Source organism: Streptomyces sp. CAU 1734 (genome assembly GCF_039888735.1).
In the GTDB taxonomy this organism is placed as follows: Bacteria; Actinomycetota; Actinomycetes; order Streptomycetales; family Streptomycetaceae; genus Streptomyces.
The window spans coordinates 80,128-135,656 of record NZ_JBDQQP010000016.1 but is presented as its reverse complement, the minus strand read 5'-3'; the positions used below and the strand labels follow the sequence as shown (position 1 = coordinate 135,656).

Here is a 55,529-nt window from a genome sequence, read left to right as displayed (position 1 = left end):
ATGTGGCGCTGCTGTCCGAGGTGAGCAACCCGGTCGCCTGCAAGGTCGGACCGGGGATGGAGCCGGAGGAACTGCTGGGCCTGTGCGAGCGGCTCGATCCGGGCCGGGAGCCCGGCCGGCTGACCCTCATCACCCGGATGGGCGCGGAGCTCATCTCCGGGCGGCTGCCCCGGCTGGTCGCGGCCGTCCGCGCGGCCGGGCACCCGGTGATCTGGCTGACCGATCCGATGCACGGCAACACCGTCACCGCCCCGGACGGCAACAAGACCCGGCTGGTGGAGACCGTCACCCGCGAGGTGCTGCGGTTCCAGGAGGCCGTCACCGCCGCGGGCGGGGTCTGCGGCGGCCTGCATCTGGAGACCACCCCCAGCGATGTCACCGAGTGTGTCTCGCAGGGCGAGGATCCGGGGCGGGTCGGCGACAAATACATCACCTTCTGCGATCCGCGGCTCAATCCGCAGCAGGCCGTCTCCGTGGTCTCCGCCTGGAGCGGCTGAGCCCGGGATCCTTTCCCGACACCGAGAAAGAACCTGGAGGACCAGGCCATGTCCGGTATCCCTCCCATCGAGCCCTATCCGCTGCCGTCCGCCGGTGATCTGCCGGCCAACACCGCGCAGTGGGAACCCGACCCGGACCGCGCGGTGCTGCTCGTCCACGACATGCAGCGGTACTTCCTGGCCCCCTTCCCGCAGGGCCTCCGGGACGAGCTGGTGAGCAATGCCTCGGCCCTGCGCGACCGCTGCGCCGCCCTCGGTGTGCCGGTGGCGTACACCGCGCAGCCCGGCGGGATGACGCCGCGGCAGCGCGGGCTGCTGAAGGACTTCTGGGGTCCGGGGATGCGCCCGGACCCGGCCGACCGCGAGGTGGCCGGCCCGCTCGCGCCGGCGGCGGGCGACTGGATGCTGACCAAGTGGCGCTACAGCGCCTTCTTCAACACCCCGCTGCTGGAACGCATGCGGGAGACCGGCCGCGACCAGCTGATCATCTGCGGTGTCTACGCCCATGTCGGTGTGCTGATGTCGGCCGTGGACGCCTTCACCCATGACATCCAGCCGTTCCTCGTCGCCGACGCGGTGGCCGACTTCTCCGAGCAGTATCACCGCCTGGCCGTCGACTACGCCGCCGAGCGCTGCGCGATGGCCGTCACCGCCAAGGAGGTCTTCGCGTGAGCGGGAACATCACCGGCCGGGCCCGGGGCGGCGATCCGCTCACCCGGATCCTGGCCGGCCGGGCCGGGGCGTACGCACTGCTGCACCGCCCGGAGTCGGCGGCCGGCGCCGACACCCTGGAGGTGCTGACCGGTGAGATCAGCGAACCGGCGACCCTGGACGCGCTGCCGCTCCCCGCCGGGCCGTCCCGGCCCGGCGCGCACCACGAGGTGCTGGCGATCGTCCCCTACCGGCAGCTGGCCGAGCGCGGTTTCGCCGTCCCCGACGACGGGGCGCCGCTGATCGCGCTGACCGTGACCGGCCAGCGGCGCGTCCCTCTCGCCGAGGCGCTGCCCCGGATCCCCAGGGTGGCGACCGCGCTGCGCGGCGGGCACTTCGACATCGACGACGAGGCGTACGAGGAGATCGTCCGCACCGTCGTCGAGCGGGAGATCGGCACCGGGAAGGGCGCGAACTTCGTCATCAAGCGGTCCTTCGTCGCCGAGATCACCGACTACGGGCCGCACAGCGCGCTCTCGGTCTTCTCCCGGCTGCTGGCCCGGGAGGCGGGCGCCTACTGGACCTTCCTGATCCACACCGGGGAGCGGACCTTCGTGGGCGCCTCGCCGGAGCGGCACATCAGTGTCGACCGCGGGACGGCCGTGATGAACCCGATCAGCGGCACCTACCGCTATCCGCCGGCCGGGCCCACGCTGAGCGGGGTGATGGACTTCCTCACCGACCGCAAGGAGGTCGACGAGCTGTACATGGTCGTCGACGAGGAACTGAAGATGATGGCCCGGATCTGTGACGGCGGCGGCCGGATGACCGGCCCGTATCTGAAGGAGATGGCCAGCCTCGCGCACACCGGGTATCTGATCGAGGGGCGCACCGGCTGCGAGGTCGGCGAGATCCTGCGGGAGACGATGTTCGCGCCCACGGTGACCGGGTCGCCGCTGGAGAGCGCCTGCCGGGTGATCGAGCGGTACGAGCCGGGGGGCCGCGGCTACTACAGCGGTATGGCCGCCCTGATCGGCCGGGACGAGGCCGGGGGCCGGGCGCTGGACTCCGCCATCCTGATCCGCACCGCGGCCATCGACGCCGCCGGCCGGGTGGAGGTCGGGGTCGGCGCGACCCTGGTGCGCCACTCGGACCCGGCCTCCGAGGCGGCCGAGACCCGGGCCAAGGCGTCCACTCTGCTGGCCGCGCTGGAGCCCGTCGGCCCGGTGCGCTTCGACGACCATCCCGAGGTCCGGGCGGTGCTGGAGCGGCGCAACCGCACCATCGCCGATTTCTGGCTGCGCGACGGCGCCGGCCGGACCGCCGAGCAGCCCCGGCTCGCCGGGCGGCGCGCGCTGGTGGTCGACGCCGAGGACACCTTCACCTACATGATCTGCCATCAGCTGCGGGCGGCGGGGATCGGGGTGACGGTCAGGCGGTTCGACGAGGAGTACTCCCTCGACGGCTGGGACCTGGTGGTGATGGGCCCGGGTCCCGGTGATCCGGGCGAGGCCGGCCATCCGAAGATCGCCCATCTGCGGGCGGCGGTGGAGGAACTGCTGGAGCGCGGCGGGCCGTTCGTGGCGGTGTGCCTGAGCCATCAGGTGCTCAGCCTGGCGCTGGGCTTCGGCGTCGCCCGGCTCCCGGCCCCCAATCAGGGGCTCCAGAAGCCGGTGGATCTGTTCGGCGCGCGCGAACGGGTCGGCTTCTACAACACGTTCGCCGCGTGGAGCGACGAGGACAAGCGCGAGGTGGAGGGCGTCGGTGTGGTGGAGGTGAGCCGGGACGCGGAGAGCGGGGAGGTGTACGCGCTGCGCGGCCCGCACTTCGCGTCCATGCAGTTCCATCCGGAGTCGGTGCTCACCCGGGACGGGCCGCGGATCCTCGCCGGTGCGGTGCTGGACGCGCTCGGGCTGTGACCGGCCGGGGCGCCGGGGCGGTGCGCGGGCGGGGCACCCCGGCGGGGTGCCCCGGGCGCGGTCAGTCGTGCGGCGGGGCGCCCGCCTCGCGGCCCAGCCAGGCGGCGAGGCGGGTGTAGGGGCCGGCTCCCCCGGGCGCGGGGCGCACCTCGCCGAAGGGGACGGGGCCGCCGCGCGGGGACGCGGGGAGTTCGTCGCGGGCCACCGGCCAGATGGCCTCCGCCAGTGCCGCGTCCAGGGTGAGCGGCCGGCCCAGCGCCCGGTGGAGGTCCCAGCCGTGGACCACGGTCTCCAGCACGCAGAAGGAGAACAGGGCGGCGCCGGGCATGGTCGCCCCCCAGGGGGCCGAGACCGTCCGGCCGAGCAGTTCGTCCGCCGACCACGCCTTGGTGAAGCGCTGGTGGGCGTCCTCGTACGCCGTGTTCCAGGCGTTGTCCGCGGTGGCGGCGGAGTGCCGGGGAGGCGCGGTCCGCCAGTCGCCGCCCTCGCCGATGTGGGCCATCAGGTGGAGCCCGTCCACACTGTGGGTGAGCAGTGCCCGTATGTCGAACTCGGCGCAGGGGGTGGGATCCCCGAGGCGGTCGGGGGTCACGGACTCCAGCAGGGCGGTGAACTGGGCGGCGGCCCGCTCGTACAGCGGACGTGGGTCGTTCATGTCGCGGTTTCTCCCGGTGGGTGTGTCTCGGTCTGCTCGGACGTCGGCACTCTGGCGGGATAACCTGACAGCCGACGTCATGTTTTCCGGAGACTGTGTGCCCGTGAAGTCCGACCGGCTCGTCTCGATCATCCTGCTGCTCCAGACCCGCGGCCTGGTGCGGGCGGCGGAGCTCGCCGCGCGGCTGGAGGTGTCCGTGCGCACCATTCACCGCGACATCGAGGCGCTCTCCGCCTGCGGGGTGCCCGTCTACACCGAGCGGGGGCGTCATGGCGGGGTCGCGCTGCTGCCGGGGTTCCGCACGGATGTCACCGGTCTGACCGAGGACGAGTCGCGGGCGCTGTTCGTGCTCGCGGCCCGGGGCGCGCACACCGCGCTGGGGCTGGACGAGGCGCTCGGCTCGGCGCTGCGCAAGGTCATGGCCGCGCTCCCGGAGCCGCACCGGCCGGCCGCGGAGCTGACGAGCCGTCGCATTCTGGTCGATCCGGAGCGCTGGGCGCGCTTCGCGGTGCCCGCCGTCGATCTCGATGTGCTGAGCTCGGCCGTCTTCACCGACCGGCGGCTGGCGCTGAGTTACCGGCGGGGCGGGGACACCGAGCCGGGGTCCTATCTGGTCGACCCGTACGGGCTCGTGGTGAAGGCGGGTGTCTGGTATCTGGTGGCGGACAAGGCCGGTTCCCCCCGGCTGTTCCGCGCGGACCGGGTGGTCACGGCGGTGGTCGTGGACGAGCCGGTGCGGCGGCGGCCGGGGCTCGAACTGGCCGATGTCTGGGGGGACATGCGCCGCGCGGCCCGGGAGCGGGTCCTTCCGGTGCGGGTGAGCGTCCGGGTGCGGAGGGAGTGCCTGGAGCTGTTCCTCTGTCTGTACGCGGGCCGGCTCAGGGGGGAGGCGGTGCCGGACGGGGAGGGGCGGATGCGGGTGGAGGCGGGCTTCGAGTCCCTGGCGGACACCTGGGGGCTGCTGGCGTTCGGCACCGGCCTGGAGGTGCTGTCGCCGCCGGAGGTGCGCGGGGAACTGGCCCGTGCGGCGGGTGCGGTGGCGGCGCTGTACGCGGACGGGGCGGGCTGACCCCGGGGGGTGCGCGGCGCCGGGGCCGTCCGGACCGGTGGTGCGGGGTGGTCCGGACGGCCGGGGTGCGGCGGGGTCAGCCGCCGGCCGCGGCGGCCACCACGATGGAGGCCACCGCCGGGGTGGGGACCACCTCTTCGAGCCGCAGTCCCGCCTCGGCGAAGAGGCGCGCGAAGTCGGCCTCGGTGCGTTCCCGGCCGGTCAGTGACGTCATCATCATCAGATCGAGCACCTTGGCCTGGTGCGGTTCGTTGCCGGGCGGGACCACCGCGTCGATCACCAGCACCCGGCCGCCGGGGGCCAGGGCCTCGCGGCAGTTGCGCAGCACGGTCACGCACTGGTCGTCGTCCCAGTCGTGGAGGATCCGCTTGAGCATCAGGATGTCCCCGGCGGGTACCGAGTCGAAGAAGTCGCCCTCGGCCGTCTCCCAGCGGCCCCGGTGATCGGCGCCGCCGGGTACCGGGGCGTCGAGGCCGTGGCCCGCCAGCACATGGCCCCGGTCGTACAGGATGCCGTGCAGGGTGGGCCCGGCGGCCAGTACCTCGCGCAGCAGGCCGCCGTAGCCGCCGCCCACGTCGACCACCGTGGCGCCCTCGGGGAAGTCCCAGCTCCGGACGATGGGGGCGTGCTCGGCGTCCGACACGGAGGCCATGCCCGCGTGGAAGACGGCGGCGATCTCGGGGCCCTGGGAGAAGTGCTCGAAGAACCGGGTGCCGAAGATGGCGTCGAAGGCCGAGCCGCCGTCGGTGAGACATCTCGTCATCTCGCCGGCCGGGCGCCACATCGTGGGGTCCGTCAGCATGAGCACCGCGGCGCGGGCCGACAGCGGTGCGCCGGTGCGCAGGGTGTCGCCGTCGGCGGTGAGGCCGAAGCGTCCGTCGCCGTCCTCCTCGAACAGGCCGCGGGTGGCGAGCAGTCGCAGGACCCGGTGGAGATTGCCCGGGTCGCACCCGATGGCCGCCGCCAGTTCGCGCGGGGTGCGCGGGCCGTCCGCGAGGTGGTCCGCGACGCCGGTCTCGGCGGCGGCGCGCAGTGCGGCGGGATAGAGGAATTGAAGGGCTTCCGCCACGATCAGTGCGTTGCTCCGCCGCTGCTCCGCCAGTTCGTCCGCCGGGTGCGTGGTGTCGCTCATCGGGCCGCCTCCAAGGAGTGTGCAAGAAGGTTCGGTGGATCGCGCCGGGCCAGCATGGCAGCCCGGCGGCCCGTGAGGGATCCGTTCCCGCCACCCGCGGCGGCGCGTGCCCGGACGGCGCCGGAGCCACGGGCCGGGGGCGGTCTCAGGCCGGGGGGAAGTCGGTGGTGCCGGTCCACCAGGTGCCGGGGGCGGCCGGGTCGCGGCTGGTCCAGAAATCGATGACGCCGCCGGTGAACTCCTCCCGGGAGAGGGCGCCGTCCCCGTCCCGGTCCAGACGCCGGAACGCCTCGGCGGCGTCCTGCCGGGTCAGGCCGGGGAAGTGCCCGTACTGGAAGGCGAAGAACTCCTCCGCGTCCACGCGTCCGTCGCCGTCGGTGTCGGCCACCGCGAGAAAGGCCTCCGCGAGGGCGCCGAGACTGGCGCGGGCCGCCGCCGGGTCGTCGGCGAGCGTCCGGGTGGAGGCGATGAACTGCGCGCGGCTCACCGCGTCGGCGCCCGGCGGCAGATGGGGCAGGTGGAGCTCGCGCCAGATCGCGAGGTAGGCCGCGACCACCCGCTGTTCGGCCGGCGACCCTCCGGTGTGTCCGAGGGAGGCGGCGACGGACTGTCCCATCAGGACATGGTCGTGTTCCGTCAGCAGGCCGTCGCCGTCGCGGTCGAGGTGGTCGAAGCCGTGGCCGATCTTCCGGATGAGCAACTCGTCCGACATGCGCTGCCTTTCGGTCGGGGTGTTCCCTCGCCTCTTCCTATCAGGCGGGTACGGCGGCCGTCCGGGCCATCCGGAAAGCGGGGACGCCGGGGCCGGGAGGCCGGACCGGCCCGCCGCGGATCGCGGCGGGCCGGAGGCGGTGCGGGGCCGGGTGCCGGGCCGTCACCCCGTACAGGAGCACGGGGAGGAGGCGGTGACGCGGACGTCGTCGACGACGGGTCCGTAGGCGCCGGGCACGGTGCTGGCGAAACCGAGGGTCGTCGTCGGGGCGTTGGCCACGAAGGTCACCTGCCGCTGCACATAGCCCATGGCGGCGAAGGTCTTCCCGGTGGAGTCGAAGGAGAAGTCCTGGAAGTTCTGCCCGTCGACCAGGACCCTGCCGGTCTTCACCGCGGGGCCGCCCGCGGGGTTCGCGGCCAGTGCGTAGGTGACGGTGTAGGTGCGTCCCGCGATCGTGGAGAAGGTCTGCGCCACCGCGCCCGTCTGGCCGGCGTTGAGATCGACGGACTGGTCGCCCTCGGCCGCCTGCCAGAATCCGGCACCGATCAGGTCCACGGCTCCGGAGGTGACTTTCCACGGTCCGATCGACTGCCCGGCGGTGAGGGTGGAGAACGAGTTCGCCGGTGCGGTGGGGTACTCGAAACTGCCGTCGTCGAACCGGCTCACGGCCGCCGCGGACGGGGCCGCGAGCGCCGCGCCGGTGCCGGCGGCGAGGAGACCGGTGACGACCGCGGCGACGGCCAGGGAACGCGTGAGTGCCATGAGTGCCTCCTGAGGAATGGGGTTCCGCGTATAACAGGATCAGCATTCAGGCAGGCCGGAAGGGGTGAGAAGGCTTGCACCCGGGCGTGCGGGGGTGCTTGAGGGGGCGCGTGATCCACAGGTGCGCTTCCGTGCTCCAACGAGCCGGTTGAGCCGGGGGATGCCGGTCCCGGCGGCGGACGTGACCGGGTGCGGGGCAACGCCGCGGGGGACGGCGGCGTCCCGTCGGGTGGGTGCGGACGGCCGTGCGCGCGGGCGGGAGAGAGGCGACTCGTTGATCAGGAAGACTCTTCGGAGGAAGCTGTCCGTTCCGGCGGTCGCCGCGGGGGTGCTGGTGGCGCTCACCGGGCCGGCCGGTGCCGCGGGCGGCGGGGAGGGGGCCCGGGGGCCGGCGCGGATTCAGGCGCTGATGCGGGCCGATCTGGAGAAGGCCGCGGACCGGCTGGGAGGGCTGGCGCGGATTCAGGAGGGGCGGCGGAGCTGGTCGGCCGCGGTCGGGGTGGCGGATCCCGCGAGCGGGCGGCCCCGGCGGGCGGACGAGCGGTTCCGGATCGGCAGCGTCACCAAGACCTTCGTGGCGACCGTGCTGCTCCAGCTCCAGGGCGAGGGACGGATCGATCTGGACGACACCGTCGAGCGGTGGCTGCCCGGGCTGGTGCGGGGCAACGGCAACGACGGCTCCGCCATCACCGTACGGCAGCTGCTCAACCACACCAGCGGCCTGTTCCGGTACGACCGCGACCCCGGTATCGCGGCCCGCCTCTTCACCAGCGCGTTCCTGACACACCGTTATGACACCCACCGGCCCGGGGAGCTGGTGCGGGCGGCCCTCGCGCATCCTCCCGCCTTCGCCCCGGGCACCGGCCGGCAGTACTCCAACACCAACTACATCCTGGCCGGGATGATCATCGAGGAGGTGACCGGACGGTCCTACGGCGCCGAGATCGAGCGCCGTCTGATCCGGCCCCTGAAGCTCACCTCCACCTTCCTGCCGGGTACGCGGACGGGAATCCCCGGGCCGCATGCCCGTGCCCATTCGCGTTTCTTCGCGGCGGACCCGGGCGTCCCGCTCCACGATGTGACCGAGCTCAACCCGTCCTCGGGCGGTGCGGCCGGCGAGATGATCTCCTCGCTCCGCGATCTCACCCGGTTCCACACCGCCCTGATGCGCGGGCGGCTCCTCCCCCGGGCCGAGCTGGACGAAATGCTCACCCGTACACCCGAGGAGCTGGGGCCGGCGGGCGGGCTGGGGCTCTCGCCCTCGGTGCTGCCCTGCGAGGTGACGGTCTGGGGTCATGACGGCGGCATCCACGGCTGGTCGTCCCTGATCCTGGCGACCGAGGACGGCGGCCGGGCCGCGGCGTTCAACTACAACGCGGACTCGACCGGGAGCTTCGGGCGGCTGGCCGCGGCCGCGTTCTGCGACTGAGGCGGCGCGGCGGGCGGCCCGGTTCGTACCATGGTCCCCATGACGAGGGAACACTTCCCACGCCGGCCCCAGGGCGGGGCGCGTGGGAAAGGAAGAGATGGCTCACTCACCCCACCGCCGCCGGCGGGGATGCTGCGGCTGGTGCCGGCCGCACAAGCAGCGGGGAAGCGGACGCGCGGTTCGTGAACCGTGGCCCGTGCTGAGGAAGCTCGGGAGGAAGCGCCGGATCGGCCGGGGGGATCTCGGGGATCAGGCGTGAGACGAGCGCGGCGCTCCCGGGTCTCCCGGGGGCGCCGCGGTTCTTCCGCCGCTGTGATCAGAGGAGTTCCGCGGCCTCCCGCGCGGTGGGGACGGATCCGATGGTGCCTTCGTGGAGGTCTCCGAAGACCTCGATCCGCCGTGAGCTGCCGATGCCGCCGACGCGTACCGGGTCGAAGCCGGCGTCGCTGATGAGGGCGGCCACCACCTCGCCGGCGGCGGTGTCGTCGGCGGCGTAGAAGCCGGCTCCCCGGTGCGGGGTGCGGTTGGCGGCGGTGCGCAGGGAGTCGGCCATCAGGGTGCCGAACGCCTTGACGGGCCGGGCGCCGGGCGGCAGCAGGCCGGCGATGATCTCGCCGGCCGACTGGTCCTCGGGGATGGTCTTGGTGAATCCTCCGGCGCCGTCGGGGGCGATCGGGTTGGAGGGGTCGACGACGATCGTGCCGTCGAGGCGGTCCCCGTACTCCGCGATGAGCTCCTTGATGGTGTCGAACCAGACGGCGAGTACGAGGACGTCGGCGCGGTCCACCGCTTCGGCGGTGGTCACGGCGGTGGCCCGGTCGCCGAGGCGGCCGGCGAGTTCCCGCGCCGCGGCGAGGTCACGGCCGGCGAGCAGGACGGGCCGGCCTCCGTCGACCAGATCCGCGGCCAGCCGGGATCCGATGTTGCCCAGGCCCACGATCGCTGTCGTCGTCACGGTTTCTCTCTCCTGACCGGGGGGTGACTGCGGTTCGTCGGCCAGTAGACCGGTGCCGGGGGCACCGGGCACCCGGACGGCGGCTGTCCGGGTGAGGCGGCGGGGCCGCGGGGGTGCGTTCGTGCCGGTGTGCGGCCGGCCGGGACGGCGGCTGCGGTCAGGGGCCGAGCAGGGCGGCGATCCCGCTGTAGCCGTGCCGGTGCAGCCGGTTCGCGGAGGCGGTCACGGAGCTCTGGTCCGCGCGGACGCCGAGGCCGTGGACCATGCGGTTCATGAAGTTGAAGAGGGCGCAGACCATGACGGCGTCGTGCAGGGCTCGTTCGTCCCAGCCGGCGGCGAGGACGGCTTCGGTGTCCTCGCCGGTCACCCGGGCCGGGGTGAGGGTGAGGACGCGGAGGTAGCGCAGTACGGGTCTGAGCCGGTCGCCGACGGGGGCGGTGGCGAGGTCGGTGAGTGCGGCGGTCACCGCGCCGGCGGGAACTGAGAGGGCTTCCGCGGTCGCGGTGTGGACGCGGTGGCAGTAGGCGCAGTCGTTGAGGCCGGAGACGTAGGCCGCCATGAGTTCGCGTTCGGCGGCGGTGAACGGGGATGGTCCGCGCATGATCCGCTGGTGGAGGCCGAGCAGTGGCCGGGCGGTGTCGGGGTGGGCGCGGAAGACCTTCAGGAGTCCCGCGTCGTCGGGCGGTGCTGCCGGCTGGGACATCGCGGTGTCACCTCCCCGGGAATGCGGGTACCGGTGCCGGCCGGGCGGCGCGGCTGTCGATCTCCTCGCGGCGGAGCCAGCAGGCGGCCAGGTGGGCGGTGGTCGCGGGGCCCGGTCCGCCGAGGTCGCAGTGGGCGATCAGGCGCAGGGTCCGGTCCCAGGAGCGGCGCAGTGAGGCGGGCGCGGGCGGTGTCCGGTCCACCTCGGCCAGGGCGGTGCGGGCGCTGTGCCAGCGGTGGGCGCCGGCGGCGACGAGGGCGTCGAAGGTGACGGGTGCGGTGACGCCGTGGCGGACGCGGTCGACGGCGAGGGCGACCTGCGCCGGGTCGTCGGCGAGGGTGGCCATGCCGAGCCCGGCCAGGAGGCGTTCGGCGTCCAGTCCCATGAGGATGACGCCGGTCTCGGCCAGGGCGGAGCCGTCGGAGGGGATCAGGGCGAACCGGGGGTCGTCGTCACCGTCGTTGTCGGTGACGCTGTTGTTGTCGTGGTCAGACATGGGCGATCACTCTGCCGTCGGTGACGCGCGGGCGGTCCTTGGCGCCGAGTCCGGCGGCGATGGTGGCGGCGACGCGGGCGGTGGCGACGCGGTGGCCGTCGATGTTGCGGGCGGCGGGACCCAGGACCATGCCGGCCGCCGCGCCGACGGCGAGGACGCGGGGGGCGTTGCGGTGGGCCAGGGTCTGTTCGTCGAGGTCGGGCCAGCCGTCGCGGGTGGCGGGCACGTCCGGGGGCAGCAGGCGCTCGCCGCCCGAGACGGTGGTGCCGAGGGCGAGGACGATGTGGTCGCCGGTGATGTGGCCGCCGTCCGCGAGCCGGACGGCGGCGAGTCCGGCCCGCCGTTGCGGCAGGGCGGTGACGGCCCGGCCGCGGTGGACGGTGAGCCGGCCGTCGGCCTCGGCGCGCTGGAAGAGGGGGCGGAACTCGAACATCACGGAGGCCCTGCGGTGTCCGCGCATCAGGGTGAGGCGGTCTTCCCAGCTGGTGCCGTCGAAGCGGGCCCGGCCCTCGGCCCGGAAGAACGAGGCGTTGACATCGGCGCACTGGTAGCGCTCGGCGGAGGCGCGCAGGATCCAGTCGACGCGTTTGCCCTCGCCGAGGGCGTTGGCGATGAGGTGGGCGGCGCTGAGGCCGGCGCCGATGACGACGAGACGCTCGGCGCCGGGGGGCACGGGTTCGTCCCAGTGGCTGACGCCGGGGGGTGTGGCCGGGCCGTCCCACCACTGCGCGGGTGCCGCCCGGCGTTCCTCGCCGAGGCACAGGACGGTGTACGGGGCGGTCGTGGCGAAGCCGTCGCCGCGCACGGTCACCGTGTCGGTGCCCGGCAGGACTTCGCGGACCTCGGCCCGCCAGGTCTGTTCGTCCACGTGGTGCAGGCCGGCGATGTGCCGGCAGTACGCCTGGAAGACGTCGACCGGGACGACCGAGCGGTGTCCGGACTGTGCCATGCGGACCTCGCGGCGCTCCACGGGGGTGAGCAGGCCCCAGTGGAGCCGGGCGAAGTCGAGGAGTTCGCAGTCGCGGTAGCCCTCGACGCCGGGGTGGTGTTCGTAGGGCGAGCGGAGCACGCGCTGCCGGAGTGTGTCGATCCGGTCGAAGAACCGGCCGCACGGCCTGCCGTCGCGGTCCAGGAGGACGACATCGCGGACGCCGAGGTGCCAGAGGGCCGAGGCGACCGCGAGCCCGGCGGGGCCGGCGCCGACGATGACGACGTCGGCGGCGGCCGGGGGCCGGGCGGTGCGGATGTCACGGGGCGCGGTGCCGGGGGCGGCCGGCCAGTACCGGCCCCGGGGTGAGTCGAGCAGATGGGGCTCGGGGACGAAGGTGATCACCCGATGACCGTCACGGGGACGATGACCTCGATGACCTGGCGCTGCGGCATCCCCTCGGCGATCAGCCGCTCCAGGGTCGCGGCGGTCTTCTCCGGGCTGTCGGTGGCGACCGGGCTGAACCGGGAGTAGGAGTAGACGGGCCTGCGGCCGGTGGTCTCCAGGGAGTACATCTTCACCACGGCTTCACCGGGGCGCACTTCACCGCCGTGGAAGGTGAGACGGCGCTGGTCGGGTGTGATGAACGATTTGGCGAACTGGCGCGACATCACCAGGGTGTCGGCGTCGTTGACGAAGACGGAGTCCTCGTCCGTGGCCGCCTGCATGGCGATCCAGGTCTGGTCCGTCAGATTCGTCTCGGATTTGATGACCTGCCAGAGACCGGGCTCGGGGAGATTGACGCACACCGATACATCGTGGTCGACGGTGTCGATCGCACCGGAAATCATCAGGACCCGGCGGCGGAGGTCCGCCACCCCGGCCATTTGAATATCGCGGGCCCGGACCCGCGAGGAAACATCTATTCCGGATAATTCCATCGGCGGCATCGCGTCTCCCCGAATTTCTTGACAGAGGAAGCCCAGGTGTCACAAGTGGCATCGACATTTCCACAGGCTCCGCACCCTGTCAAGCAGTCCTGCGCGGGTAATGCGGCACCCGCCGGCCGGGGGAAACTTCCTTATGCCGCCCGGCCGGTGCCGAGGTCGATTCCCGGCGCCCCGTCGATTGGCCCGACGTAGGCGATCGCGAATGCGTGGAAGTCACGCACGCAGATCTTGAGGACCAAATTATCCTTCACCAGGACAAAGAAGTCACGCGGCTGGGTGGCGTCGTCGAAGGTTTCGTACGTCCTGAACGCCGTTCTGTCAGCAATGGCGAAGAGTGCCTTGTGCACCGCGTTTTTGTTGATTTGCCCGGCCGTGTCGGACCATTTCTCCAGCAGGTCCCAGCCCGATTCGAGCCGCAGCGGCGGCGGGGGGCCGCCGAGGGCGGCGGCGGTCCCGAGACCGGTGTCCGCGCCGGTCTCACGCTCCGTGCCCTTGCTCCTGCCGGTGCCGGTGCCCTTGCCCGTGGTCCTGCCGGCGGCGGTGTCGCGCTCCCTGCCGTTGCCGCTGCCGCCGCTGTCACTGTCGGACGGGCCGGGGTGCGCGGGGCGGGGGCCGGTCTCCGCGGGCCGTCCGAGCATGGCGCGGGCGAGCCGGAGCCTGCCCCAGACCTCGGGGTCCGGGCGCCGGCGCAGGATGGCGCGGAGGATGCGCTCCGCGGTCCAGCCGTCGCCGGTGCGGAGATAGCCGACGGCCTGCTCGTACAGGAAGTCCGCCTCCTCTCCGGAGAGTTCGGCGTCCGGGCCCGCGAGGTTCTCGATGCGCCCCACGCGTTCGCTGCGGGCGGCGGTGGAGATGTCCGCCGCCCCGGCGGGGGCTTCGGGGTAGCCGACCGCGACCGGGCCGCCGGCCGGTCCGGTGAGGGTGGCGAGGGTCTCGAAGAACAGCCGGCTGCCGTCGTCGAGCAGATGGGCGTCGAGCACATCGACACGGCACGGACCCACCTGGTCCAGCCAGGCCCGTCCGACGTCGCGGAAGGCGCGGACCACCCGCTCCCGGTGGAGCGGCGGGGTCCGGTCGCCGGCCCGCGGCTCATCGGCGCGCGCCGGACCGTCCCCGTCCGCGGCGCAGGCCGGGTCGTCCGGATCGATGAGCCGCAGGCCGGTGCGGGCCCGCCGGGGCCACTCGGCCGTGACGCCCGTATTGATCAGGGCCCGCACCGGTGAGAAACCCACCACTCGGCGCTCGGCCCGCACAGTTAATTGACGCATCCCTACCCCAGAATCCATGCCCGGGACACAGCCGGGTGCGGGGCGGGAATTCCTCCCCCGCGCCGGAGTGGCCTTGCGAGCGGTCGGATCAGGCGGCGTTGCACATGACCGGGAACGCGGCCGCTGGCACGGCCGGCGCAGCCTTGACGGGCTTCATGTGGACCTCCTGAGAAAGCAGTTACGACGACTTCCGGTACTTAGGAAAGTAGCTGTGTCCCGGGGGTGCCACATCTTCCAAATTGCTCTTGCCGCTGGGGTTTTCCGCAATTCGGCCCACCTGGGCAAGTCCGCGTTGCCCTCGGGCCCGGTGAGGGTGTGGGGCGGGCCGTGTGTCACCCGGGTGTTCACGTACGTGTTCAAGTACGTGTTCACGTACGCGCCCGGGCGGGGGGAGTCCGCGGCGGCGGGGCGCGCGGGGCGGGGTGCAACCGCCGGGGCCGGAGGGTCGTCCGTATGACCGGACGGAACGTGCCGGGGGGTAGAGATGACGATCGGGTTCCACGGGCGGACCGCGGCGGCCGCGGGCGCGCTGGCGGCGGCGCTGGTGCTGGCGGGCTGTGCCGGGGACGAGGGCGGGCCGGGCCGGGGGGACAGGGGGCCCGGCGCCCGGGAGGCGCCGGCCCCGCTCACCCCCGCCGAGGTGAAGGCGGTGCTGCCGCAGGCGTTCACGGTGCCGGGGTGGAAGGTCACCGACTCGATGGTGCTGGACATGAGCGGGAAATCGGCCGGCCGGGCCTGCGCGGGCGGGAAGCCGGGCGAGTGCGCCCCGGCGCGGGGGGTCGGAACGGTCGTTCTGGCCAAGGAGGGAGAGGGGCGGATGACCTTCAGTGTCTTCGCCCACCACAGTGCCGGCGCCGCGTCGGACGCGTACCCCTTTCTGTGGAAGGAGGCGTCCGGGGCCTGGTTCGGACAGCCCGAGCGGGCCTCGGTCGGGGCGGCGGGCGACCGGCGCGACGCGCTGCGCGGCGAGTACGAGACCGGCTACGGCTCCACCATCCAGATCCGGGTCGGTCCCACGCTGCTCTCGGTCAAGGCGGAGACCCCGGGCACCCGGCCGCGCCGTACCGACGCGGAGCTGACGGCGCTGGCCGCGATGTTCGCCGGGCGGGCCCGGCAGGCGCACTCCGGCGAGCTGCCCTCGGCCGTGGTGCGGGGGGATGTTCTGAAGTGAGCGGGCGGCCGTCCGCCCGGTGCCGGGGGGGCGGGGCCGATCGGGTGGCGCCGTGCGGCGCCGGGGTAGGAGCGGCGGGTGAGGGGTTACGGGTGGCTGTATGCCCCTTCTGCGCAGTGGAATTCCGTCCGGACCGGGCGCCGGGCGCCCCGGTGTCCCGCCGTGCCCGCCCGGTCCGCCGGGGTCCGCCGTGCGCGCCCGGGCCGGCGGGGCGCGCTCGCTGCGGGTGCGGGCCGCAGCGGTGGTCTGTGCCGTCGCCGCCGCGGTGCCGGCGGTGGCCGGCTGCGGGGCGGAGAAGGGGGGTTCGGTGGTCTCCGCGGCCGACGCCGGCCGGGAGGCGGGCGCCCGGGCCGTCTCGGCGACCCCGTCCGCCGGGGCCTCCCTCTCCCGGGAGCGGGCTCGGCGCGAGGCGCTGGTCCGGTCGGCGGAGGTCGGCTGGGAGAAGGCGGCGGGAACGGCCACCGGGGAGGTGGCGGGGAGCGAGCTCGTGGAGCTGGATCTGGGGCGCGCCGACCGTGACACCGGTCCCTCGCCCAGCCCTTCGCCGACCCCGGGTGCTCCGCTGTGGACGGCGACGGTGGCGCTGAAGGACGGCACCGCCCATCTCGTGACCATCGACGCCGTCACGGGGAAGGTCCTGGCGTCCCGTCCCGAACCGGACCAGGACACGGGTGACAGGCGGGAGCTCGCGGGGCTGCTCGACCGGGCGGCCCGCACCCCGCGGCAGGCCGCCGACGCGGCCACGGAGAAGTTCCCCGGCACCGTCACCGGGCTCCAGCTGGACGAGAACGACGCCGGCAACACCTCCACCGTGGTCTGGGAGACCGAGGTGGCGGACACCGGCGACTGGACCGAGGCCGACATCACGGTCGACGCGGTCAGCGGGAAGGTGCTGCGGGAGCGGGTCGACCGGGGCTGACACCGCCGCGCGTCCCGGGACTCACACGCGCGACGGCCCCCCGTCCGCGCGGCGGCCGGGGGCGGTGAGGTGCGGGGCCGCGTCGGCGATGCGGGCGCGCATGGGGCGGCGTTCCAGCGCGGCGAGGGCCTCGCCGATCAGAGAGCCGAGGGGGAAGGAGAGTTCGGCCTCCAGTGCGGTGGCGGCGGCCGCGGTGGCGGCCGTCTCCGCGGCCAGGAGCGGGAGGAGCGCCTCGGCCCGCGCGGTGGGGTGGACGATGCGGGCGCGGGCGTCCGCGCCGGGGCGCAGGACGACCAGACCGTCCCGTTCCATCCCGGCCACGGTCTGGCTCGCGGCGGAGTGGGTGACTCCGGCGGCGCGGGCGATGTCCCGGATGGCGGCGGGGCCCGACTCGGCCAGGGCGCGCAGGACGGGGGCGTGGCGCGGGCGGAATCCCGGCAGGCCGAGGTCTTCGTAAATCGCCGCGACATCGCCGTCGAGGAGTTCCAGGAGCAGCCGCAGCCGGGTGCCGAGGAGCTCGGGTCCCGGGGCGGCGGGCCCGGAGCGGGGAGGAGGGGACGTGGACACCCCCGTAATGTAACAGCGCTGTCATATTCTGGGCATCGGAATCGGAATCGGAATCGGAATCGGGATCGGGATCGGGATCGGGGAGGTCCGGGCATGCGTGAGCTATATCCGCCGGTGGAGCCGTACGAGACGGGGATGCTCGATGTGGGCGGGGGCCACCTCGTGTACTGGGAGGTCTGCGGCAATCCCCGGGGCAGGCCCGCGCTCGTCGTGCACGGGGGTCCGGGCTCGGGCGCCGGGCCCGGATGGCGGCGGTACTTCGATCCCGCGCGGTACCGGACCGTCCTGTTCGACCAGCGCGGCTGCGGGCGCAGCACCCCGCATGCGAGCGATCCGGCAACCTCGATGGAGTCCAACACCACCCACCATCTGATCGCCGACATGGAGCTGCTGAGGGAGCGGCTGGAGATCCCCCGCTGGCTGCTGTTCGGCGGATCGTGGGGTTCCACGCTGATCCTGGCGTACGCCGAGCGGTATCCGGAGCGGGTCTCCGAGGCGGTGATCTCCGGTGTCACCACCACCCGGCGCTCGGAGACCGACTGGCTCTACCGGGGTCTGGGGCGGCTCTTCCCCGAGGAGTGGGAGCGTTTCCTCGCCGGCGCGCCCGGGACCGGCCGGGACGGCGATGTCGTCGCGGCCTACGCCCGGCTGACCGGGCATCCGGACCCGGCGGTGCGGGAGCGGGCGACGGCCGACTGGTGCGCCTGGGAGGACGCCGCGGTCTCCGCCGAACCGGGCGGCGGCGCCAAGCCGTACAGCAGCCGCCCGCCGGCGGCCCGGCTGGCGCTGGCGCGGATCTGTTCCCACTACTTCTCGCACGGCGCGTGGCTGGAGGAGGGCGAGCTGATCCGCGACGCCGGGCGGCTGGCCGGGATTCCCGGTGTGCTGATCCACGGACGTCTCGATCTGAGCGCCCCGCTCGGCACGGCCTGGGAGCTCGGCCGGGCCTGGCCGGGCGCGGAGCTCCGGATCGTCGAGAACGCCGGCCACACCGGCGGCCCCGCCACCCGCGCGCTCGAACTCGGGGCCCTGGAGCGCTTCAAGGACCGCTGAGTCCGGCGGGGGCGGCACCGCACCTGGCGGGGGCCCGGCAGGTGCGGTGCCCGGGGTGGCAGGCCACCCGGGTGCGGGGCGGCCGGTCCTCGGGGCCGGGGCGGGTGCCCGCCGTGTCGTGGTGGCCGTCCGTCCTCGGCCACGGAGCCGTCCGGCCCCCGGAGGCGGGGACGCTCGCGCCGTCACCGGCGGCCCGGGTGTCCACCGCCGGTGAGGCGGCCGGGGTCCGGCTGCGGCGCGCGCCGTCACCGGCGCAGCAGCACCCACCGCGCAACCCCGGTGCCTGCCCTGCCCGCCGCAGAACCGGGGGCGGGAGGGGCCGGAGCGGCTTCGCGGTGGCCGGCGCCGGTCCGCGCCACGACGGGCCACGGGAGGGGGCCTGTCCGGTGCGGAACCCGGACACCCGCGGCCCGGCGGTGACTTCACGACGCCCCGAGGCCGGGCGCGACACCCCGGTGCATCCCACCCCGCGCGGAACCCGGACACCCGCGGCCCCTCGGTGACTTCACGGCGCCCGGCGGCCGGGCGCGGGGCGGGGCCGGGGGTCAGCCGCAGCCGCAGCCCCCGCAGCCGCCGCAGCTCGCGCCGTCGCCGTCGCCTCCGTCGCCGCCCGTGGTGTCCGCCGTACTCGCCGAATCCGGCGGGTCCGCGGTGGCCGAGGTGTCCGCCGGGTTCGCGGTGTTCGCGGCGCCGCAGCCCGAGCCGCCCCCGCCGCCGCACCACACGGGGGCGGCGACGGCGGCGGTGGCCGCCGCGGGCGCCGCCGCGAGGGCGAGGGGTATCGCGGCGGCGGCGATCAGCAGGGCCCCGGCCGCCGGGTCCGGGACCGCGCGCGGGCCCTTCAGCGCGACCGTGCGCGCCGGGTCGTACGACGCCCGGTGCCGCTTGCGCCCGTCGGCGAGCATCTCCTCCCCCTCCGCGGTGAGTCTGCTCCCGGCCCGGCGCGCGACGAAGGATCCCGCCACGAGGCCGGCGATGAGCACGGGCAGGACCAGGACGGCGAACGGTGTTCCGGGGCGCGGCCAGTCGCCGGCCCGGGCCGCGGCGGTCACCGCGACCGCGACGGGAATGGCCGTCGCGCAGAGCCGGCGCTGGGCGACGGCCGCCGCGCGCGCCCGTGCCCGGCCCCGGCCGGCCGGCGCCATCAGTCCGCGCGCGGCGAGCGAGTCGCCGATCCCCTGCACGGTGCCGGTGGCCGCCACCGCCCGGCGCAGCGTGGCGAGCGAGCCGTCCGGCGCGGCGGCCCGGCACTCGATCACCTCCCGCTCGACCGGGTCGCCGGCCACCTCGCGGGCCACCGAGACGATCCCCGGCCCGCCGATCACCAGCCGCCCGTCCGTGTGCATCACGGCGAGCGCGGTGTCCGCGACCCGGCCGGGCCCGCCGGCGAGGAAGGCGGCCTCGTACACCTCGGGCATCCGGGGCCCCGGCCCGGCCGGGGCGGGGCGCGCGGTGCGGCGGGAGAGCCGTTCCGCGCCGATCAGCGTGAGGGAGGTGGCGACGAGGACGAGATGGACGAGGACGGCGGTCGTGAGCAGCATGCGGTTGCCTCCGTACGGGAGCGGTCCGGGGCGGGCGGACGGGGAGCGGGGGGATCCGGCGGGCGGCGGGTGCGCGGTGCGGCGGGCGGGTCCCGCCGTCCGGGCGCGGCACGGGCGGCGGGAGAGGCGGTGGGAGGGGCGGTGGCCCGGGTGCCGGGATCGGGGCGGCGGACCCGGCGGTGTGCCGGGGGCACTCGGGCGGTACGGTCCCGGCGGTGGCGGGTGGCATGTCGTGCCCCTTCCTGCGCCGGGCCGGGCGGGGTCCGGCGGAACCGGGTGTCCGGAGGCGGGGACGCCGCCGCGGTGACCCGGGGTTCCCGCCCCCGCCGCGACGGGCCGCGGGGGCCGGGTCGCGGTGCGGACAGGAGCGTACGGCCGCGGCGGCGGGCGGGAAAGACGGATCGCCCTCTCCCCCGCGGCGTTCAAGCCGGGCACACTCGCCCCATGGTCATATCGACGCGACGCTGGACCCCCACGCACGGCGACCCCTACCGTCCCGTTCCCTACCGTCCGGACCGGATCTCCCCCACGCAGTCACTGTCCCGCGCGGCGGAGCTGCGCGCCAGGATGGACGAGCGGCGCACGGTGCGGCAGTTCGCCCCCGACCCGGTGCCGCTCCAGGCGGTCCGGGACGCCATCGCCTGCGCGGCCACCGCGCCGTCCGGCGCCCATCAGCAGCCCTGGACCTTCGTCCTGGTCCGGGACGCCGCGGTGCGGCGGCGAATCCGGGAGGCGGCCGAGGACGAGGAGCGCGTCTCCTACGACGGCCGGCTCGGGGACGAGTGGCTGGCCGCCCTGCGGCCGCTGGGCACCGACGAGGTCAAGCCCCATCTGACGGACGCGCCCGCGCTGATCGTGGTCTTCCAGCAGCGCTACTGGCTCGGCGAGGACGGCACCAAGCGCAAGCACTACTACGTCGACGAGTCCGTGGGGATCGCGGTCGGGATGCTGCTCAGCGCCCTGCATCTGTCGGGGCTGGCCGCGCTGGTGCACACCCCGAGTCCGATGCGTTTCCTCTCCGAGGTGCTCGGACGCCCGGCGAACGAGAAGGCGTTCGCCGTCATCCCGGTCGGTTATCCGGCGCCCGACTGCGAGGTGCCGGATCTGGTGCGCAAGTCGCTGGACCAGGTGATGACCGAGGTCTGACGGACGGCACCGGCGGGGCGGGCGACTCGCCCCGCCGGTGCCCCGGCTCAGCCGAGCGGGAGGGCCTCGGCCAGCTCGCGCCAGGCCGCCCTGGACGGCACGACGCCGTCCCCGCCGGCGGAGAGGACCTGCACACAGACATGGTCCGCGCCCGCGGCCAGGAACTCCCCGACGCGGGCGGCGGCGTGTTCGGTGTCGCCGAGGGCGAAGAGGGCGTCCAGCAGCCGGTCGCTGCCGCCGCCGTCGAAGTCGCTCTCCGCGAAGCCCAGCCGGAGCAGATTCCCGCTGTAGTTGGGCAGGGTGAGATAGAAGGCGAGCGCGTCGCGGGCGGTGGCGCGGGCCCGGTCGGGGTCGGTGTCGAGGATCACCATCAGCTCCGGCGCGAGGAGCGCTCCGGGGCCGAGCAGGGAGCGGGCCTCGGCGATGTATCCGGAGGTGACCAGATACGGGTGGGCGCCCAGTGCGCGCTCGGCGGCCAGCCGGAGCATCCGGGGGCCGAGGGCGGCCAGGATCCGGTTCTGTGCCGGTACGGGCTCGGGCGCGTCGTCGAGTTCGCCGAGGTAGGCGGTCATCCTGGTGTAGGGCTTGGCGTACCGGGGGGCGAGCGGGCCGTGGCTGACCCCGAGGCCCAGGACGAAGCGGCCGGGGGTCCTCCGCTCGGTCTCCGCGGTGAAGGCCGCCAGGTCCTTGGCCTCGTGGGACCAGATGCTGAGGATTCCGGTGGCGGCCGTGATCCGCTCGGTGGCGCCGAGGACCGCGGTGACGGCGGCGAGCGGGGGGCCGCTGCCGAGCCAGACGGTGCCGTATCCGAGTTCCTCCAGTTCGGCGGCGGCCTCGGTGATCTGTGCCCGGTGGGCGGGCTCCGTCGAGTTGAGCTCGGCGGTCCAGATGCCGATACGGCCCAGTCGGTTGGCTGCGGGTGAAGTCATGCCCGCTCAACCACCTCCGGGGCGGTGCTCATTCCCCCGGCGTTCTCCCATTTCCCGCCGGTGCGCGGTGAGTTCGGCCGCCGGGCGGCGGGGCGTGCTCCCGTGCCGGGCCGGGGCGCGGCGGGCGCGGGCCGGATGGGTAGCGTGGGCCGGGCGTCCGTCCGGCCGGCCCGGGTGGTCGCGGGGGCCGTGTTCCGCCGGAGCGGCCCGTTCTCCCGGGAAGAGGTATCCGTATGACACCAGCCGAACTCCTTCAGGCATTCGGCCGCACCCGTGCCGCGCTCGACGGCAGCGAGGTGACCTTTCACTGGACGGGGGACGTCCACTCCTGGGGGCCGGGCGAGCCGTACCGGCGTCTGTTCGGGTTCGAGGGGGTCAATGTGGCCCGCCTGGTGCCGGACGGCGACGGGTACCGGCTGCTGTCGCGGGAGGCCGCTTTCCTGCTGGATCCGGTGAGCCGGGAGATTCTCGGGACCTGGGAGGGGAAGCCGGTGATCCATGTCTGGAACGATCCGGCGAACCAGCGGCTGCGGCCCTTCCCGATTCCCTGTGCGGAGCTGGGGGACCAGGTCTGTTTCAGTCTGGAGATACCGCTGGAGTACCCCTCGCCGCTGCCGGTGGCGGAGTTCCCCGCGCATTCGGCGGACGACACCTACCGGGCGCTGGAGCTCTTCCAGTTCTTCGCCCCCGCCGGGGTGCTGGGCACCTCGGCGCCGCGGGTGGAGAGCACGATGTCGTGGACGCGGATGTCGCCCTGGCTGCCCTGGATGGAGCAGGGCCGGCGGCCGGGCGGGCTGGTCTACCACTGCCGGGGCCGGAAGCTGGGGTCCTGGTCCGAGGTGCCCGGGCGGATCCGGTCCCACATCGCCGCGCACCGGCCGGAGTTCGCGCATGCGCCCGAGTCGTGGAGCGAGCCGAACGAGACCAGCTGGACCCTGTTCCGCAGACTCGCGGAACAGGACGAGGAGCGGGACGGGCGGCGGGGCGGGGACGCGCGGGGGTGACGGCCGCGGGTGCGGGCGGTCTGGTGCCGGCGGGAGAGGTGGACTTTCATGGGTGCGCGGGGCACCCGCGCCCCGCCCGGCACATCCGCAGAACTCGTCCCTGTCACGGGAGGTACTTCATGACCAGCCCGCACTGTCCCGGCACCGGCTCCGTCGCGACCCTGGAGAGCGCCGGCGGCGCCCGGATGTACGAGCAGGTGGACCGGCTGAGGAAGGCCGGTCCGGCCGTGCGTGTCCGGCTCCCCGAGGACGTGGTGGCGTGGTCGGTGACCCGCGGCGATGTCGTCAAGCGGTTACTGACGCATCCGGGAGTCTCCCGGGATCCGCGCAAGTCGGTGCCGGGGTACCGGCCGGGCGCGGTCAACTGGCTCTTCCCCTGGGTGGACGTGGAGTCGATGTTCACCTCCGAGGGGCAGGACCACACCCGGCTGCGGAAGCTGATCGCCCCGGCGTTCGCCCCCCGCCGGATCGAGGCCATGCGTCCGCTGGTCGAGGCGATCGTCGGGGGTCTGCTGGACGCGCTGGAGAAGCGGCCGGCCGATGAGCCGGTGGATCTGCGGGCGGAGTTCGTGTATCCGGTGCCGACCCGGGTGATCTGCGATCTCTTCGGGGTCCCGGACGGGCAGCGGCCCGAGATGCTCCGGGTGGCGCAGGCCGTGGCGGACACCGGCGCCTCGGTGGAGGAGGCGGCGGTGATGACCCGCGATCTGATCGCCGGGGCGCGCCGGCTCATCGGTTTCAAGCGCCGCAATCCCGGCGACGACATGACGAGTCTGCTGCTCACCACCCGGGCGGAGGACGCGGACCGGCTCAGCGAGGAGGAGCTGCTCTCCACTCTGCTGCTGATGATCGGGGCGGGCAGCCAGACCGCGATCGCCCTCATCGGCAACGCGGTGCGCGAACTGCTGCTCCACCGCGACCGGCTGGACGCGGCGCTGGCCGGGGCGGAGCCGTGGTCCGGCGCGGTCGAGGAGACGCTGCGGCTGCATCCCCCGGTGATGCACATGCCGCTGCGGTGGGCGACGCAGGACATCGATCTCGGGGAGGGGGTCGTGATCCGGGCGGGCGAGACGATGATCATCGCCTTCGGGGCGCACGGCCGGGATCCCGGTGTGCACGGCGATCCGGAGGTCTTCGACCCGCGCCGCGCGGACAAGGAGCATCTGGCCTTCGGGCACGGGGTCCACTACTGCCTCGGGGCGGCGCTGGGGCGGCTGGAGGCCGAGGTGGCGCTGCCCGCGCTGTTCGGCCGCTTCCCCCGGCTCGCGCTCGCGGGCGGGGCGGACGGGATCGAGCCGCAGCGCTCGTTCATCGGCAATGACGTCACCGCGCTGCCCGTGGTGCTGGGGGAGGCGGCCCGTACCGCCGGCTGACCGGTCCCGGCTCCCCCTCCCTCCGCGGCCGTCACCGGCCGCCGCGAACCGCGCATGTCAGGAGAAGCGCGCGGTGCGGGGCGGTCCGAGAATGGCGGTGCCGGGGTACGGCGGTGGCTGCGGAGGGAGTTGACGGCGATCGTGGCTGTGGAGCAGGTGGCGCCGCTCGCCCCGGATGTGGTGCTGGTGTTTCTGGTGCAGGTCGGTGTGCTGCTGGCACTGGCCGTGGCGCTGGGGTCGCTGGCGGTCCGGTGGCGGATGCCGGCGCTGGTCGGGGAGCTGACCGCGGGGCTGCTGCTGGGTCCCTCCGTGCTGGGCCATGCCGCGCCGGCGCTCTCCGGGTGGCTCTTCCCGCGCGAGGGCGGCCAGATGCATCTGCTGGAATCCGTGGGGCTGCTGGGAGTGCTGTTCCTGGTGGCGCTGGCGGGTGCGCAGATCGATCCCGGGCTGGTCAGACGGCAGCGCGGTACCGCGCTGAAGGTGAGTCTGGGCGGTCTGCTGGTGCCGCTGGCCGGCGGGGTGGCGTGCGGGCTGCTGCTGCCGCGGGCGCTGGCCGGGCCGAACGGGAGTCCGTGGGTCTTCGCCCTCTTCATGGGTGTGGCGATGTGTGTCAGCGCGATTCCGGTGATCGCCCGGACCCTGACGGATCTGAACATGCTGCACCGCCGGGTGGGCCAGCTGACGCTGACGGCCGCGGTCTTCGACGATGTGTGCGGCTGGCTGATGCTGTCGCTGCTGTCGGCGATGGCGGCCTCCGGGCTGCACACGGGCGATGTGGTGCGGTCGGTGGTGATGCTGGCGGTGGCGGTGGCCGGTGCGGTGTGGGTGGTGCGGCCGCTGGCGCGGCTGGTGCTGGGGCGGGCCCGGGGTGCCGGGACGGTGCTGACCTCGGTGGTGGTGCTGATCCTGCTGTCGGCCGCGGGGAGTGCGGCGCTGGGGCTGGAGGCGATCGTGGGCGCGTTCGCCTGCGGGGTGGCGATCGGTTCGGTGCGCACCGGCGGCCGGGACGGGACACGGGACACGGGGGGCGGGGCGGGCGGCCGGGCCGATCTGACGCCGCTGGCGCCGCTGGACCGGGTGCTGACCTGTGTGCTGGCGCCGCTGTTCTTCGCGACCGCGGGGCTGCGGATCGATCTGACCGCGCTGGCGGACACCCGGTTCGCGGTGCCCGCGGTGGTGGTGCTGGTGATCGCGGTGGCGGGCAAGTTCGCGGGGGCGTTCCTGGGGGCGATGGCCGGGCGGCTGAGCCGCTGGGAGGGGCTGGCGCTGGGGGCGGCGCTCAATGCGCGGGGGGTGATCGAGGTGGTGATCGCCACCGCCGGGCTGCGGATGGGGGTGCTGAATCCGGCCTCGTACACGATCGTGATCCTGGTGGCGATCGCCACCTCGCTGATGGCGCCGCCGCTGCTGCGGTGGACGATGGCGCGGGTGGAGACGACGCCGGAGGAGGAGCACCGGCTGGCCGTGCACCGCAGGGTCTGGGGGCCGGCCGCACAGCCGGCCCCGGCCCCGGAACCGCAGCCGGGGCCACAGCCGGAGGCGGCCGTGCGGAAGTGAGGGCGGCGCGCGCGGGAGAGCGGGGGCGGTGATCCGCCCCCCGCTCGCGCGCCGCCGGCCGGCGGGCCGGTTCAGCGCAGGAAGCCGCGGTCCGGGCCCCAGCCGGCGGCGAGGTCGGCCTCGGTCTGGTTGAGGCGGGCGGTGACCACCTGGTCGAATCCGTCCAGGAAGAAGTGGTCGCCGTCGGCGGGGGTGATGCGGGTGCCGCCGGTCACGAAGCGGTCGACGACCCGGGAGAGCGGATTGCCGGGACCGACCCGGCCCAGGATGTAGCGCGGGGCGCCGGCCAGGCCCGGGAAGCCCGCCTCCCGGTAGGCGTACACATCGCCGAGCAGGTCGATCTGGACCGATGCCTGCGGGTGGGCGGTGGGGCGCATGTCGGCGGGCAGGATGCGGATGAGTTCGGCGTCCGTTCCGGTGCGCAGGCTCTGGAGCGCGTATCCGTAGTCGATCGCGAGGGCGGGGGTGCGGGCGGCGGCCCGTTCCTCGAAGGCGGCCAGCGCGTCGCGGAGTTCGGCGCGTTCGGCGGGGCTGATCCTGCCGTCGGGGCGGCCGCTGTAGTCCTCGCGCAGATTGAGGAAGTCGATCGGGCGGCCGGGGGCGGCGGCGTCGAGTTCGGCGATGAAGTCGATGAGTTCGGGCAGCCGGGCGGCGCGGCCGGGCAGGACGATGTGGCTGAGGCCCAGGCGCAGGGGGTTGTCCTGGGCGGCGCGCAGTTCCTGGAGGCGCAGGAGGTTGGCGCGGACGCGGGTGAAGCCGCCGGCCTTGCCGGTGGTGGCCTGGTAGTCCCGGTCGCTGAGGCCGTAGAGGGAGGTGCGGATGGCGTGCAGGTCCCACAGGCCCGGCTGGCGGGTCAGGGTCCGCTCGGTGAGGGCGAAGGAGTTGGTGTAGAGGGTGAGGCGGAAGCCGCGGGCGGCGGCGCGGTGGACGAGGGCGCCGAGGCCGGGATTGGTGAGGGGTTCCAGGCCGCCGGAGATGTACATCCGGTGGGGGTTGTCCGCGGGCAGTTCGTCGATGACGGCGGCGAGCCGTGCGTTGCCGTCGGCGAGGATCGAGCCGTCGTAGCGGGCGCCGGTGACGCGTACGCAGAAGTGGCAGCGGAACATGCAGGTGGGGCCGGGGTAGAGGGCGACGATGTCGGGGACCGCGGGGATGTTGCGGAGGATGGCGTCGATGACGCCTCTGGACTCCAGCGGCAGGACGGTGTTGGCCCAGTACTTTCCGGCGGGTCCGCCGAGGACGGCGGTGCGCAGTTCGGGGATGCGGTGGAAGTGGCCCAGGAGGGAGCGGAAGGTGTCGCGGCCGGTGCCCAGTTCCCGGCGTACGGTCTCCAGCGGGGTGAAGGGGCGGCTGCCGAAGGAGTGGGCGAGGGCGACGAGATGGCGGGCGTACGGGGCGGTCACGCCGTAGGGGGCCCGGCCGGCGGGGGCCGGGTCGCCGGGGGCGGGCGGGCGGGGTGCGGCGGACAGGTGCCGGAGCGCTTCGGCGGCGTCGCGGAGGTCGGCGCCGGGGGCCGCGCAGTTCTCGACGGTCCGGGCGGCCGCGGCCGGGGGCGCGGCGGTGGTGGTGTTCATCGGGACTCCGTCCTCGGGGTGCGGCACCGCCGGGTCAGTTCGGCGCCGTGGGCCACGGCGAACCGCACGATCTCGCAGAGCCGGCGGATGCCCTCGGGTGCGGCGGTGGGTCCGGTGGGGAGCGAGAGCACCCGGGCGGTGAGGGCCTCGGTGTGCGGGAGGGAGACCGGGCGGGTGGAGCGGTAGGGCTCCAGGAGGTGGCAGGGGGGTGCGCCGATCGGGGGCAGGACCAGGGCGTTCTCGGCGCGCAGGAGGTCCAGGAGCAGATCGCGGCCGATGCCGGTGCGCTCGGGGTCGATGTCGATGACGACGTACTGGTGGTTGTGGCGCTCGGCGGGGTCGAAGGGGAGCAGGGTGATGCCGGGGACGCCGTCGAGTTCCTCGCGGTAGACGCGGTGGCGGTCGTGGTTGTCGGCGATGTGGCGGGGCAGGGCGTCGAGGGAGGTGAGGCCCATGGCGGCGGCGGCCTCGCTCATCTTGGCGTTGGTGCCGCCGGCCGCGGAGACGTGCTCCAGGCCCTTGCCGAAGTTGGCCAGGGCGCGTACGCGGCGGGCGAGGTCTTCGTCGTCGGTGACGACGGCGCCGCCCTCGAAGGCGCCGACGATCTTGGTGGCGTGGAAGCTGAAGACCTCGGCGGCGCCGAAGCCGCCGACGGGGGTGCCGTCCAGGGTGCAGCCGAGGGCGTGGGCGGCGTCGAGGAGGAGGGGCAGGCCGTGGTCGGCGGCGGTCTTCTCCAGGGCGCGGGCGTCGCAGGGCCGGCCCCAGAGGTGGACGCCGACGACGGCGGCGGTGTCGGGGGTGATGGCGGCGCGGGCGAGGCGGGGGTCGATGAGTCCGGTGCGGGGGTCGGTGTCGACGAAGACCGGGGTGAGGCCGAGCCATTGGGCGGCGTGCGCGGTGGCGGCGAAGGTCAGCGAGGGCATGATGATCTCGCCGGAGAGGTCCAGGGCGCGGAACAGGAGCTGGAGGGCGCTGGTGGCGTTGCAGGTGGCCACGGCGTGGCGGGTGCCGGCGAGGTCGGCGACCCGGGCCTCGAACTCGAGGGAGAGCGGGCCTCCGTTGGAGTGCCACTGGTTGTCCAGGGCCCAGGTGAGGCGCTGGAAGAGGCGGGTGCGGTCGACGGGGTTGGGACGGCCGACGGTGAGGGGGTGCGGGAAGGCGGGCGGGCCGCCGAGGAGGGCGAGGTCGCCCGGGGTGCGTTTGACCCCGCCGCGGGGCGGGGTGAATCCGCCCGGCGGCGGGAGGTGCCGGCCAGCGGGCGGGGCGGGCCGGCCGGCGGATTGGCCGGGCAATTGGCCGGGTGATTGGCCGGCGGGCGGGGTGCCCCGGCCCGGGGCGTCGCCCCGGGGCGGTGCGGTGCCGGGGGGCGGTGCGGTGCCGGGGGGCGTCGCGGTGCGGGCCGGGGTGCTCATGTGCGGGTGCCGACGAAGAGTCCGCGGCCGAGGGCTCCGCTGCCGGGAAGGTATTCGACGGTGCAGCCGGCGCCGCGGAATGCCGCTTCGTATTCGGAGCGCTCGAAGAGGTGGAGCGGGTAGTCGTCGGTGAAGTGGTGAATTCCGGTTTCCGGGTCGGTGACGGCGATGTGGACGGTGACCCGGGTTTCGCGGCCTTTTCGGGTGGTGTGCGAGAGGCGGGCGATGACGCGCGGCCCGTCGGTGGCGGTGCCGCCGCCGGCGTACCCCTCGAGGAAGGTGTCGGGGAACCACCAGGGCTCGATCACGATCACTCCGCCGGGTTCCAGATGGGCGGCGAAGCGCTGGAGCGTGGCGTCCAGTTCCGCGGTGGAGCCGACATGGCCGATCGAGCTGAACATGCAGGTCACGGCGGAGAAGGTGCGGTTCAGCTCGAAGTCGCGGATGTCTCCCTGGTGGACGGGGACGGTGGGGAGGTGTTCGCGGGCGCCCGCGACCATCGCGGCGGACAGCTCGACGCCCTCGACATGGCCGAAGAGGTCGCGGAAGGCGCGCAGATGGGGTCCGGTGCCGCAGGCGGTGTCGAGAAGTGAGCCGGCGCCGGGGTGGCGTTCGGTGATGAGCTGGTGGACTTCTTTCGCCTCGGCCGTGTAGTCCTTTCCGGTGCCTTCGTAGAACGCGACGTAGATGTCAGCGAATTCTTTGCCGTACATGTATTCCCCATTGGCGTCGTTGTCCGTTTACTCTCGGGCCCCGGGGAAAAGCGGCGGCTTTCCGCTCCGCCCCCGTCCTTCCCGCATCTGACCGTCGCATCCGGTATGGCGCCGGGCATCTTCTGGATTGCCGAGTCGCGGCGCCGGCGCGGCGGGCCGCGGGACATCGATCACCAACCGAGGGGAACACCATGGCGAGGCGTGTGCAGGCACGGAGAATCGGTTCGGCGGTGCTGGTCACGGCGTTGCTCTGGGGGACGGCGGGGCAGGCGCGGGCGGGTTCGGGGGACGGCGGGGAGAGGGGGCGGGCCGCCGGGTGCCGGGCGGAGCTGGCGGGCATGTGGGAGCGGTACAACCGGGCCTTCGACGCGCGGGATGTGGGCCGGCTGATGGCGCACTACCGGAGCGACGCGGTCAAGGTCGATCCGGACGGTTCGTACCATCAGGGCGCGGCGTCGGTCGGGGAGCTGTTCGCGGGGCTGTTCACGCTCGATTTCACCAGCGAGTTCCGTGAGGTGCGGCGGACGGTGGCGGGGTGCGACACGGCGGTGCTGGTGCTGAACTCGACGCTGTCCGTGCCGGAGTGGGGGCACACCGAGCGGTTCATGTCGGTGCTGTCGTTCACGCACGAGCGGGGGCGCTGGCGGGTGGTGGCCAACGTCAGTACGCCGCTGGCGGGGTGAGGGCGGCGGGAGCGGGGACGGGCGCCCGCGCGGCGGGCGGGCCCCCGCGCGGGCGCCGGTGTGCGATGGCGGCGTCCGCGCGGTTTCGCGGGGGTTCGCGCGGGTGGCGCAATCCTGAAGATGCCGGGCGGGTCCCGGGGATGGCAGCGTCTGGCGGGAGGGGGACGGACCAGACCCCGTGACGCGGTCGTCTCTTCCCTTTTTCCGCAAGATTCGCCCTGCGAGAAAGGCCGGAACCGATGACGACCGTTGTGGCAGAGCCGTGGGAGATCAATGTCACCAGGCACGAGGACAAGCGGCTCGCGGGGCCGCGCGGCTCGTGGTGGTTCACCGGCGCCCTGCCGGTGGCGGGGCAGTGTCCGGGCGCGGGGACGGACGGGTGTCTGACCTCGCTGGCGCTGCCGGATCTGTCGGTGTGCACCCGTGAGGGGGCGCTGGAGTACTTCGACAACTCGTGGGCGCTGACGGAGTCGCTGTTCGCGGGGTTGCAGACGGCGGAGGCGTTCTACCGGCCGCCGGCGCACAACCTGCGGCACCCGATGATCTTCTACTACGGACACCCGGCGACGCTGTACGTCAACAAGCTGCGGGTGAGCGGGCTGCTGGCCGATCCGGTCGACGCGTATCTCGAGGATGTCCTGGAGACCGGTGTCGACGAGATGTCGTGGGACGACCTGTCGAAGAACGAGATGGTGTGGCCCTCGGTGTCCGAGGTGCACGCGTACCGGGCGACGGTGTACCGGCTGGTGCGCGGGGTGATCGAGACGATGCGGTTCGCTCCCGAGCTGGGCCGTCCGGTGACGATGGACGATCCGGCGTGGGCGCTGTTCCTCGCCTTCGAGCACGACCGCATCCATCTGGAGACCAGTTCGGTGCTGATCCGCGAGCTGCCGGTGCGGCTGGTGTCGGCGCATCCCTCGTGGCCGGCGCCGGCGCCGATGCGGCGGACCGGCAGCGGCGGCAAGCCGGCCGAGGGGTCCGTTCCCCGGAACGCGATGGTGCCGATCGCGGGCGGTGCGGTGCGGCTGGGCAAGCCGGCCGACTTCCCCTCCTTCGGCTGGGACAACGAGTACGGCAGCCGGGAGGTGGAGGTCGCCGGCTTCGAGACCTCCCGGTACATGGTGAGCAATGGCGAGTATCACGAGTTCGTCGCCGACGGCGGTTACCGGCGGCCGGAGCTGTGGTCGCCGGAGGGCTGGAACTGGCGGGCCTTCCGCAATGCCAAGTGGCCGCAGTTCTGGGTGCCGGAGGGGCCCAGCGGTCTGCACTCGTACCGGCTGCGGACCACCTTCGAGGAGATCGACATGCCGTGGGACTGGCCGGCGTGTGTCAACTACCACGAGGCCAAGGCGTACTGCGCCTGGCGCGGGGCGCGGGACGGCCGGGCCTACCGGCTGCCGACCGAGGCCGAGCACCGGCTGACGCGGGAGCTGCCCGCGGAGCCGGGGCCGGCGGACGACCCGGTGATGCGCGGCGACGGTGCCGCCTTCCGCCGCGAGGGGGTCAATCTCAACCTCGCCTGGGGGTCGGAGTCGCCGGTGGACCACGCGCCGCCGACGGGTCAGGGGGTGCACGACGCGGCGGGCAATCTGTGGACGCTGTGCGAGGACACCTTCAATCCGCTGGAGTCCTTCGCCGTCCACCCCTACTACGAGGATTTCAGCACCCCCTGCTTCGACGGCAGGCATCACATGATCCTGGGCGGCGCGTTCGTCAGCACGGGTGACGAGGCGAGCATCTGGTCGCGGTTCCACTTCCGTCCGCACTTCCTCCAGCAGTCGGGGATCCGGCTGATCGCCCCCGCGGAGGTGACCGCCCCGGCGGTGACCGGGGCGGTGCGGTCGGCCGCGCCGGCGGACGCGCGCGCGGCGCGGGAGCGGCTGGAGCGGGCGCTGCTGATGCACTGCGGCAGTGCCGGGGAGACCTTCGGCCGGGAGGACCATCCGCTGATGGCGGCGCACGCGTTCCCGCAGCGGATGGCGGCGGCGCTGCTGAGGGAGGCGGAGCGGGCCGGTGCGCGGCCGGGGCGGATCCTGGACGTGGGCTGTGCCGTGGGCGGCGGGACCTTCACGCTCGCCCGGTCCGGGGTGCCGGAGACGGTGGGCGTGGACCCGAGTCCGGAGTGTGTGGAGGCGGCCGGGCGGCTGGCGCTCGGTGAGACGGTGACCTACGGGCGCGGCGGTTCGGGCGAGGGCGACGGGGACGGGGCGGTGCTGGAGGCACGGGCGCCCCGGGCGGCCGAGGGCTGCCGGGTCTCCTTCGCGGTCGCCGAGAGCCATGCGCTCCCGGCGGAGCTGGGCCGCTTCGACGCGGTGCTGCTGGCCGATCCGCTGGGGCTGCCCGGTGATCCGGCGGCGCTGCTGGGTCAGTTCACCGGCTCGGACGCGTTCCTGGGCTCGGGCGGGCTGCTGCTGATAGCCGGGCCGGGCGGTGAGGACGGCTTCCGGCCGCTGCTCGACGGTGTGTTCGACCTGGTGACGGAGTCGGACGAGCTCGCGGTGGTGGGCGGGCGGGGCCGCCGGTTCGAAGTCCTGGACACCGATGTGTCCGTGTGGCGAAAGCGCTGACGGGCGCCGCCGGACCCGGTGCACCACCACTCCCCCGGCGGGATTGACCCGCCGGGGGTCGCACGTTTCCTTCCCACATCCTGGAGTACCGCATGTACGAGCAGAAAGTCGCAGCCGTCTACGACGAGGTCTATCTGGGGCGCGGCCGGGACTGCGCGGGTGATGCGAAGGAGGTGCGCGAGCTGGTCGTGGACCGTTTCCCGGAGGCCGTGTCGCTGCTGGACGTGGCCTGTGGCACGGGGGCGCATCTGGAGGCGTTCCGGGTGCTGTTCGGGGAGGTGCAGGGGCTGGAGCTGTCGGCGGGGATGCTGGACGTGGCCCGGGGCCGGCTGCCGGGTGTGCCGCTGCACCAGGGGGATATGCGGGAGTTCGCGCTGGGCCGCACCTTCGATGTGGTGACGTGCATGTTCAGTTCCATCGGGCATGCGGGGTCGGTCGGGGGGCTGGAGGCGGCGCTGCGGAGCTTCGCCGCCCATGTGGAGGTCGGCGGGGTGATCGTGATCGAGCCCTGGTGGTTCCCCGAGACGTTCATCGACGGGTATGTGAAGGCCGATGTGGTCGGCGGGGCGGGGCGGACCGTGGCGCGGCTGTCGCACTCGGCGCGGGTGGGCGACCGGTCCCGGGTGACGGTCCATTACGCCGTCTCCGATCCGGGGGCGGGGCTGAGCCATGCCACGGACGAGTACATGGTGTCGCTGTTCGGGCAGGACCAGTACGAGGCGGCGTTCTGCCGGGCGGGGTGCTCGGTGGAGTACGTCGCGGGCGGGCCGAACGGGCGGGGCTGGTTCGTGGGGATGCGCGAGTTCTGAACACCCGCGCGGCGGGACCCGGTTCCGGGGCCCGGTACCGCCCGCCGCGGCGGCCGGGACCCGGGTGTCCGGGTCCCGGCGCGGTCAGGGGCGCGGCGCGGGGGTCAGCCGGCTGCCGATGTGCAGGGCGGTGGTCAGCGCCGCCCAGGAGGTGAGCTCGATCAGCTCCCGGTCGGTGGGGTGGTCCCGGCGGAAGGCGGCGATGTCGTCCTCGGTGACCTGGTAGGGGGCGAGGGCCGTCAGCAGGGCGAGGCGGGCCGCGGGCAGGTCCCCGGCGGCGGGGCCGAGCCAGGCGCGGCTGACCCCGGGCGGTGTCCCGTCCCACTCGGCGAGCCGGGTGCGCAGCCGCTCCTTGGCGTCCTCGGGCACGGAGCGGGCGCCGCGTTCGACGGCGGCGGCGGCGCGGGCGAGGGCCTGGGCGACATGGGGGGCGGGCAGGGCCCAGGAGAGCCCGGGCGGCAGCGGTGCGGCGGGCAGCAGGTCCAGGGAGAGTCCCGGTGCCAGGCGGCGGGGCGAGTCGGCCCGCATGCCCCGGACGACGGTGCGCATCAGGGGTCCGCGCAGGAAGTCCGGGGCGAAGGCGGGCACCGGTGAGTCGTCGAGGAAGACGGCGGCCATGCGGTTGAGGTAGTGGAAGGTGACGGCCACTCCGCAGATCTCGGGGGCGAGGTCCGGGGTGAAGGGCGGTTCGGCGGGCTCCCCCCGGCCGGCGGCGGACGCCCAGGCGGTGAGCCGGGGGTCGGCGGCGCCGGGGTCGGCGGGCAGGGTGTCGAGTTTGGCCCGGTGGACCTCGACGCAGTACGGGCAGGTGTTGGCCCGGGACACGGCGGTGGCGACCGCCTCCTTGGCCGCGCGGCTGACCGCTCCCTCGGCCAGCAGCGTCTCGCGCAGCAGCAGCCAGCTCGCGGCGAGCGAGCGCGGCGCCGGCGAGTGCAGGGCGGTGGGCGGGGCGACGACTCCGAAGTCGCTCCGCGCCTGGGCGTAGACACGGGCGACCGCGGGCTCTGCCGAGCCGGGCGGAACGGCCCGGATGTAGCGGATCCGCCGGAGCGAGCCGCGCAGCACCATCCGCACGAGCGACCTCATCGCCACCTCCTGGAGTGCGACGGCGGCGGTCTGCGCGGCGCGTCGCGGATCACCGGCCGCGGGAGTGGCGGCCGGCCGCGCGGCGGCGGCCGGTCACGGGTCCCGCGGAGGACGGATACGAGCCTGCCCGGCGGCGGCGGGCGGGCGCATCCTCCCGGCTGCTCTGCTCACCGGGACGCGGCGGCGGCGCGGCGGCCGGTCCCTTCGGCGGGCGGCGGGGGGATCGCGGCGGGCGGGACGCCGCAGGTGCAGGCGGGGCGCGGCGGCGGGGTGCGTTCCGGCGGCGTGCCGGTGAAGTGCTGCACGAAGAGCTGGACGAGGGCGGTGGCCGCGGTCTGCGCGGCGGCGGCGCTGTAGGCGGGGGCGCCGTGGGCGGGGGGCGGGGCGGGATCGTCCCGCCCGCCGGCCGGGCCGCGGGCGCTCTCGGCGATGTCCGGGGGCTGCTGATGCGTGGTGCGCATTCTCTTCCCTCCCGTGTGCCGGGCGGTGGCTGTCCTTCCATGCTTGGGGCGGGGCGGGGTGCCGGGCGTCTCTCTGCGTGCGGAGCCGGGCGGTCGCTTGTACGCGGCCGGGGCGGGGCGACCGCGCTTCCGCCGACGGGACGGCGGCGCTTCCGGGGGCGGGGCGGCGGGCTCCCGGGGGCGGGGCAGCGGGCTTCCGGGGGCGGGCTTCCGGGGTTCGCGGGTGGCGGGACGCGGCCGGCCGGGGTCCGGGGCCGGGTCCGAACCGCTGCCCCGGCGGGGCCTGTTGGTGTCGTCCCCCGCCCGACTGGATACCCCCCATGGGTATTTGACGGGATGCCGGACGGCGGGCTAGCCTCCCTTCAGGCGAATACCCCATCGGGGTATCGAGAAAGGGGAACCGTGATGAGCGGTACGGACTGGCACCTCAAGGGCGAGTGGTTCGACGTGTGCAGCTGCTCGATGCCCTGCCCCTGCACCTTCGCGCAGGCTCCGACGGACGGCGCCTGTCTGTTCACGCTCGTGTGGCAGATCCACGAGGGGCATTTCGGCGATGTGCGCCTGGACGGCCTGGGTGTCGTGGCGCTCGGCGAGTTCGCCGGGAACATGTGGGTGAACGACCCGGACGCCACGATGGCGGCGATGTTCTACATCGACGAGAAGGGGACGGCGGCACAGCGGGACGCCCTGGAGGAGATCTTCCGCGGCCGTGCCGGGGGGTGGCCGGGCACCTTCGGCTCACTGATCAGCGAGGTGCGCGGCGTGCGGTACGCCCCGATCCGCTTCGAGGCCGCGCCGGATCTGGCGTACTGGCGGGCGACCGTCTCCGACCGGGTGAGTGTGGGCGCCACCGCGCTGACGGGCCCCACCTCCGACCCCGCGCGCCGGGTGCAGCTGGTCAACGCCCCCGGGGCGGAGGTGGGTCCGGGCCAGGTCGCGACCTGGGGCGTGGTGAGCGAGGACCGCGCCGAGGGCTTCGACTTCTCCCGCGAGTACCGCGGCGGGTCCAGCAAGCACTTCCCCTTCGACTGGCGGCCGGGAGCGTAGCCCGCCGGTCCCGGGGTCAGGCGGCGCCGGGGTCGCGGGACTTGCCGCGGGCCTGGACCAGGGACTCGGCGGTGAGCCGCCAGATGTCGGCGGCCAGGTCGATGCTGCCGGTCTCCTGGGCCTCGACGGCCAGCTTCTGCAGACCGCTCAGGCCCTCCTCCTCGTCGCCCTCCACGATGTGCAGGCGGCAGTCGAGGATGTCCAGGCGGACCCGGTCCCGGTAGGTCATGCGCAGATCGGAGCAGGCCAGGCGGTCGAGCAGGGCGCGGGAGTCGCCGACGCGGCCCTCCAGGAAGGCGAGTTCGGCGCCCAGCGCGGTGAGCTCCTGGCCGAGGGCGGGCGTGCCGGCGAAGGGGAAGCCGGCCTCGGCGGCGTCGACATAGCGCTGGGCGATGCCGGGCTCCGGCGGGAACTTCTGGAGGTGCAGCCGGGCGGCGGCCACCCGCAGCCGGAGCCAGAGGGTGAGATTCTCCCGGCTGTCGAAGCGGTCCAGGGCCTGTTCCAGGAGGCCCTGCGCGGGGGCGAACTCGCCCTGGCGGACCCGGACCGCGGCGGCGGTCCACATGGCCTCGGCCCACAGGGCGTCGGACCGGCCGGCGACGAGCCCGGTCAGCTCGTCGGCATGCCGGCGCGCCTCGGGCAGCCGGCCGGCCTCGGCCTCCACGGAGACCAGCACCAGCAGCGCGGTGGCGGTGTCCTGGCGGGAGAGCCGGCTGTCGCGGGCCAGCCGGTGGGCCGTGCCGGCGGCCTCGATCGCGGAGGTTATCTCGCCGGAGGCGCGCATGGACCGGGCGAGCTGGGTTAGCCCCCGGGCGCGCAGTTCGGGCAGGCCGATCTCGTCGCCGAGGGCGACGAGCTCATCGAGGTGGGCACGCTCCTCGGCGTGTTCGCTGCGGCGGCGCTTCCACTGGGCCAGCAGCCACAGGCTCTGCCAGCGCAGCAGGGGGTCCTGCTCCTGGGCCGACTTCAGCGCCTCGGCCAGCAGTTCACCGGTGTCGTCGGAGTCCAGCGACGCGGCGATGGTCAGGCTCTGGGCCAGCGAGGCGGCCCCGGACTCCTCGAAGTCGGCCGGATTGATCCCGAGCCGGGCGGCCAGATAGGTCACGGCACGCTCCGTCGGCTGCCGGGCCCCCGACTCCAGGCGCGACAGATAGCCGGTCGACATGCCGTCGCCGGCGAGGGCGGCCTGCGCGAGACCTCGTTCGGTCCTCAGTTTCCTGAGCCGGCGCCCGAAGGATGGCTGCTCCAACACGTGTTTGCCCTCAGCAGTAGGGACGGACGGCGGGATCGGCGTACCGGGATGCTCGGAGTCTCACCATCTTGCCGCTTCGGTGTCACAGGTTTCAACCCGCATGTGCCAAAGGTTAGCCAACCAGCTCTGGTTCTGGCAAACATTTTCACCCGCCGGAACCCTTCCGAGCAGCGATGTTCACAGTAAAGGCGTTCATCACGTGCGGTCCTGACGGACTGTCTTTTTGGCAAGTCGTTGCCTAGAGGTCTGCCAATGGCCTATTTTTGGTTGGCAATCAGTGTCCGCGACGCGGGATCGCCGTCGCCGATGCCAACCAGGAGGCGGCGTAGATGACCCGCGACTATTCCCCTGACATCGCCGTCACCGGCATGTCCGCCCGGTGGCGGGCGGCCAGCCCGGCCGGCGAACGCCCGCACCGGCTCATGCTGGAGGCCGTCTGGAGGGCACTGGAGGACTCCGGGTCGGCGCCGTACCGCGAGGCCCGGACGACCGGGGTGTACGCGGCACCGGCCGCGGGCGGCGGCGCGCCGGGCCGGGCCGCCCGGCGCATCGCGTACGAACTCGGCCTCACCGGACCCGCGCAGGACTTCCCGGCCGCCGGTTCCTCGGCGCTGGTCGCCGTGCAGGCGGCCGTCCAGGCGCTGCTGACCGGCGAGTGCGACCAGTCCGTGGTGGTCGCCGGCGGCACCGGCGGCGCGCCGGACGACGACGGGCACACCGCGGGCGCGGCCTGTGTGGTGCTGCGGCGGCTGAGCGAGCTGCGGGCCGAGGGCCCGCAGCCGCACGGAGTGATCCGCGGCGCGGGCGGCGGCCGGACCGGCGTGATACCGGGCGGCCCGGCCCGCGGCGGAGAGGTGAGCGGGAGCGGCCCGGACGACACCGCCGGGCTGGCCGCGCTGGTGGAGGCGCTGCTGGTGGTGCGCGAGGGCATGACGGCCGAGGCCGGCGACGCCCTCCCCTCCCCCGGATCGCCCGAGCCCCCCGGGGCCGGCGCGCCGCCGCGGCGCGCCCGGGTGGGCGACGCCCGCGCCCATGTCCTGGTCGAGCAGGCGCCCCCGCTGTCCGGGGCGCGGCCGGCCGGCGCCGGGCGCGAGCATCTGATCGTGCTCTCCGCCGCGGACCCGGAGGCGCTGTCCCGCTCGGCGGCGCGGCTCGCCGCGCATCTGACCGCGCATGCCCCGCTCGCCGCCGATGTGGCCCGCACCCTGGCCACCGGCCGCGCCAGGCTCACCGAACGGCTGGCGGTGACCGGCCGTTCGAGCGAGGAGATCGCCCGGCGGCTGACCGACGGCACCGGGGTGCGGCGGGGCCGCTCCCGGCGGGGGCGGCCCGCGCCCGTGGTCTTCCTGCTGCCGGACGGCGACACCCCGCCGCCCGGCGCGGCCGGGCGGTACGCCGCCGTGCTGCCCGGATTCGCCGACGCGCTGGACGCCTGCCGCGCGGCCTTCGGCCGGGACCCGGGGGCCTTCGCGCTCCAGTACGCGGCGGCCACCGCGCTCACCGGGCTCGGCGTGCGCCCGGCGGCGCTGGTCGGGCGCGGCCTGGGCGGCATCGTGGCCGCCGTGCTGGCCGGGGAGATCGGCCTGGAGGAGGCGGCCCGGCTGGTGACGGCCCGCGGCCCGGCCGGGGCGGACACCGCCGCGACACCGGCCGCCGTGGCGCGGCGCCATCCCGACGCCGTGGCGCTCGAATTCGGGCCCGCGGGGACGCTGTCCGCCATGGCCTCGGCGGCCGGGCTGACCGCCGTCGCGCTCTCCCCCGGCGGCCCGCACGGCCCCGCGGGGGCGGATGAGGGGCTGCTGTCCGCGCTCGGCGCACTGTGGACCCTGGGACAGCCTCTCGACCTGGCGCGGCTGTGCGCCGGCGGAGGGCTGGTGCACCTGCCCGGCTATCCCTTCGCCGGACCGGCCCTGGGCACCCCCCGGGAAGGCGGCCCGGTGCCCGCGGCCGGCACGGAGGAGTGTGCGGTGCGCGAGTTCATGGTCGCCACCTGGTGCGAGCTGCTGCGCCGTTCGGGCGGCCTCACCGGCCACTCCGACTTCTTCGCCCGCGGCGGGGACTCCCTCCTGGTCACCCGGCTGGCCCGGCGGATCTGCCAGGAGTTCGGGGTGAAGGTGACGGCACACGAGCTGTCCCGCCGGAATCTGGGCGACCAGGTCGCGCTGGTCCGGCAGCTGTGCGCCCGCCGTCGCGTCCGCCCCCTGGACGGGAGCGCCGCCTGAGACCACCCCCGCCACCGCGCCGCCGGCCGGCCGCGGCCCTGTCCGCGCGCACCCGCACCCGTACGGCACCGTGCCGTACGGGTGCGCGCGTGTGCCCGGACGGCGTCCGCCGCTCCCCCTCGGGCCCCGGACCCGCCGTAACGGGCCCCGCCATCGAGTTGCCAAAGTCTGGCAATTCATTGCCACTCCAGTGCGGCTCCATTAGGTTCCAGGCGTCGCGAACTCGCCGTCTCGGCCGAGTTCGACCACTCGTTCCCGAGGAGACGCCATGCGTACTTTCCTTCGCGTTGTCCGCCTCTCCGCCATGCCCGCGGTGCACACGTCCCGCGCCTCCGGCGGCCCCGGCTCCGGCCCCGAGGACATCGGCTGGCCGCGCCGCTGACCGGGCGGAACACTCCGCACGGCGCTCCCCGCGCACCCCTGCCGCGGCCCGGTCACCCCGGGCACGCGCCGGGCTCCGCCAGGGAGTTGCGGCCCCGGCGCGCGGCCCGCGCGGCGGGCCCGCCGCCCGGCCGCCGGCGGCCCCCGGGCGCCCCGGGAACTGGCCGGTACAGAGCCTTTGCCAGCCCCGCCGGCCCGCACCCGGCAGAGCCCCGGACCGACCCGCCCCGGGAGCGGCGGCTCCCCGCACGGACTCCTCCCCCGGAAGCACCACCGGCGGCCCCCGCACCCCGGCCGGTCGGCGCGGCGGCCGTACGGGCGGGCGCACCGGCCCCACGGGACACCGGCCGCGCCAGGCCCGGGAGTTCGCACAGCGGCGGGCACGGGCCCGCCCGGAAAGCCTTCCGCGCGACCCGGACGGACCCGTACCCGGACCCGTGCGGGGAGCTCCGTACCGGCGGCCGGTACGACGGCCACCGGTCCGAGAGGGGCGGCTCCGCCCGGCAGGGGCGCGGTGGTCACCTCGGGCCGGGGCGGTGGCTCCGCCCGGCAGGGGCGCCGCGGACCGCCGCCGGTCCGGGAGGTTCCGCACCGGCGGCGGTCGCGCCCCCGCGGGAACGGCACGGGCCACCGGCCCCGGTGCCGGTACGGTCGGCACCCGGGCACTCCGGACACGGACCCGGTCCGGCCCGGGAGTCCGTACGGCGGATTCACCGGCCCGGCACGGACGCCCCCGAACCGGCGGTGCCGCGGCCACGCGGGAACCGGACCGCGCCGGGAGACCCGGGACCAGCCGGATACGGGGAAGGGCACGGCGGGTGGCGGGGCCGGCGGGCTGTCGCGGGTCTCCGCACCGGCCGGGTGCGGCGGGCGCTTCCCCGGCGCGACACGGAGAAGTACGCATACGCGCGGGGGGTTTCGGACTCGGACGGATCCCGTGCGGCACGGTGCCGGCACCCCGGGGCCCGGACCGGGCACCTGCCCGTGTCCGGCAGAGGGCACCCCCGGCCCCGCGCGGAACACGGACACGACCGCCCCCGGGCACGCCGGGGAGCCCCGGGTACGGACCGAGTCCGTACGACGCGGTACCGGTCTCCCGGGTCCGGCGGGCCGTCGCGGGCACTCGCTCCCCGCACGGCCCGTGTCCGGCAGGGGGCACCCCCGGCGCCGGGAGGTACACGCACTCGCCGGTACGGAGGCGCGGCGGGACCGTACGTCCGTACCGCACGGCGGGCACGACACGACGGTGACGATGACGACGACACAGCAAGGGAAGCCACGGTATGGACATCACGGTCCCCTTCCTCGATCTTCGCGCTCCCTACGCGGAGCTGAAGCCCGGTATCGACGCGGCCTGGGAGCGGGTGACGCGTTCGGGGTGGTACGTGCTGGGGCCCGAGGTGGAGGCGTTCGAGGAGGAGTTCGCGGCGTACTGCGGCGGGGCGCACTGTGTGTCGGTGAGCAGTGGGGCGGCGGCGCTGGAGCTGATTCTGCGGGGGCTGGGGATCGGCCCGGGCGATGAGGTGATCGTGCCGGGGCACACCTTCGCGGCGACCTGGTTCGCGGTGTCGGCCGCCGGGGCGCGGCCGGTGGCGGCCGAGCCGGATCCGGTGACCGGCACGCTCGATCCGGCGCGGGTGGCGGCGGCGGTCACCGCGCGGACCCGGGCGGTGCTGCCGGTGCATCTGTACGGGTATCCGGCGGATCTGCGGGCGATCAAGGAGGTCGCGGCCCGGCACGGGCTGGCCGTGGTGGAGGACGCGGCGCAGGCGCCGGGCGCGGTGCTGGACGGGCGCCGGGTGGGGGCGGGCGATTCCACGGTCGCGTTCAGTTTCTACCCGGGCAAGAATCTGGGGGCGATGGGTGACGGCGGTGCGGTGGTCACCTCGGACGCCGCGCTCGCGCACCGGATCCGGCTGCTGCGCAACCACGGTTCGCTGGTGAAGTACCGGCACGAGGTGGTGGGGGCCAACGCGCGGCTGGACGAATTGCAGGCGGCGATCCTGCGGGTGAAGCTGCCGGTGCTGGACGAGTGGAACGCGCGGCGGTCGGCGGTCGCGGAGCGGTATCTGCGCGAGCTCGGCGGCGGCCGGTTCCCGGACTTGGGGCTGCCGCCCGCGGCCTGTTCCCGGGCGCGGCCGGTGTGGCATCTGTTCGTGGTGCGCTCGGCGCGGCGGGAGGAGCTGCGGCTGCATCTGGCCGGCCGCGGGGTCGAGGCGCTGATCCACTATCCGGTGGCGGTGCACCGCTCCCCCGCCTACGCGGGCGGGCCGGCGGCGGCGCGGGCGCTGCCGGTCTCGGAGCGGCTCGCCGACGAGGTGCTGAGTCTGCCGATCGGTCCGCACATGCCGGACGGGGCGGTTGGCACGGTCATTGCCGCGGTTGAGGAATTCTTTACCCGCCCGCGCTGAACGGCGGGCTGTTGCGCATCCTCGGAGATGTTCCGCTCGCCGCGCCGCGGCCACCCTGGGGGAATCGCACTTCCGCCGGAGCGGAATCAAGGGAGTCCTGACGATGTCGCGTGAGAAAGCCCTGGTCTACCTGGTGCAGCAGAGCGTTTGGGATTCCCCGATGGAATCGATGCCGCTGGCCATGGGGTACATGAAGTCAACCGCTCTCGCCGATCCGCGCATTGCCCGCGAGGCGGATATCCGAATTCTCAACTACCGGGGCGGCAAGAGCCTTTCCAGTATGGCGAATGAAATGTTCCGGGACAGTGTTCCGGATGTTCTGGCGTTCTCGGTGCTCGGCTGGAATTTCCGTACGTTCGGGTGTCTGGCGGAGACGTTCAAGCAGCTCAACCCGGACGGCTGGGTGATCATGGGCGGTACGCACGTGGCCCACCAGGGCGACCGGGTGTTCCGGATGTTCCCCGAGGTCGATGCCGTGGTCAACGGGGAGGGTGAGTTCGTCTTCCGGGACATCGTGGCCGCCCGGCTCGACGGGGTGTCGCCGCGGGAGCTGGACGGGATAACGGGTCTGACGTACCGGGCGGAGGACGGCACGGTGTGCCGAAATCCCGACCGGGACCGCATCGAGGATCTGAATGACATTCCCTCGCCGTTTCTGACGGGGGCGCTGGAGCTGACGGACGGGGCCGGGAACTTCCGGTACGACGTGGCCATCATGGAGACGAACCGCGGGTGTCCCTACAAGTGTGCCTTCTGTTATTGGGGCGGGGCGGTCGGGCAGAAGGTGCGGGCGTTCTCCCGGGAGCGGCTGCGGGCGGAGCTGGAGCTCTTCGCCAGACATCAGGTGCATACGATTGTGCTGTGTGACGCCAACTTCGGCCTGCTGCGCGGTGATGTGGACTTCATCGATGATCTGATCGAGCTGCGCGAGAAGTACGGATTTCCGCGTGCGGTGGAGACGTCGTGGGCGAAGAACAAGTCCAAGTCGTTCTTCGAGATCGTGGGGAAGATGAAGAGGGCGGGGATGCGGAGTTCGTTCACGCTGGCCCTGCAGACGCTGGACGACACCACCCTGGGTCTGATGAACCGCAGGAACATGAAGGTGAACGACTGGGAGGATCTCGCGGAGCGGCTGGACAAGGAGGGGCTCGATCTGTACGCCGAGCTGATCTGGGGGGCTCCCGGTGAGACGGTGGAGTCCTTCATGGCGGGGTACGACAAGCTCTCGCGCCGGGTCTCGCGGATCGCCTGTTATCCGATGCTGATGCTGCCCAACACCGACTATTCGGAGCAGAAGTCGCGGTACGGCATCGTGTCGGTGCGCGGGGACAACGACGACTTCGAGTACATGCTGGCGAACAGCACCGTCACCTTCGCCGAGAACCAGCGGATGCAGCGTTTTCTGTACTGGGCGCGGGTGATCGCGGAGATGTGTGTGCTGCGGTCCACCTGGGTGGGGCTGCGGGAGCTGGCGGGGATCAGCCAGTCGGAGGCGCTGCGCAGTATCGGTTCGTTCATCGAGAACTCCGGTGATCCGGCGGCCGAGCCGCTGCGGGAGGCGATGGCGAGTTCCATCGGCGGGACCGGGGACATCGCGCAGGGGGTGACGCTCTTCTACACCGATCCCGGCGGGCGTGAGCTGCTGCGGCGGTGGTGGGGTGCGGAGATACGGCCCCGGCTGCCCGCGGCCGAGGCGGCGGTGGTCGAGGAGATCTTCCGCTACGACCTGCTGACCCATCCGGTGGTGGAGGGCGGCGGGGAGCCGGAGCTGCCGGTGGTGTCCCTGCGCGGTGAGGGCTATCACGTACGGGAGAACGTGCTGCTGGCGTATGACGTGCCGGCGGTTGTCGCGGCGCTGCGGTCGGGTGAGGTACCGGATCTGCGGGCGCAGCCGGTGGCGCTGGACCTCTATTACCGGACGGGGTCCCACAACGCGGTGACCTCCACCAATCATGAAGTGATCATTCACTACATGGGGATGCCGCGGCAGGCGGCGCTCGCCAACGCGGCGGCGGTGGATGTGCCGGGCGCGGTCGCGAGGCCCGCGGGCGGTCAGGGGGGTTCCTCATGACCGCGACGAGCCCGCGCACCGGGTCACGGACCGCACCCGGGGCGGCGGCACGGGCCGCCGGGCCGGGCGGGGCGGGGCGGCTGGACGCGGCGGCGTTCCGGGAGCGTTTCCCGATGCTGCGCCGCGGTGTTCACCTGAGTTCGTGTTCGCTGGGCGCGCCGTCGACCGATGTGGTGGGTGCGGTGCGGGCCATGTTCGGGGCGATGGACGGTCCCGGGGCGCCGTGGCCGGTGTGGGAGACGGTGATCGAGGAGGCGCGTGCCCGGTTCGCGGCGCTGATCGGTGCGCGGCCCGGGGACATCGCGCTGATGCCCAACGCGACCCAGGGGGCGTATCAGGTCGCGTCGACGACCGACTGGCGGCTGCGGCCCCGGGTGGTCACCACGGAGGAGGAGTTCCCCACGGTCGCCCATGTGCTGCTGGCGCAGCGGGTGCTGGGCGCGGAGGTGGTGTTCGTGCCGGGGGGTGAGCCGGAGGAGGTGCTGGCGGGGTACGCGGAGCTGATCGACGAGCGGACCGCGCTGGTGTCCCTGCCGACGACGACCTACCGGGAGGGGACCCGGCTGCCGGTGGCGCGGATCGCGGCGCTGGCCCGGGAGGCCGGGGCGCGGACGTTCGTGGACGCGTATCAGTCGGTGGGGGTGGAGCCGGTGGATGTCGGCGCGCTGGGCGTCGACTATCTGGTGTCGGGTACGCAGAAGTATGTGCTGGGGCTGCCGGGGCTGGCGTTTCTCTATGTGCGTCCGGGGGTGCGCGGGGACCGGGATCCGGTGTTCACCGGCTGGTTCGGGCGGGTCGATCCGGACGCGTTCGACGCGTTCACGCTGGATTTCGCGGACGGGGCGCGGCGGCTGGAGACCGGGAATCACGCGGTGCCGGCGGCGTACGCGGCGCATGCGGCGCTGGGGCTGCTGGAGCGGGCGGGTACGGACGAGGTGTGGCGGCATGTGTCGGCGCTGACGGAGCGTGCGGCGCGGACGCTGGCGGCGGCGGGTGAGCGGCTGGCCGGTCCGGCGGATGCGCGGGACCGGGGTGCGCATGTGGCGCTGCGGGACGCGGATCCGCGGGCGCTGGGCGGCCATCTGGCGTCCCGGGGGATCCGGATCGCGCCGCGCGGGGAGTTCGCCCGGATCTCGTTCCATTATTTCAACAGCACGGACGATGTGGATCTGGTCTGTGCGGAGATCGCGCGGTACCGGGAGCTGTCCGGCCGCTGACGCGGCCGGGGCAGTGCGGAAGGGCGGTCCGGCACTCGGGTGCCGGACCGCCCTTTCGGTGTGTGTACGGGTCAGACGCCGGCGGGTACGGCTCCGGCGCGGCCGGCCGGCTCGGTGCGGGCGGGCAGGTCGGCGGGGGTGAGGGAGCGGCCCCTGATGAGGTCGGCGGCCTTCTCGGCGATGGCGATGGTGGGGGCGTTGGTGTTGCCCCGGGGCACGGCCGGCATGACGGAGGCGTCGGCGACCCGGAGTCCGTCGACGCCCAGGACCTTGAGTTCCGCGTCGACCACGGCGCCCATGGCGCAGGTGGAGGTGGGGTGGTAGATGGAGTGGGTGACGCGCAGGATGTAGGCGCGCAGGTCGGCGTCGGACGCGGAGGCCGGCGGGAGGTGGGGGGTGGCGGTGTAGGGGGCGAGGGCCTTCTGGCCGGCGATGTCGAGGGCGATGCGCAGGGCGGCGACGGCGGTGTCGAGGTCGGCCCGCTCGGCGAAGTAGTTGTGCAGGATGCGGGGTTTGGCGGTGGGGTCCTCGGAGGCGAGGCCGACCTCGCCGCGGCTGTGCGGGGTCAGGAGCGAGGGCCCGAAGGTGAGGGCGTGTGCGGTGGGGATGCCGAGGCCGCTGTCGGTGAACATCACCGGGGCGGCGAGGTATTCGACGTCGGGGGCGGCCAGTGAGCTGTCGGTGCGGGCGAATCCGCCGACTTCGGGGCCGTTGGAGGTGAGCGGGCCGCGTCCCTCGGCGATGAACCGCTCGACGTTCTCGGGGCTGCCCGCCGCGAGCATGCTGATGGGGTGTTCGTGCGGGTAGACCAGCGGGACCAGGACGTGGTCCTGGAGGTTCTGTCCGACCTGGGGCTGGTCGAGGATGACGGGGATGCCGAGGGCGCCGAGAAGGCCCGCGGGGCCGATGCCGGAGAGCTGGAGCAGCTGGGGGGTGTTGTAGGTGCCGGCGGAGAGGATGACCTCGCGTTCGGCGCGCAGGGTGACGAGTTCGTCGAGGCGGTAGCCGACGACCCCGCTGGCGCGGCCGTCCTCGATGAGGACGCGGTGCACCTGGAGGTTGGTCTCGACCGTGAGGTTGGGGCGGGCGAGCGCGGGGTGCAGGAACGCGGTGGCGGTGCTGGCGCGCCGGCCGTCGCGCTGGTTGAGCTGGAAGGCGCCGAATCCGTCCTGTGCGGCTCCGTTGAAATCGTCGTTGGCGGCGAATCCGGCTTCGACGGCGGCTTCGACGAACGCGGTGGACATGGGGTTGGCGGCGCGGCCGTCGGAGACCGCGAGGGGGCCGCCGCTGCCGTGGTAGTCGGAGGCGCCGCGTTCATTGTCCTCGGAGCGCTTGAAGTACGGGAGGAGTTCGCGGTAGCTCCAGCCGGGCTGATTCCAGGAGTCGTAGTCGGCCTGGTTCCCTCGGATGTAGATCTGTGTATTGATCGAGCTCGTTCCGCCGAGTACCCGGCCGCGCGGGAGATAGACACGGCGGCGGTTCAGATAGGGCTCGTCGTGTGTGTCGTAGTCCCAGTCGAGGCGGGTGCGGAAGAGTTTCGAGAAGGCTGCCGGAATATGGATCTGTTCTGCGGAATCCACCGGCCCGGCTTCTACGAGACACACCTTGACCTGTGGGTCCTCACTCAGTCGAGCTGCGAGGACGCTGCCGGCCGAGCCGCCGCCGACTATGACGTAGTCGTACATGAACCCTCCTTGAACGATTGTTCCAAGAATGGCGCAGCGGGGGTTCCGGCTCTTCTCCTGACGTGCCTGAACAGGTGCCGGCGGGGTGTTTTCGGGCGGGGTGGGCGCGCGGGGTGCACCGCATTTCTGAAGACGCGTCCCTTTCCCGGCGGGTGTGACGATGTGGCGTGGGGTCCGCCCTGCACCGGCCGCCGGCCGGACAGTGAATTGACAAGGAGAGCCGATATGAGTGCGACCGTCACGGCATGGGGCAGTGCGACAGAGATTCTGGCCGCCGCCGGTGTGGAGGAGGACCTCTCGTACTACCGCTCCTTCACCGGTGATGACGAGAAGGCGGTGCTCGCGGTGGCCCAGAAGGTGCAGGCGGCCTGGGCGGCGAACGACGCGGACGCGTTCGCGGACTGCTTCGCGGAGAACGGCAGTCTGCTGATGCAGGACGAGCAGCTGACGAGCCGTGAGGAGATTCGCGCCTATATGGCCCGGGGCTTCGCGGGGCCGCTGAAGGGGGCCCGGGTGAGCGGGGGGCCGCTGTATCTGAAGTTCCTCGGCGACCGGGCCGCGGTGACGGTCACCGAGGGCGGGATCATCCGTCCCGGGGAGAGCGCGATAGCGCCGGACCGCCGGATCCGGGCGACCTGGGTGATCGCGCTGGAGGACGACGGGCAGCCGCGGCTGCTGTCCCATCAGTCCAGCCCCATCAGCGGCTGAGCACGGGCCGCCGGACGGAAACCGCGGTCGTACGGGAACCCTCGCCGGAGGGTTCCCGTACGACCGCGGTGGTGTGTGCGGGGTGGTGCGGATGGGCTACGGGGCGGGGGTGGCCGCCCGCGCGGGCTCGTTCTCCGGTGCGGGTGCGGGCTCGGGGGCGGTCTCGGCCGTCTTCCCGGCCGTGTTCTCGGGGGCGGTGTCGGGGGCGGTGTCGGGGGCGGGCTGTTCGGTGTTCTTCGGGGTGCGCAGGAGTCCGGCGGCGAGTGCCGCCAGCAGCACCATGGAGGCCGCGCTGACGGCGGCCACGGTGGTCAGGCCGCTGGTGAACGCGTCGCGGGCGGGCCCGAGAAGCGCCGCGGCGAGGGTGTCGGACAGATCGACGGCGGCGGCCGACGCGCCGGCGAGGGATTCGCGTGCCGCGTCCACCGCCTGCGCGGGAAGGTCGGCGCTGTATCCGCTGTCGGCCTCGGCCCGGTAGACGGCGGTGCCGACGCTGCCGAGCAGGGCGACACCGAGGGCGACACCGAGTTCGCTGCTGGTCTCGGAGGCCGAGGCGGCCGAACCGGCCTTCTCCGGCGGTGCGGCGCCGACGATCAGGTCGGTGCTGAGGGCCGCCATCGGGCCCAGGCCGAGGAAGATGAGGGTGAAGCAGGCGATGACGGGCAGTGCCCCGGAGCCGGGGCCGACCTGGGTGAGCAGGGCGCCGCCGATCGCCGAGACGATCGCTCCGCCGGCGATGGCCTGTCCCATGCCGAAGCGCTGGGCCAGTGCGGGCGCCAGCATGGCGCCGACGACCGTGCCCAGGGCGGAGGGCAGCATCCACGGCCCGGCCGCGAGCGGCGAGAGTCCGTCGACCATCTGGAGGTACTGGGTGACGAAGAGGCCGACGCCGCCCATGGTGGCGGTGCCGATCAGCAGCATGCCCATGGCTCCGGAGAAGGCGCGGCTGCGGAAGAGGCTGATGTCGAGCAGGGGTGCGGCCAGCCGGCGCTGGCGGGCGACGAACAGGACACCGCAGGCGATGCCGACGGCGCCGCTGATGAACGCCGTCGCGGAGGGGCCGTGGGCGGCCAGTTCCTTGAGGCCGTAGATGACGGGGAGGATGGCGGCGAGGGAGAGCGCCACACTGGCCGCGTCGAGCCGTCCGGCGCTGGTGTCGCGGTACTCGGGCAGCAGCCGGGGTCCGGCGATCAGCAGCACCAGCATCACGGGGACGCCGAGGAGGAAGACCGAGCCCCACCAGAAGTACTCCAGCAGCGCGCCGCCGACGACGGGGCCGATCGCGGTGCCGGCCATGAAGCAGCTCATCCAGACGGCGATGGCGATGCCGCGCTGCTTCTCGTCCTGGAACATGTTGCTGATCAGGGCGAGGGTGGAGGGGCCGAGGGTGGCGCCCGCGATGCCGAGGAGGGCGCGGGTGACGATCAGCATCTCGGCGCTGTTGGAGTACGCGGCCAGCACGGAGGCGACGCCGAACGCGGCGGCGCCGATGAGCAGGAGCTTGCGCCGGCCGATGCGGTCGCCGAGGGTGCCCATGGTGATGAGGAACCCGGCGATCATGAACGCGTAGATGTCCATGACCCACAGCTGCTGGGTGCTGCTGGGGTCGAGGTCGGCGCTCAGATACGGGAGCGCCAGGTAGAGCACGCCCAGATCGAGGGCGAGCAGGGTGGTGGGCAGGGCGAGCACCGCCAGCCCGATCCATTCCCGCCGCCCGGCCCGGGGGGGCCGGGGAACGGTCTCGGGGGGTGTCTCCATGGCGTTCCTTTCCATTGGTCCGGTGCCGGGTCGGCACGGGCTCACGGGTGGGGCTTGCGGCCGGTCCGTCGGGTCGGGTCCGGGCCGGCCGGTTCTCAGGTCTGTAAGGGGCGGGCGGCGGCGCGGTGGGCGGCGGTCAGCCGTTCCATCGCGGCGACGGCGTCGTTCAGGCTCGGGGCGCCCAGGCGCTCGGTCCGCAGCCGGGCGGCGTTGGCCGCGAAGGAGGGGTCGTCCAGGACGCGCAGCAGCTGGGTGCGGAGCAGGTCGGCGGTGATCCGGTCGGAGTCGGCGACATAGACGCCGGCGCCCTGGTCCTCCACTCCGTTGGCGAAGGCCACCGGGGCCCACCACTTCTCGCTCCAGTACGTGCCCGGGACGATGAGCTGCGGGACTCCGTGCTCGATCGCGGAGTTGAAGGAGCCGGGGCCGCCGTGGTGGACGATGGCCGAGCAGGTGGGCAGCAGGGTGGTCAGCGGTACGAAGTCCACCAGCCTGACGTTGTCCGGGATGGTGGTGAAGGAGTCGAGCTGCTTGGCGGTGAAGGTGGCCACCACCTCGGCGTCGATGTCGGCGACGGCTTCGAGGAGTTCACCGGCGGACGCCTCGATGCCGTGGGACTCGCGGTGCGAGAAGCCGAGGGTGAGGCAGACACGCCGGCGCTCGGGCTTCTCGTACACCCAGGCCGGGGAGCGCGCCGGCCCGTTGAAGGCGATGGGGCGCACCGGGAGGTAGTGGATGCCTCGGGGGTGGTGGATCCAGTCGGCGCAGGGGTCGATGGTCCACTGGCCGAGGGCGATCTCCTCGTTCCAGCTCAGGCCGTGGCGGTCGAGTACCGGCTGCAGCCACTGCCGCATGGGGTCGGGGCGGTGGGCGAGTTCGGCCGCGGCGGCGGTGCGCAGCTGCCCGAGGGAGTCGACGCCCCACAGGAAGCGGGCGTGGGCGGCGCCGCTCGCGAGGGCGGCGACGGGGCCCGCGAAGGAGAGGGTGTTCCAGATGACCAGGTCCGGCTTCCACAGGCGGGCGAATTCCACCAGGTCGTCGAAGGTGGAGTCGTCGGAGAGGAGCGGGAAGAAGTCGGTGGCCAGGGCGGCGAGTTCGCCGTAGGGGTCGTCGGCCGCGTACTCGTCCTGGCGGGAGGCGGGCCGCGGTGCGGTGCCGGCGGCCGGGCGCGGCGGGGCGGGCGGCTTCTCCGGTTCGGCCGCCGCGAGATCGTCGCGGAGGTTGGGGGCCGGTTCGCCGACGGGGTGGGGCATCAGGCCCAGTCCGGTGATGTCGGCGGCCAGGTCGGGATGGCTCGCCACCCGCACCTCGTGCCCCGCGGTCTGCATCGACCAGGCCAGCGGGGCTATCAGGTTCAGCTGCGATTTGTTCAGGCAGGTGACGAACAGGACGCGCATGAAGGTCCTTTCCGGGAACGGGAACGGCCGCGGCCGGCCGGGCGGCGTCGCGGCCGAGGCGGAGCGTCCGGCCGGGATGCCGGGGCGTTTGCGGCAGGACCGCCGGCGTCGAGCGTCGCACCGTGGCAGGGGGGCGGGCATCTTCCGGATTGCGCTGTTGGGCGGGGACGGGAATGCGGCCGGGCGGGCGCGGAAGAGCCCCGCTCCCCCGGCGGGAGGGAGCGGGGCTCGTCGCCGGCGGCGTCAGCGGGCCGAGGGAGTGTCCGCCAGTGGGGGCGGCGGGGGGAGGACGGCGGGGGTCGCCATGCCGTTGTCCTCCAGGGCGAACTCGTCCAGTTCGACACTGCGGACCAGGACACCGGGCAGGTCCACGAATCGGGCCAGCGCGTCGGCGATGGCCTGGGTCAGCGTCTCGGCCTCGAAGGAGCACGAGAACAGAGCGGAGTCAGGCCCCGTCTCCAGGCCGATGCGTCCGTCGTGGAAGCTCGCCAGCTCCGTCAGCCTGTCGTCCTGCTCTTCGGTGAGAGGGTCCTGGAGGACCAGGTTGAAGTACCAGTTACGCACAGTGCGCATGCCTCCGCGTGAATCGATCGATGTACCGGGCCTCTTCCCCCGGACTCTGCGGGGTGCAGGGCACCGTGTGTTTACGGTTGCACGGACAGCAGAGCACCCAACCCCATTGATGGTTCTTGCCCGTACGGGTCACCTTGAGCCCCGCCGCCTCCGCCCTTTTCAGGGCCGCTTCGACGTCCTTCTTCTGATGCCTGTCCCCGAGTCCCATGTCATCACGTTGTACGCGCCGGGCACCGGACTTGCTGCCGGGCCGGAGGCATGTCACCCCATCAGGTGACCGGCCGGTCGCGTCCGTGACGGCGGCGGAACGCGGGCGAGCCCCGTACGCGTGACGCGTACGGGGCTCGGCCGGTTCGGGCGCGGTGGGTCACTCGGCGGCGTACCGCTCCAGGTAGTCGGCGACTTCCTCCGGGCGGCTGAGCGGGATGCAGTGTCCGCCGCCCTCGATCGCGTCCGCCTCGACGCCGAGGCGGTCCCGGGCGACCTTGCGGCTCCACTCCTCGGGCATGAAGCGGTCGTCGCCGCCGATGAGGACCCGGGTGGGCACGTCCGGCCACCGCTCCAGCGGCCAGGGCTTGTCCATCGGGGTCTCGGACTGGCGGCGTTCGCGGCTCAGCGCGCCGGCCACGAGATCGGCCGGTACGTCGTGGTAGAACTGCGCGTTCTCGTCGTCGCCCGCGGCCGGCTCGTACACCAGGTCGCTGTGGCCGGTGTTGCCCCACCAGTCGTTCACGCTCTCGCCCGGCCGCGGGATCATTCCGGAGACCATCACGATGAGGCGGGCGCCGGTGCGGTCGGCCACCAGGGGGGCGGTGAATCCGCCGAGCGAGTGGCCCGCGATGACCAGGTCGGTGCGGTCGCCGATGGCCTTGACCACGACTTCGGCGTAGTCGGGGTAGGTGGCGGTGTCGTCGTCGCTGGGCAGGTCGGGGGCGACCACGTCGTGGCCCCGGGCCCGGAGGGCGGCTTCGACCAGATGCCAGCTCCATCCGGCGTCGCCGGCGCCGTGGATCAGCACGAAAGTGGTCATGGTGAGTGGTTCCTTCCGATTGGTGCGTGGTGCTACCGCGCGGGCGCTGCGGCGCCCCTCCGGCGGGCGGAGGTGCGGCGCAGCCACCAGTACGCGGCCAGAGCGGTGATGATCCAGTTCAGCCAGAACCCGGCGAACTGGGCCAGGACGGGCAGCAGTGCGTAGTTGAAGTCGGGTATCAGCGAGGTGCCGTACCAGACGCTGTGGAACAGGGCGCGGCCGGTGACCGGGCCCATGCACAGGGCGAAGCTGTAGACCATGAGGGTGCGGTGGGTCTCCCAGCGGCGGGCGCGGGCGGCGCGGTGGCCGGCGATGGTGACGGCGAGGGCGCCGATCGCCCAGAGGGTGGTGCCCACCGCGCCGAGGCCGGTGAGGTTGCCGAAGGGCATGATCACCAGGGCGAGGAGCGCGGCCGGGACCATGCCGCCGATGACATAGGCGCGCCCGCTGAAGCGGTGGACGGCCGGGTGGTTGCGGCGCAGCCACGGCCAGACCTGGAGCACGGCCGTCACGATGGCGATGGTGCCGAAGACGATGTGCAGGACGAGGAACGCGTAGTGGCTCGTGAAGCCCGGGTCGAGGGGGATCAGCGACTGGGAGGGGTCCAGGCCGAGATAGCGGGGCCAGGTCATGTAGAGGAAGCCCGCGACCAGCAGGCCCAGCGGCAGGATCCAGGGGCGGCGCAGCCAGGAGCGCTGTGCGGCCGGCGCGGGGACGGGGATGGGGACGGGAGCCGGGGCGGCCGGGGCCGGCCGGCTGCGTCTGTCCGTCAGTTCCGCCGGGTCGGCGTTCTGTGTCATGGGCGCACACTCCTGCGCAGCGGGTTTCGGAAGCTGCGTGTCGTCTGGGGGAAACGGTAGTGAGGCGGGGCGTCCCGCTCTTCTTCGAGATTGCTCTTCATGCGGCGATCTGGACTCGGGTGTGGTCGCCGACCAGCAGGCGGTGATGGGCGCCCGAGGGTCCGACGGTCGCCGAGCGGCCGATGATGGAGTCGTGCAGACGGGGCAGGTCGGCCACGGTGGAGCCGTCCAGGACGATGGAGTCGCTGACCCAGGTGGAGCGCACCACGCAGTCGCGGCCGATGGAGGCGAAGGGGCCGATCCGGCTGTGTTCGACCACGGTGCCGGCGCCGATGATCGCCGGGCCGGTGATGACGGAGGCGATCACCCGGGCGCCGGGTTCGACGGTCACCGGGCCGTCGAGGACGCTCAGGTGGTCGGTCTCGCCGCGGACGGTGTGGTGGAGGGTGGGGAGCAGGCGCCGGTTGCAGTCGAGGACGGCGTCCGCGGTGCCGGTGTCCTGCCAGTAGCCGTCGTGTTCGCCGGCGGTGACCTCGGCGCCGGAGGTGACCATCCACTGGAGGGCGTCGGTGATCTCCAGTTCGCCGCGGGTGCCCGGGCGGATGGCGGCGACGGCCCGGTGGACGGCCGGGGTGAAGAAGTAGACGCCGATCAGGGCGAGGTCGCTGCGGGGGCGGAGCGGTTTCTCCACCAGTGCGCTCACCCGTCCGCCGGTGTCGAGTTCGACGACGCCGAAGGCGCGCGGATCGGGCACTTTGCGGACCATGACATGGGCCGCGGGGCGCTCGTGTCCGAACCGCGCGGCGGCCTCGGTGATGCCGTCGGGCAGAACGATGTCGCCGAGATAGAGCACGAAGTCGTCGTCGCGGAGGAAGGGGCGGGCCAGCCGGACGCAGTGGGCCAGGCCCAGTGGCCGGTCCTGCCGGATGTAGGTGATGCGCACCCCGAACCGGGAGCCGTCGCCGAGGGCTTCGGCGATCTCCCCGGCCCACTGGCCGACGATGACGCCGACCTCCCGGACGCCCGCGGCCCGGATGTTCTCCAGGGCGTACTCCAGGACGGGCTTGTTGGCGATCGGCAGGAGCTGCTTGGGCATGGAGTGGCTGAGCGGACGCAGACGGGTGCCCGATCCGCCCGCGAGGACGAGTGCTTTCACAGCGGTGTCTCCCGGCGGGGACGCGGTGGTCAGCCCTTGACGGGGCTGGTCTGGTAGGAGAAGAGCTTCCACTCGCCGTTCTGCTTGAAGGTCACCCACACGGCGCGGACGAGCTGTTCGGGTGCGGGAGTGGTCTCGCCGTCGCGGAGCAGGCCGCCCTCGGTGACGGCGACGGCGACACCGTCGGTGATGAAGCGGACCGCGACGGGGTCGTGGGTGATGCGGGTGCCCCCGTAGGGGCCGGCGAAGCTCTCGGCGAGGCGGGTGCGGATCTCCTCGCGGCTCTGGAGCTGGTCGTCGCCGAGGAGGAGGCTGCCGTTGTCGGCGAAGACCTCGGCGACGCCGTCGGCGTCATTGCGGTCCCAGGCGCCGCGGAATCGCAGCGGGACGCTGAGGACGGCGCCTTCCTCCCCGTTGGGGAAGGCTCCGTAGTGGCCGGCCCACTCCTTCGCCTGGTCGACGAGGAGTGCTGCCTTGGCGGCCTGGTTCGACATCGGTTTCTCCTGCCTAGTCGGTGGGGTGGGAGGGGGTGTCACCAGCGCAGCGTGGCGCCCGAGCCGCGGGGGCTGTTCTGGTAGGCGGTGAGCTTCCACTCGCCGTCCTGGCGCACCAGGGTCCAGGTGGAGCGGACGGCGAGGGCCGGGTCGATCTCGCTCTCCCCCGGCGGGAGGATGCCGCCGTGGGTGCGGATCAGGGCCACGTCGTCGCCGATGAAGCGCAGGTCGACGGGCTGGCCGGTGACGCCGCTGCCCTTGAAGGGGCCGGCGTAGGCGGCGGCCATGAAGGAGCGGATCTCCTCGCGGCTGGTCTTGTACACATCGCCGGGCAGGATGAGGACGCCGTCCTCGGTGAAGACGTCGGCGACGCCGTCGGCGTCGTTCCTGGCCCAGGCGCCCACCAGCTTCAGGGGGACTCCGAGCGCCTCCTTCTCCTTGTCGCTGGTGAACGTCCCGTAGTAGGCGTCCAGTGCTGTGGTCACCATTCCTCCTTCGACGGCCCTGTGGAATTGGGCTCATCGTGGCGGCGGGGGCGCGGGGGGCGCATCTCCCGGCGTGCGATGCGGGGGGTGCGGGGGCGGGGGGGTTGGTGCGGGCCGTTACGGGGCGCTGCCCCGGACTCGGGGGGGGGGG

50 protein-coding genes (1 of these 50 running past the window's edge) are annotated in these 55,529 nt (G+C 73.8%); 21 read left to right on the top strand and 29 right to left on the bottom strand.

Annotation, left to right across the window (positions count from 1 at the left end):
• The 3 genes in view from AAFN69_RS27940 to AAFN69_RS27930 are tightly spaced (at most 48 nt apart) and all read left to right on the top strand, a layout consistent with a single transcriptional unit that may run on beyond the window.
• Window positions 1–497 carry the 3' end of a 3-deoxy-7-phosphoheptulonate synthase gene (locus AAFN69_RS27940; RefSeq protein WP_347731611.1) on the top strand. The gene continues 679 nt to the left of window position 1, outside the view, so only the last 497 of its 1,176 coding nucleotides appear in the window; the start codon falls outside the window, past its left edge; it ends in the stop codon at window positions 495–497.
• A 48-nt stretch (window positions 498–545) separates the two neighbouring features.
• Entirely contained in the window at window positions 546–1,169 is a 624-nt protein-coding gene (locus AAFN69_RS27935) for an isochorismatase family protein (protein ID WP_347731610.1), read from the top strand.
• On the top strand, window positions 1,166–3,067 hold the full coding sequence (locus AAFN69_RS27930; RefSeq protein ID WP_347731609.1) for an anthranilate synthase family protein: 1,902 nt from the start codon (window positions 1,166–1,168) through the stop codon (window positions 3,065–3,067). Before AAFN69_RS27935 ends, AAFN69_RS27930 begins: the two co-directional genes overlap by 4 nt.
• A gap of 61 nt (window positions 3,068–3,128) precedes the next feature.
• On the opposite strand, the gene AAFN69_RS27925 is transcribed toward AAFN69_RS27930, so the two are convergent.
• A complete protein-coding gene (locus AAFN69_RS27925) occupies window positions 3,129–3,722 on the bottom strand; it encodes a TIGR03086 family metal-binding protein (RefSeq protein ID WP_347731608.1) in 594 nt (197 codons plus the stop codon).
• Window positions 3,723–3,825: 103 nt separating this feature from the next.
• Here AAFN69_RS27925 and AAFN69_RS27920 point away from each other — a divergent pair, with 103 nt between their 5' ends.
• Complete coding sequence (locus AAFN69_RS27920) at window positions 3,826–4,791, top strand: YafY family protein (protein ID WP_347731669.1); 966 nt, start codon at window positions 3,826–3,828, stop codon at window positions 4,789–4,791.
• A gap of 76 nt (window positions 4,792–4,867) precedes the next feature.
• On the opposite strand, the gene AAFN69_RS27915 is transcribed toward AAFN69_RS27920, so the two are convergent.
• From AAFN69_RS27915 to AAFN69_RS27905, 3 genes are all read right to left on the bottom strand, one after another.
• A complete protein-coding gene (locus AAFN69_RS27915; protein ID WP_347731607.1) occupies window positions 4,868–5,923 on the bottom strand; it encodes a methyltransferase in 1,056 nt (351 codons plus the stop codon).
• A gap of 145 nt (window positions 5,924–6,068) precedes the next feature.
• Window positions 6,069–6,635 (bottom strand): EF-hand domain-containing protein, encoded by a 567-nt coding sequence (locus AAFN69_RS27910; RefSeq protein ID WP_347731606.1) that lies wholly within the window; start codon window positions 6,633–6,635, stop codon window positions 6,069–6,071.
• Between the two features lie 162 nt (window positions 6,636–6,797).
• Window positions 6,798–7,397 carry a choice-of-anchor C family protein gene (locus AAFN69_RS27905; protein WP_347731605.1) on the bottom strand — a complete coding sequence of 200 codons (600 nt, stop codon included), beginning with the start codon at window positions 7,395–7,397 and terminating at the stop codon, window positions 6,798–6,800.
• 274 nt (window positions 7,398–7,671) lie between these two features.
• Between AAFN69_RS27905 and AAFN69_RS27900 the strand changes: the two genes are divergently transcribed.
• Window positions 7,672–8,826, top strand: coding sequence for a serine hydrolase domain-containing protein (locus AAFN69_RS27900; RefSeq protein ID WP_347731604.1), 1,155 nt, complete (start codon window positions 7,672–7,674; stop codon window positions 8,824–8,826).
• A gap of 316 nt (window positions 8,827–9,142) precedes the next feature.
• Here the strand turns inward: AAFN69_RS27900 and AAFN69_RS27895 are convergent, their stop codons facing one another.
• The 6 genes from AAFN69_RS27895 to AAFN69_RS27870 all read right to left on the bottom strand — a co-directional run bounded on the left by AAFN69_RS27895 (window position 9,143) and on the right by AAFN69_RS27870 (window position 14,126).
• A complete protein-coding gene (locus AAFN69_RS27895; RefSeq protein ID WP_347731603.1) occupies window positions 9,143–9,781 on the bottom strand; it encodes an NAD(P)-binding domain-containing protein in 639 nt (212 codons plus the stop codon).
• Window positions 9,782–9,938: 157 nt separating this feature from the next.
• Window positions 9,939–10,484, bottom strand: coding sequence for a peroxidase-related enzyme (locus AAFN69_RS27890; protein ID WP_347731602.1), 546 nt, complete (start codon window positions 10,482–10,484; stop codon window positions 9,939–9,941).
• Window positions 10,485–10,491: 7 nt separating this feature from the next.
• Window positions 10,492–10,980, bottom strand: coding sequence for a DUF6187 family protein (locus AAFN69_RS27885; protein WP_347731601.1), 489 nt, complete (start codon window positions 10,978–10,980; stop codon window positions 10,492–10,494).
• Window positions 10,973–12,313, bottom strand: coding sequence for an FAD/NAD(P)-binding protein (locus AAFN69_RS27880; protein WP_347731600.1), 1,341 nt, complete (start codon window positions 12,311–12,313; stop codon window positions 10,973–10,975). The genes AAFN69_RS27885 and AAFN69_RS27880 overlap by 8 nt, the downstream gene beginning before the upstream one ends.
• On the bottom strand, window positions 12,310–12,795 hold the full coding sequence (locus AAFN69_RS27875; protein WP_347731599.1) for a DUF6423 family protein: 486 nt from the start codon (window positions 12,793–12,795) through the stop codon (window positions 12,310–12,312). The genes AAFN69_RS27880 and AAFN69_RS27875 overlap by 4 nt, the downstream gene beginning before the upstream one ends.
• Before the next feature lie 194 nt (window positions 12,796–12,989).
• Complete coding sequence (locus tag AAFN69_RS27870; protein WP_347731598.1) at window positions 12,990–14,126, bottom strand: DUF6235 family protein; 1,137 nt, start codon at window positions 14,124–14,126, stop codon at window positions 12,990–12,992.
• A 484-nt stretch (window positions 14,127–14,610) separates the two neighbouring features.
• Between AAFN69_RS27870 and AAFN69_RS27865 the strand changes: the two genes are divergently transcribed.
• A complete protein-coding gene (locus AAFN69_RS27865; RefSeq protein WP_347731597.1) occupies window positions 14,611–15,297 on the top strand; it encodes a hypothetical protein in 687 nt (228 codons plus the stop codon).
• A 190-nt stretch (window positions 15,298–15,487) separates the two neighbouring features.
• The gene (locus AAFN69_RS27860) at window positions 15,488–16,216 is read left to right on the top strand and encodes a PepSY domain-containing protein (RefSeq protein WP_347731596.1); all 729 of its coding nucleotides are present in this window, start codon (window positions 15,488–15,490) and stop codon (window positions 16,214–16,216) included.
• Window positions 16,217–16,237: 21 nt separating this feature from the next.
• Here the strand turns inward: AAFN69_RS27860 and AAFN69_RS27855 are convergent, their stop codons facing one another.
• Window positions 16,238–16,783, bottom strand: a complete 546-nt coding sequence (locus AAFN69_RS27855) for a helix-turn-helix domain-containing protein (RefSeq protein ID WP_347731595.1) — start codon at window positions 16,781–16,783, stop codon at window positions 16,238–16,240.
• 93 nt (window positions 16,784–16,876) lie between these two features.
• Between AAFN69_RS27855 and pip the strand changes: the two genes are divergently transcribed.
• On the top strand, window positions 16,877–17,836 hold the full coding sequence (gene pip / locus AAFN69_RS27850; protein WP_347731594.1) for a prolyl aminopeptidase: 960 nt from the start codon (window positions 16,877–16,879) through the stop codon (window positions 17,834–17,836).
• A 545-nt stretch (window positions 17,837–18,381) separates the two neighbouring features.
• Here pip and AAFN69_RS27845 read toward each other — a convergent pair.
• The gene (locus AAFN69_RS27845) at window positions 18,382–19,377 is read right to left on the bottom strand and encodes a TIGR04222 domain-containing membrane protein (protein ID WP_347731593.1); all 996 of its coding nucleotides are present in this window, start codon (window positions 19,375–19,377) and stop codon (window positions 18,382–18,384) included.
• A 444-nt stretch (window positions 19,378–19,821) separates the two neighbouring features.
• On the opposite strand from AAFN69_RS27845, the gene AAFN69_RS27840 reads away from it, so the two are divergent.
• Window positions 19,822–20,523, top strand: a complete 702-nt coding sequence (locus AAFN69_RS27840) for a nitroreductase family protein (protein WP_347731592.1) — start codon at window positions 19,822–19,824, stop codon at window positions 20,521–20,523.
• Window positions 20,524–20,570: 47 nt separating this feature from the next.
• Here AAFN69_RS27840 and AAFN69_RS27835 read toward each other — a convergent pair whose 3' ends face one another.
• Complete coding sequence (locus AAFN69_RS27835) at window positions 20,571–21,452, bottom strand: LLM class F420-dependent oxidoreductase (protein ID WP_347731591.1); 882 nt, start codon at window positions 21,450–21,452, stop codon at window positions 20,571–20,573.
• A gap of 233 nt (window positions 21,453–21,685) precedes the next feature.
• On the opposite strand from AAFN69_RS27835, the gene AAFN69_RS27830 reads away from it, so the two are divergent.
• The 3 genes from AAFN69_RS27830 to AAFN69_RS27820 all read left to right on the top strand — a co-directional run bounded on the left by AAFN69_RS27830 (window position 21,686) and on the right by AAFN69_RS27820 (window position 25,386).
• Window positions 21,686–22,456: a DUF1838 family protein gene (locus tag AAFN69_RS27830; protein ID WP_347731590.1), complete on the top strand. Its 771-nt coding sequence runs from the start codon at window positions 21,686–21,688 to the stop codon at window positions 22,454–22,456.
• 119 nt (window positions 22,457–22,575) lie between these two features.
• The gene (locus AAFN69_RS27825) at window positions 22,576–23,829 is read left to right on the top strand and encodes a cytochrome P450 (protein ID WP_347731589.1); all 1,254 of its coding nucleotides are present in this window, start codon (window positions 22,576–22,578) and stop codon (window positions 23,827–23,829) included.
• Between the two features lie 141 nt (window positions 23,830–23,970).
• A complete protein-coding gene (locus AAFN69_RS27820; RefSeq protein ID WP_347731588.1) occupies window positions 23,971–25,386 on the top strand; it encodes a cation:proton antiporter in 1,416 nt (471 codons plus the stop codon).
• Between the two features lie 71 nt (window positions 25,387–25,457).
• Here AAFN69_RS27820 and desII read toward each other — a convergent pair whose 3' ends face one another.
• The 3 genes from desII to AAFN69_RS27805 all read right to left on the bottom strand — a co-directional run bounded on the left by desII (window position 25,458) and on the right by AAFN69_RS27805 (window position 29,085).
• Window positions 25,458–26,960, bottom strand: coding sequence for a dTDP-4-amino-4,6-dideoxy-D-glucose ammonia-lyase (gene desII, locus AAFN69_RS27815; protein WP_347731587.1), 1,503 nt, complete (start codon window positions 26,958–26,960; stop codon window positions 25,458–25,460).
• Window positions 26,957–28,252, bottom strand: a complete 1,296-nt coding sequence (locus AAFN69_RS27810) for an aminotransferase class I/II-fold pyridoxal phosphate-dependent enzyme (RefSeq protein ID WP_347731586.1) — start codon at window positions 28,250–28,252, stop codon at window positions 26,957–26,959. Before AAFN69_RS27810 ends, desII begins: the two co-directional genes overlap by 4 nt.
• Window positions 28,253–28,368: 116 nt before the next feature.
• Window positions 28,369–29,085: a class I SAM-dependent methyltransferase gene (locus AAFN69_RS27805; RefSeq protein ID WP_347731585.1), complete on the bottom strand. Its 717-nt coding sequence runs from the start codon at window positions 29,083–29,085 to the stop codon at window positions 28,369–28,371.
• 191 nt (window positions 29,086–29,276) lie between these two features.
• Here AAFN69_RS27805 and AAFN69_RS27800 point away from each other — a divergent pair, with 191 nt between their 5' ends.
• The 3 genes from AAFN69_RS27800 to AAFN69_RS27790 all read left to right on the top strand — a co-directional run bounded on the left by AAFN69_RS27800 (window position 29,277) and on the right by AAFN69_RS27790 (window position 33,144).
• Entirely contained in the window at window positions 29,277–29,768 is a 492-nt protein-coding gene (locus AAFN69_RS27800) for a nuclear transport factor 2 family protein (RefSeq protein WP_347731584.1), read from the top strand.
• 239 nt (window positions 29,769–30,007) lie between these two features.
• Window positions 30,008–32,335 (top strand): 5-histidylcysteine sulfoxide synthase, encoded by a 2,328-nt coding sequence (gene ovoA / locus AAFN69_RS27795; protein ID WP_347731583.1) that lies wholly within the window; start codon window positions 30,008–30,010, stop codon window positions 32,333–32,335.
• Between the two features lie 92 nt (window positions 32,336–32,427).
• The gene (locus AAFN69_RS27790; RefSeq protein WP_347731582.1) at window positions 32,428–33,144 is read left to right on the top strand and encodes a class I SAM-dependent methyltransferase; all 717 of its coding nucleotides are present in this window, start codon (window positions 32,428–32,430) and stop codon (window positions 33,142–33,144) included.
• A gap of 84 nt (window positions 33,145–33,228) precedes the next feature.
• Here AAFN69_RS27790 and AAFN69_RS27785 read toward each other — a convergent pair whose 3' ends face one another.
• Window positions 33,229–34,230 carry a carboxymuconolactone decarboxylase family protein gene (locus tag AAFN69_RS27785; protein ID WP_347731581.1) on the bottom strand — a complete coding sequence of 334 codons (1,002 nt, stop codon included), beginning with the start codon at window positions 34,228–34,230 and terminating at the stop codon, window positions 33,229–33,231.
• Window positions 34,231–34,397: 167 nt separating this feature from the next.
• A complete protein-coding gene (locus tag AAFN69_RS27780) occupies window positions 34,398–34,691 on the bottom strand; it encodes a hypothetical protein (protein WP_347731580.1) in 294 nt (97 codons plus the stop codon).
• Between the two features lie 405 nt (window positions 34,692–35,096).
• Here AAFN69_RS27780 and AAFN69_RS27775 point away from each other — a divergent pair, with 405 nt between their 5' ends.
• Window positions 35,097–35,738, top strand: coding sequence for a DUF1326 domain-containing protein (locus AAFN69_RS27775; RefSeq protein ID WP_347731579.1), 642 nt, complete (start codon window positions 35,097–35,099; stop codon window positions 35,736–35,738).
• A 16-nt stretch (window positions 35,739–35,754) separates the two neighbouring features.
• Here AAFN69_RS27775 and AAFN69_RS27770 read toward each other — a convergent pair whose 3' ends face one another.
• Entirely contained in the window at window positions 35,755–36,990 is a 1,236-nt protein-coding gene (locus AAFN69_RS27770; RefSeq protein WP_347731578.1) for a helix-turn-helix transcriptional regulator, read from the bottom strand.
• 329 nt (window positions 36,991–37,319) lie between these two features.
• Between AAFN69_RS27770 and AAFN69_RS27765 the strand changes: the two genes are divergently transcribed.
• The 4 genes from AAFN69_RS27765 (at window position 37,320) to AAFN69_RS27750 (ending at window position 45,292) form a co-directional block, all read left to right on the top strand.
• On the top strand, window positions 37,320–39,212 hold the full coding sequence (locus AAFN69_RS27765) for a beta-ketoacyl synthase N-terminal-like domain-containing protein (protein ID WP_347731577.1): 1,893 nt from the start codon (window positions 37,320–37,322) through the stop codon (window positions 39,210–39,212).
• Window positions 39,213–40,876: 1,664 nt separating this feature from the next.
• Window positions 40,877–42,004, top strand: a complete 1,128-nt coding sequence (locus AAFN69_RS27760) for a DegT/DnrJ/EryC1/StrS family aminotransferase (RefSeq protein WP_347731576.1) — start codon at window positions 40,877–40,879, stop codon at window positions 42,002–42,004.
• A gap of 103 nt (window positions 42,005–42,107) precedes the next feature.
• On the top strand, window positions 42,108–44,075 hold the full coding sequence (locus AAFN69_RS27755; RefSeq protein WP_347731575.1) for a KedN5 family methylcobalamin-dependent radical SAM C-methyltransferase: 1,968 nt from the start codon (window positions 42,108–42,110) through the stop codon (window positions 44,073–44,075).
• On the top strand, window positions 44,072–45,292 hold the full coding sequence (locus tag AAFN69_RS27750; protein WP_347731574.1) for an aminotransferase class V-fold PLP-dependent enzyme: 1,221 nt from the start codon (window positions 44,072–44,074) through the stop codon (window positions 45,290–45,292). The genes AAFN69_RS27755 and AAFN69_RS27750 overlap by 4 nt, the downstream gene beginning before the upstream one ends.
• A gap of 71 nt (window positions 45,293–45,363) precedes the next feature.
• On the opposite strand, the gene AAFN69_RS27745 is transcribed toward AAFN69_RS27750, so the two are convergent.
• On the bottom strand, window positions 45,364–46,977 hold the full coding sequence (locus AAFN69_RS27745) for a GMC family oxidoreductase N-terminal domain-containing protein (protein WP_347731573.1): 1,614 nt from the start codon (window positions 46,975–46,977) through the stop codon (window positions 45,364–45,366).
• A gap of 225 nt (window positions 46,978–47,202) precedes the next feature.
• Between AAFN69_RS27745 and AAFN69_RS27740 the strand changes: the two genes are divergently transcribed.
• Complete coding sequence (locus AAFN69_RS27740) at window positions 47,203–47,685, top strand: SgcJ/EcaC family oxidoreductase (protein WP_347731572.1); 483 nt, start codon at window positions 47,203–47,205, stop codon at window positions 47,683–47,685.
• 96 nt (window positions 47,686–47,781) lie between these two features.
• Here AAFN69_RS27740 and AAFN69_RS27735 read toward each other — a convergent pair whose 3' ends face one another.
• The 9 genes from AAFN69_RS27735 to AAFN69_RS27695 form a co-directional block, all read right to left on the bottom strand.
• On the bottom strand, window positions 47,782–49,443 hold the full coding sequence (locus tag AAFN69_RS27735) for an MFS transporter (protein WP_347731571.1): 1,662 nt from the start codon (window positions 49,441–49,443) through the stop codon (window positions 47,782–47,784).
• A gap of 95 nt (window positions 49,444–49,538) precedes the next feature.
• Window positions 49,539–50,840, bottom strand: a complete 1,302-nt coding sequence (locus AAFN69_RS27730; RefSeq protein WP_347731570.1) for an activator-dependent family glycosyltransferase — start codon at window positions 50,838–50,840, stop codon at window positions 49,539–49,541.
• A 243-nt stretch (window positions 50,841–51,083) separates the two neighbouring features.
• Window positions 51,084–51,404, bottom strand: coding sequence for a hypothetical protein (locus AAFN69_RS27725; protein WP_347731668.1), 321 nt, complete (start codon window positions 51,402–51,404; stop codon window positions 51,084–51,086).
• A complete protein-coding gene (locus AAFN69_RS27720; protein WP_347731569.1) occupies window positions 51,397–51,621 on the bottom strand; it encodes a hypothetical protein in 225 nt (74 codons plus the stop codon). The genes AAFN69_RS27725 and AAFN69_RS27720 overlap by 8 nt, the downstream gene beginning before the upstream one ends.
• 159 nt (window positions 51,622–51,780) lie before the next feature.
• Complete coding sequence (locus AAFN69_RS27715) at window positions 51,781–52,443, bottom strand: alpha/beta hydrolase (protein ID WP_347731568.1); 663 nt, start codon at window positions 52,441–52,443, stop codon at window positions 51,781–51,783.
• A gap of 32 nt (window positions 52,444–52,475) precedes the next feature.
• Complete coding sequence (locus tag AAFN69_RS27710; protein ID WP_347731567.1) at window positions 52,476–53,243, bottom strand: DUF2306 domain-containing protein; 768 nt, start codon at window positions 53,241–53,243, stop codon at window positions 52,476–52,478.
• 97 nt (window positions 53,244–53,340) lie between these two features.
• Window positions 53,341–54,399, bottom strand: coding sequence for a glucose-1-phosphate thymidylyltransferase (locus AAFN69_RS27705; protein WP_347731566.1), 1,059 nt, complete (start codon window positions 54,397–54,399; stop codon window positions 53,341–53,343).
• A gap of 29 nt (window positions 54,400–54,428) precedes the next feature.
• On the bottom strand, window positions 54,429–54,893 hold the full coding sequence (locus AAFN69_RS27700) for an SgcJ/EcaC family oxidoreductase (protein ID WP_347731565.1): 465 nt from the start codon (window positions 54,891–54,893) through the stop codon (window positions 54,429–54,431).
• Between the two features lie 38 nt (window positions 54,894–54,931).
• Entirely contained in the window at window positions 54,932–55,381 is a 450-nt protein-coding gene (locus AAFN69_RS27695) for an SgcJ/EcaC family oxidoreductase (RefSeq protein WP_347731564.1), read from the bottom strand.
• Window positions 55,382–55,529 lie beyond the last annotated feature (148 nt).

Excerpts from the sequence above, each read along its gene's own strand:
- AAFN69_RS27935 (WP_347731610.1), top strand. The coding sequence starts at position 546 with ATGTCCGGTATCCCTCCCATCGAGCCCTATCCGCTGCCGTCCGCCGGT.
- AAFN69_RS27925 (WP_347731608.1), bottom strand. The coding sequence starts at position 3,722 with ATGAACGACCCACGTCCGCTGTACGAGCGGGCCGCCGCCCAGTTCACC.
- AAFN69_RS27915 (WP_347731607.1), bottom strand. The coding sequence starts at position 5,923 with ATGAGCGACACCACGCACCCGGCGGACGAACTGGCGGAGCAGCGGCGG.
- AAFN69_RS27910 (WP_347731606.1), bottom strand. The coding sequence starts at position 6,635 with ATGTCGGACGAGTTGCTCATCCGGAAGATCGGCCACGGCTTCGACCAC.
- AAFN69_RS27905 (WP_347731605.1), bottom strand. The coding sequence starts at position 7,397 with ATGGCACTCACGCGTTCCCTGGCCGTCGCCGCGGTCGTCACCGGTCTC.
- AAFN69_RS27890 (WP_347731602.1), bottom strand. The coding sequence starts at position 10,484 with ATGTCCCAGCCGGCAGCACCGCCCGACGACGCGGGACTCCTGAAGGTC.
- AAFN69_RS27885 (WP_347731601.1), bottom strand. The coding sequence starts at position 10,980 with ATGTCTGACCACGACAACAACAGCGTCACCGACAACGACGGTGACGAC.
- AAFN69_RS27875 (WP_347731599.1), bottom strand. The coding sequence starts at position 12,795 with ATGGCCGGGGTGGCGGACCTCCGCCGCCGGGTCCTGATGATTTCCGGT.
- AAFN69_RS27870 (WP_347731598.1), bottom strand. The coding sequence starts at position 14,126 with ATGCGTCAATTAACTGTGCGGGCCGAGCGCCGAGTGGTGGGTTTCTCA.
- AAFN69_RS27865 (WP_347731597.1), top strand. The coding sequence starts at position 14,611 with ATGACGATCGGGTTCCACGGGCGGACCGCGGCGGCCGCGGGCGCGCTG.
- pip (WP_347731594.1), top strand. The coding sequence starts at position 16,877 with ATGCGTGAGCTATATCCGCCGGTGGAGCCGTACGAGACGGGGATGCTC.
- AAFN69_RS27845 (WP_347731593.1), bottom strand. The coding sequence starts at position 19,377 with ATGCTGCTCACGACCGCCGTCCTCGTCCATCTCGTCCTCGTCGCCACC.
- AAFN69_RS27840 (WP_347731592.1), top strand. The coding sequence starts at position 19,822 with ATGGTCATATCGACGCGACGCTGGACCCCCACGCACGGCGACCCCTAC.
- AAFN69_RS27835 (WP_347731591.1), bottom strand. The coding sequence starts at position 21,452 with ATGACTTCACCCGCAGCCAACCGACTGGGCCGTATCGGCATCTGGACC.
- AAFN69_RS27830 (WP_347731590.1), top strand. The coding sequence starts at position 21,686 with ATGACACCAGCCGAACTCCTTCAGGCATTCGGCCGCACCCGTGCCGCG.
- AAFN69_RS27825 (WP_347731589.1), top strand. The coding sequence starts at position 22,576 with ATGACCAGCCCGCACTGTCCCGGCACCGGCTCCGTCGCGACCCTGGAG.
- desII (WP_347731587.1), bottom strand. The coding sequence starts at position 26,960 with ATGAACACCACCACCGCCGCGCCCCCGGCCGCGGCCGCCCGGACCGTC.
- AAFN69_RS27805 (WP_347731585.1), bottom strand. The coding sequence starts at position 29,085 with ATGTACGGCAAAGAATTCGCTGACATCTACGTCGCGTTCTACGAAGGC.
- AAFN69_RS27800 (WP_347731584.1), top strand. The coding sequence starts at position 29,277 with ATGGCGAGGCGTGTGCAGGCACGGAGAATCGGTTCGGCGGTGCTGGTC.
- ovoA (WP_347731583.1), top strand. The coding sequence starts at position 30,008 with ATGACGACCGTTGTGGCAGAGCCGTGGGAGATCAATGTCACCAGGCAC.
- AAFN69_RS27790 (WP_347731582.1), top strand. The coding sequence starts at position 32,428 with ATGTACGAGCAGAAAGTCGCAGCCGTCTACGACGAGGTCTATCTGGGG.
- AAFN69_RS27785 (WP_347731581.1), bottom strand. The coding sequence starts at position 34,230 with ATGAGGTCGCTCGTGCGGATGGTGCTGCGCGGCTCGCTCCGGCGGATC.
- AAFN69_RS27780 (WP_347731580.1), bottom strand. The coding sequence starts at position 34,691 with ATGCGCACCACGCATCAGCAGCCCCCGGACATCGCCGAGAGCGCCCGC.
- AAFN69_RS27775 (WP_347731579.1), top strand. The coding sequence starts at position 35,097 with ATGAGCGGTACGGACTGGCACCTCAAGGGCGAGTGGTTCGACGTGTGC.
- AAFN69_RS27765 (WP_347731577.1), top strand. The coding sequence starts at position 37,320 with ATGACCCGCGACTATTCCCCTGACATCGCCGTCACCGGCATGTCCGCC.
- AAFN69_RS27760 (WP_347731576.1), top strand. The coding sequence starts at position 40,877 with ATGGACATCACGGTCCCCTTCCTCGATCTTCGCGCTCCCTACGCGGAG.
- AAFN69_RS27755 (WP_347731575.1), top strand. The coding sequence starts at position 42,108 with ATGTCGCGTGAGAAAGCCCTGGTCTACCTGGTGCAGCAGAGCGTTTGG.
- AAFN69_RS27750 (WP_347731574.1), top strand. The coding sequence starts at position 44,072 with ATGACCGCGACGAGCCCGCGCACCGGGTCACGGACCGCACCCGGGGCG.
- AAFN69_RS27745 (WP_347731573.1), bottom strand. The coding sequence starts at position 46,977 with ATGTACGACTACGTCATAGTCGGCGGCGGCTCGGCCGGCAGCGTCCTC.
- AAFN69_RS27740 (WP_347731572.1), top strand. The coding sequence starts at position 47,203 with ATGAGTGCGACCGTCACGGCATGGGGCAGTGCGACAGAGATTCTGGCC.
- AAFN69_RS27735 (WP_347731571.1), bottom strand. The coding sequence starts at position 49,443 with ATGGAGACACCCCCCGAGACCGTTCCCCGGCCCCCCCGGGCCGGGCGG.
- AAFN69_RS27730 (WP_347731570.1), bottom strand. The coding sequence starts at position 50,840 with ATGCGCGTCCTGTTCGTCACCTGCCTGAACAAATCGCAGCTGAACCTG.
- AAFN69_RS27720 (WP_347731569.1), bottom strand. The coding sequence starts at position 51,621 with ATGGGACTCGGGGACAGGCATCAGAAGAAGGACGTCGAAGCGGCCCTG.
- AAFN69_RS27715 (WP_347731568.1), bottom strand. The coding sequence starts at position 52,443 with ATGACCACTTTCGTGCTGATCCACGGCGCCGGCGACGCCGGATGGAGC.
- AAFN69_RS27710 (WP_347731567.1), bottom strand. The coding sequence starts at position 53,243 with ATGACACAGAACGCCGACCCGGCGGAACTGACGGACAGACGCAGCCGG.
- AAFN69_RS27700 (WP_347731565.1), bottom strand. The coding sequence starts at position 54,893 with ATGTCGAACCAGGCCGCCAAGGCAGCACTCCTCGTCGACCAGGCGAAG.
- AAFN69_RS27695 (WP_347731564.1), bottom strand. The coding sequence starts at position 55,381 with ATGGTGACCACAGCACTGGACGCCTACTACGGGACGTTCACCAGCGAC.